General features: G+C 71.6%; 50 protein-coding genes (1 of these 50 cut by a window edge). 32 read left to right on the top strand and 18 right to left on the bottom strand.

Annotated elements, in window-relative coordinates; all coding sequences use genetic code 11:
* The 3 genes from ACGF3C_RS25580 to ACGF3C_RS25570 form a co-directional block, all read left to right on the top strand.
* A protein-coding gene (locus ACGF3C_RS25580; RefSeq protein ID WP_393225899.1) for a sugar kinase crosses the window boundary here: on the top strand, positions 1–143 show its 3' end. The gene continues 883 nt to the left of window position 1, outside the view; the window shows 143 of its 1,026 coding nt (coding positions 884–1,026); the start codon falls outside the window, past its left edge; the stop codon is at positions 141–143.
* 67 nt (positions 144–210) lie between these two features.
* A complete protein-coding gene (locus ACGF3C_RS25575; RefSeq protein WP_357232268.1) occupies positions 211–813 on the top strand; it encodes a bifunctional 4-hydroxy-2-oxoglutarate aldolase/2-dehydro-3-deoxy-phosphogluconate aldolase in 603 nt (200 codons plus the stop codon).
* A gap of 301 nt (positions 814–1,114) precedes the next feature.
* Positions 1,115–4,828: a S8 family serine peptidase gene (locus tag ACGF3C_RS25570; RefSeq protein WP_393225896.1), complete on the top strand. Its 3,714-nt coding sequence runs from the start codon at positions 1,115–1,117 to the stop codon at positions 4,826–4,828.
* A gap of 61 nt (positions 4,829–4,889) precedes the next feature.
* On the opposite strand, the gene ACGF3C_RS25565 is transcribed toward ACGF3C_RS25570, so the two are convergent.
* From ACGF3C_RS25565 to ACGF3C_RS25550, 4 genes are read right to left on the bottom strand one after another with little or no spacing between them, the layout of a single operon-like run.
* Positions 4,890–6,938, bottom strand: a complete 2,049-nt coding sequence (locus tag ACGF3C_RS25565) for a penicillin acylase family protein (protein ID WP_393225893.1) — start codon at positions 6,936–6,938, stop codon at positions 4,890–4,892.
* Complete coding sequence (locus ACGF3C_RS25560; protein WP_357227118.1) at positions 6,935–7,759, bottom strand: ABC transporter ATP-binding protein; 825 nt, start codon at positions 7,757–7,759, stop codon at positions 6,935–6,937. Before ACGF3C_RS25560 ends, ACGF3C_RS25565 begins: the two co-directional genes overlap by 4 nt.
* 29 nt (positions 7,760–7,788) lie before the next feature.
* On the bottom strand, positions 7,789–8,817 hold the full coding sequence (locus tag ACGF3C_RS25555) for a FecCD family ABC transporter permease (RefSeq protein WP_393225890.1): 1,029 nt from the start codon (positions 8,815–8,817) through the stop codon (positions 7,789–7,791).
* Positions 8,814–9,926, bottom strand: coding sequence for a FecCD family ABC transporter permease (locus tag ACGF3C_RS25550; protein ID WP_393225887.1), 1,113 nt, complete (start codon positions 9,924–9,926; stop codon positions 8,814–8,816). Before ACGF3C_RS25550 ends, ACGF3C_RS25555 begins: the two co-directional genes overlap by 4 nt.
* Before the next feature lie 73 nt (positions 9,927–9,999).
* Here ACGF3C_RS25550 and ACGF3C_RS25545 point away from each other — a divergent pair, with 73 nt between their 5' ends.
* The 5 genes from ACGF3C_RS25545 (at position 10,000) to ACGF3C_RS25525 (ending at position 16,409) form a co-directional block, all read left to right on the top strand.
* Positions 10,000–11,031: an ABC transporter substrate-binding protein gene (locus tag ACGF3C_RS25545; protein ID WP_393225884.1), complete on the top strand. Its 1,032-nt coding sequence runs from the start codon at positions 10,000–10,002 to the stop codon at positions 11,029–11,031.
* An 80-nt stretch (positions 11,032–11,111) separates the two neighbouring features.
* Positions 11,112–12,650: a pyridoxal phosphate-dependent decarboxylase family protein gene (locus ACGF3C_RS25540; protein WP_393225881.1), complete on the top strand. Its 1,539-nt coding sequence runs from the start codon at positions 11,112–11,114 to the stop codon at positions 12,648–12,650.
* Positions 12,651–12,685: 35 nt separating this feature from the next.
* The gene (locus ACGF3C_RS25535; RefSeq protein ID WP_393226334.1) at positions 12,686–13,963 is read left to right on the top strand and encodes a lysine N(6)-hydroxylase/L-ornithine N(5)-oxygenase family protein; all 1,278 of its coding nucleotides are present in this window, start codon (positions 12,686–12,688) and stop codon (positions 13,961–13,963) included.
* Complete coding sequence (locus ACGF3C_RS25530) at positions 13,960–14,550, top strand: GNAT family N-acetyltransferase (protein WP_393225878.1); 591 nt, start codon at positions 13,960–13,962, stop codon at positions 14,548–14,550. Before ACGF3C_RS25535 ends, ACGF3C_RS25530 begins: the two co-directional genes overlap by 4 nt.
* Entirely contained in the window at positions 14,547–16,409 is a 1,863-nt protein-coding gene (locus tag ACGF3C_RS25525; protein ID WP_393225875.1) for an IucA/IucC family protein, read from the top strand. Before ACGF3C_RS25530 ends, ACGF3C_RS25525 begins: the two co-directional genes overlap by 4 nt.
* Before the next feature lie 188 nt (positions 16,410–16,597).
* Here the strand turns inward: ACGF3C_RS25525 and ACGF3C_RS25520 are convergent, their stop codons facing one another.
* Positions 16,598–17,071, bottom strand: coding sequence for a MarR family winged helix-turn-helix transcriptional regulator (locus ACGF3C_RS25520; protein WP_393225872.1), 474 nt, complete (start codon positions 17,069–17,071; stop codon positions 16,598–16,600).
* Positions 17,072–17,207: 136 nt separating this feature from the next.
* Between ACGF3C_RS25520 and ACGF3C_RS25515 the strand changes: the two genes are divergently transcribed.
* Positions 17,208–17,768, top strand: coding sequence for an NADPH-dependent FMN reductase (locus ACGF3C_RS25515; protein WP_393225869.1), 561 nt, complete (start codon positions 17,208–17,210; stop codon positions 17,766–17,768).
* Positions 17,769–17,824: 56 nt separating this feature from the next.
* Here the strand turns inward: ACGF3C_RS25515 and ACGF3C_RS25510 are convergent, their stop codons facing one another.
* Positions 17,825–18,763 (bottom strand): SDR family NAD(P)-dependent oxidoreductase, encoded by a 939-nt coding sequence (locus ACGF3C_RS25510; RefSeq protein WP_393225866.1) that lies wholly within the window; start codon positions 18,761–18,763, stop codon positions 17,825–17,827.
* Between the two features lie 157 nt (positions 18,764–18,920).
* Here ACGF3C_RS25510 and ACGF3C_RS25505 point away from each other — a divergent pair, with 157 nt between their 5' ends.
* Positions 18,921–19,820, top strand: coding sequence for a LysR family transcriptional regulator (locus ACGF3C_RS25505; RefSeq protein ID WP_393225863.1), 900 nt, complete (start codon positions 18,921–18,923; stop codon positions 19,818–19,820).
* A 174-nt stretch (positions 19,821–19,994) separates the two neighbouring features.
* The gene (locus ACGF3C_RS25500; RefSeq protein WP_357233556.1) at positions 19,995–21,275 is read left to right on the top strand and encodes an MFS transporter; all 1,281 of its coding nucleotides are present in this window, start codon (positions 19,995–19,997) and stop codon (positions 21,273–21,275) included.
* 159 nt (positions 21,276–21,434) lie between these two features.
* On the opposite strand, the gene ACGF3C_RS25495 is transcribed toward ACGF3C_RS25500, so the two are convergent.
* The gene (locus ACGF3C_RS25495) at positions 21,435–21,920 is read right to left on the bottom strand and encodes a GNAT family N-acetyltransferase (protein WP_393225860.1); all 486 of its coding nucleotides are present in this window, start codon (positions 21,918–21,920) and stop codon (positions 21,435–21,437) included.
* 134 nt (positions 21,921–22,054) lie between these two features.
* Between ACGF3C_RS25495 and ACGF3C_RS25490 the strand changes: the two genes are divergently transcribed.
* Positions 22,055–22,717 carry a fasciclin domain-containing protein gene (locus ACGF3C_RS25490; protein WP_393225857.1) on the top strand — a complete coding sequence of 221 codons (663 nt, stop codon included), beginning with the start codon at positions 22,055–22,057 and terminating at the stop codon, positions 22,715–22,717.
* An 83-nt stretch (positions 22,718–22,800) separates the two neighbouring features.
* Here the strand turns inward: ACGF3C_RS25490 and ACGF3C_RS25485 are convergent, their stop codons facing one another.
* Positions 22,801–23,820 carry a phosphotransferase family protein gene (locus tag ACGF3C_RS25485; protein WP_393225854.1) on the bottom strand — a complete coding sequence of 340 codons (1,020 nt, stop codon included), beginning with the start codon at positions 23,818–23,820 and terminating at the stop codon, positions 22,801–22,803.
* A complete protein-coding gene (locus ACGF3C_RS25480; protein WP_357232729.1) occupies positions 23,817–24,890 on the bottom strand; it encodes a LacI family DNA-binding transcriptional regulator in 1,074 nt (357 codons plus the stop codon). The genes ACGF3C_RS25485 and ACGF3C_RS25480 overlap by 4 nt, the downstream gene beginning before the upstream one ends.
* A gap of 93 nt (positions 24,891–24,983) precedes the next feature.
* Here ACGF3C_RS25480 and ACGF3C_RS25475 point away from each other — a divergent pair, with 93 nt between their 5' ends.
* From ACGF3C_RS25475 to ACGF3C_RS25435, 9 genes are all read left to right on the top strand, one after another.
* Entirely contained in the window at positions 24,984–25,328 is a 345-nt protein-coding gene (locus ACGF3C_RS25475; protein WP_355006751.1) for a cupin domain-containing protein, read from the top strand.
* A complete protein-coding gene (locus ACGF3C_RS25470) occupies positions 25,321–26,037 on the top strand; it encodes a cupin domain-containing protein (protein ID WP_393225851.1) in 717 nt (238 codons plus the stop codon). Before ACGF3C_RS25475 ends, ACGF3C_RS25470 begins: the two co-directional genes overlap by 8 nt.
* Positions 26,038–26,204: 167 nt before the next feature.
* A complete protein-coding gene (locus ACGF3C_RS25465; RefSeq protein WP_393225848.1) occupies positions 26,205–27,176 on the top strand; it encodes an ABC transporter permease in 972 nt (323 codons plus the stop codon).
* A 23-nt stretch (positions 27,177–27,199) separates the two neighbouring features.
* Complete coding sequence (locus ACGF3C_RS25460; protein WP_357232723.1) at positions 27,200–28,204, top strand: ABC transporter substrate-binding protein; 1,005 nt, start codon at positions 27,200–27,202, stop codon at positions 28,202–28,204.
* A gap of 43 nt (positions 28,205–28,247) precedes the next feature.
* Positions 28,248–29,003, top strand: coding sequence for an ABC transporter ATP-binding protein (locus ACGF3C_RS25455; protein ID WP_393226331.1), 756 nt, complete (start codon positions 28,248–28,250; stop codon positions 29,001–29,003).
* 38 nt (positions 29,004–29,041) lie between these two features.
* A complete protein-coding gene (locus ACGF3C_RS25450; RefSeq protein WP_393225845.1) occupies positions 29,042–30,193 on the top strand; it encodes a Gfo/Idh/MocA family protein in 1,152 nt (383 codons plus the stop codon).
* The gene (locus ACGF3C_RS25445; protein WP_393225842.1) at positions 30,190–31,341 is read left to right on the top strand and encodes a dihydrodipicolinate synthase family protein; all 1,152 of its coding nucleotides are present in this window, start codon (positions 30,190–30,192) and stop codon (positions 31,339–31,341) included. The genes ACGF3C_RS25450 and ACGF3C_RS25445 overlap by 4 nt, the downstream gene beginning before the upstream one ends.
* A complete protein-coding gene (locus tag ACGF3C_RS25440) occupies positions 31,338–32,186 on the top strand; it encodes a sugar phosphate isomerase/epimerase family protein (RefSeq protein WP_357233428.1) in 849 nt (282 codons plus the stop codon). The genes ACGF3C_RS25445 and ACGF3C_RS25440 overlap by 4 nt, the downstream gene beginning before the upstream one ends.
* Positions 32,179–33,342: a hypothetical protein gene (locus ACGF3C_RS25435; RefSeq protein ID WP_357233430.1), complete on the top strand. Its 1,164-nt coding sequence runs from the start codon at positions 32,179–32,181 to the stop codon at positions 33,340–33,342. The genes ACGF3C_RS25440 and ACGF3C_RS25435 overlap by 8 nt, the downstream gene beginning before the upstream one ends.
* On the opposite strand, the gene ACGF3C_RS25430 is transcribed toward ACGF3C_RS25435, so the two are convergent.
* Positions 33,339–34,898, bottom strand: a complete 1,560-nt coding sequence (locus ACGF3C_RS25430; RefSeq protein WP_393225838.1) for an acetolactate synthase large subunit — start codon at positions 34,896–34,898, stop codon at positions 33,339–33,341. The genes ACGF3C_RS25435 and ACGF3C_RS25430 overlap by 4 nt on opposite strands.
* Before the next feature lie 131 nt (positions 34,899–35,029).
* Here ACGF3C_RS25430 and ACGF3C_RS25425 point away from each other — a divergent pair, with 131 nt between their 5' ends.
* Both ACGF3C_RS25425 and ACGF3C_RS25420 read left to right on the top strand, forming a co-directional pair.
* Positions 35,030–35,323: a hypothetical protein gene (locus ACGF3C_RS25425; RefSeq protein ID WP_393225835.1), complete on the top strand. Its 294-nt coding sequence runs from the start codon at positions 35,030–35,032 to the stop codon at positions 35,321–35,323.
* 290 nt (positions 35,324–35,613) lie between these two features.
* Positions 35,614–38,679, top strand: coding sequence for a S8 family serine peptidase (locus ACGF3C_RS25420; RefSeq protein ID WP_393225832.1), 3,066 nt, complete (start codon positions 35,614–35,616; stop codon positions 38,677–38,679).
* A gap of 81 nt (positions 38,680–38,760) precedes the next feature.
* Here ACGF3C_RS25420 and ACGF3C_RS25415 read toward each other — a convergent pair whose 3' ends face one another.
* A complete protein-coding gene (locus ACGF3C_RS25415; protein WP_393225829.1) occupies positions 38,761–39,405 on the bottom strand; it encodes an alpha/beta fold hydrolase in 645 nt (214 codons plus the stop codon).
* Positions 39,406–39,600: 195 nt separating this feature from the next.
* Here ACGF3C_RS25415 and ACGF3C_RS25410 point away from each other — a divergent pair, with 195 nt between their 5' ends.
* Positions 39,601–40,056: a nuclear transport factor 2 family protein gene (locus ACGF3C_RS25410; protein WP_357227493.1), complete on the top strand. Its 456-nt coding sequence runs from the start codon at positions 39,601–39,603 to the stop codon at positions 40,054–40,056.
* A 104-nt stretch (positions 40,057–40,160) separates the two neighbouring features.
* On the opposite strand, the gene ACGF3C_RS25405 is transcribed toward ACGF3C_RS25410, so the two are convergent.
* The gene (locus tag ACGF3C_RS25405; protein ID WP_393225826.1) at positions 40,161–43,622 is read right to left on the bottom strand and encodes a ThuA domain-containing protein; all 3,462 of its coding nucleotides are present in this window, start codon (positions 43,620–43,622) and stop codon (positions 40,161–40,163) included.
* A gap of 234 nt (positions 43,623–43,856) precedes the next feature.
* Here ACGF3C_RS25405 and ACGF3C_RS25400 point away from each other — a divergent pair, with 234 nt between their 5' ends.
* Positions 43,857–44,702, top strand: a complete 846-nt coding sequence (locus tag ACGF3C_RS25400; RefSeq protein ID WP_393225823.1) for an SAM-dependent methyltransferase — start codon at positions 43,857–43,859, stop codon at positions 44,700–44,702.
* Between the two features lie 122 nt (positions 44,703–44,824).
* Positions 44,825–45,688 (top strand): alpha/beta fold hydrolase, encoded by an 864-nt coding sequence (locus tag ACGF3C_RS25395; protein WP_393225820.1) that lies wholly within the window; start codon positions 44,825–44,827, stop codon positions 45,686–45,688.
* Positions 45,689–45,877: 189 nt separating this feature from the next.
* On the opposite strand, the gene ACGF3C_RS25390 is transcribed toward ACGF3C_RS25395, so the two are convergent.
* A complete protein-coding gene (locus ACGF3C_RS25390; RefSeq protein ID WP_393225817.1) occupies positions 45,878–47,005 on the bottom strand; it encodes an FAD-dependent oxidoreductase in 1,128 nt (375 codons plus the stop codon).
* 22 nt (positions 47,006–47,027) lie between these two features.
* On the opposite strand from ACGF3C_RS25390, the gene ACGF3C_RS25385 reads away from it, so the two are divergent.
* Together ACGF3C_RS25385 and ACGF3C_RS25380 are read left to right on the top strand one after the other, a co-directional pair.
* Positions 47,028–47,753 (top strand): TetR/AcrR family transcriptional regulator, encoded by a 726-nt coding sequence (locus ACGF3C_RS25385; RefSeq protein WP_393225814.1) that lies wholly within the window; start codon positions 47,028–47,030, stop codon positions 47,751–47,753.
* A gap of 112 nt (positions 47,754–47,865) precedes the next feature.
* Complete coding sequence (locus ACGF3C_RS25380) at positions 47,866–48,696, top strand: hypothetical protein (RefSeq protein WP_393225812.1); 831 nt, start codon at positions 47,866–47,868, stop codon at positions 48,694–48,696.
* Positions 48,697–48,733: 37 nt separating this feature from the next.
* Here ACGF3C_RS25380 and ACGF3C_RS25375 read toward each other — a convergent pair whose 3' ends face one another.
* Positions 48,734–50,293: an NAD(P)/FAD-dependent oxidoreductase gene (locus ACGF3C_RS25375; RefSeq protein ID WP_393225810.1), complete on the bottom strand. Its 1,560-nt coding sequence runs from the start codon at positions 50,291–50,293 to the stop codon at positions 48,734–48,736.
* A gap of 166 nt (positions 50,294–50,459) precedes the next feature.
* Between ACGF3C_RS25375 and ACGF3C_RS25370 the strand changes: the two genes are divergently transcribed.
* The 4 genes from ACGF3C_RS25370 to ACGF3C_RS25355 all read left to right on the top strand — a co-directional run bounded on the left by ACGF3C_RS25370 (position 50,460) and on the right by ACGF3C_RS25355 (position 53,337).
* Positions 50,460–51,686 carry a hypothetical protein gene (locus tag ACGF3C_RS25370; RefSeq protein WP_393225807.1) on the top strand — a complete coding sequence of 409 codons (1,227 nt, stop codon included), beginning with the start codon at positions 50,460–50,462 and terminating at the stop codon, positions 51,684–51,686.
* Between the two features lie 33 nt (positions 51,687–51,719).
* On the top strand, positions 51,720–52,160 hold the full coding sequence (locus ACGF3C_RS25365; protein ID WP_393225804.1) for a hypothetical protein: 441 nt from the start codon (positions 51,720–51,722) through the stop codon (positions 52,158–52,160).
* Between the two features lie 161 nt (positions 52,161–52,321).
* Positions 52,322–52,894, top strand: a complete 573-nt coding sequence (locus ACGF3C_RS25360) for a GNAT family N-acetyltransferase (protein ID WP_393226328.1) — start codon at positions 52,322–52,324, stop codon at positions 52,892–52,894.
* Between the two features lie 29 nt (positions 52,895–52,923).
* Positions 52,924–53,337, top strand: coding sequence for a type II toxin-antitoxin system prevent-host-death family antitoxin (locus tag ACGF3C_RS25355; protein WP_357225404.1), 414 nt, complete (start codon positions 52,924–52,926; stop codon positions 53,335–53,337).
* 38 nt (positions 53,338–53,375) lie between these two features.
* Here the strand turns inward: ACGF3C_RS25355 and ACGF3C_RS25350 are convergent, their stop codons facing one another.
* From ACGF3C_RS25350 to ACGF3C_RS25335, 4 genes are read right to left on the bottom strand one after another with little or no spacing between them, the layout of a single operon-like run.
* Positions 53,376–54,443, bottom strand: a complete 1,068-nt coding sequence (locus tag ACGF3C_RS25350) for an ABC transporter ATP-binding protein (RefSeq protein ID WP_357225407.1) — start codon at positions 54,441–54,443, stop codon at positions 53,376–53,378.
* Positions 54,440–55,276: a molybdate ABC transporter permease subunit gene (modB, locus tag ACGF3C_RS25345; protein ID WP_357225412.1), complete on the bottom strand. Its 837-nt coding sequence runs from the start codon at positions 55,274–55,276 to the stop codon at positions 54,440–54,442. The genes ACGF3C_RS25350 and modB overlap by 4 nt, the downstream gene beginning before the upstream one ends.
* Positions 55,273–56,076: a molybdate ABC transporter substrate-binding protein gene (gene modA / locus ACGF3C_RS25340; protein WP_393226325.1), complete on the bottom strand. Its 804-nt coding sequence runs from the start codon at positions 56,074–56,076 to the stop codon at positions 55,273–55,275. The genes modB and modA overlap by 4 nt, the downstream gene beginning before the upstream one ends.
* 44 nt (positions 56,077–56,120) lie before the next feature.
* Complete coding sequence (locus tag ACGF3C_RS25335; protein WP_393225799.1) at positions 56,121–56,543, bottom strand: molybdopterin-binding protein; 423 nt, start codon at positions 56,541–56,543, stop codon at positions 56,121–56,123.
* Positions 56,544–57,097: the final 554 nt, after the last annotated feature.

The raw sequence follows: 57,097 nt of genomic DNA, 5'->3' as shown, positions 1-57,097 counted from the left end.
GCCACCTCGTCGCCGCCCAGGCGTTGACGAGCAGCGGCGACAACGCCCCCGTACCGCCGTGGACCTGGTTCGAGAAACTCATCGGCGCCCCCGCCGACGCCTGGTCGCCGCTCGACCTGACCGACCCGGGGGCGACGACCTGAGCCGGGCCGCCGGGTTGCGACCCGACCAGCAGCAACAGTCCCACCGCGACATCGGATGGAGTGCACCATGACCACACCGGACTTCGATCACATCTTCGGCGGCGCCCGGGTGATGGCGATCCTGCGCGGCCTGCCGGTCGCCGAGACCGTTCGGCTCGCCGAGCGCGCCTGGGACCTCGGCATCGACGTGGTGGAGGTTCCGGTGGCCACCGCCGACGCGGTGCCGGCGCTGCGGGCCGCCGTCGAGGCGGGGGCCGAGCGCGACCGGATCGTCGGTGCAGGCACCGTGCTCGACGTCGAACAGGTCGCCGCGGCGGCCGACGCGGGCGCCCGGTTCACCGTCGCGCCCGGCCTGGACCTCGCGGTCGCCGACGCCGCCGCCGCACGTGGCCTGCCGCACCTGCCCGGCGTGGCCACCCCGACCGAGGCCCAGCAGGCACTGCGGCACGGCCTCACCTGGCTCAAGGCGTTCCCCGCGATCGCCCTCGGGCCGGCCTGGTTCAAGGCCGTCGCCGGCCCGCTGCCGCAGTTGCGCTTCGTCGCCACCGGCGGCCTGGACGCCAGCAACGCCGGCGCGTTCCTGCAAGCTGGCGTACGCGTGGTGGCCGTCGGCTCTGCCCTCTCCGACCCCACCCAGCTAGACGCCCTAGCCAAGCTAACCCGCCCCTGACCCCCTGCCCCCGCCCGCCCGCCCGCCCTCCCTCCCTCCCTCCCTCCCTCCCCGCCCGCCCCCTCGGCGTCGATCTTGCACTTATGGTTGCCGATGCGTCCTGATTCGCGACTTTGGTCGCGACAGAAAGTGCAAGATCGGCGCGGCAGGGTGGGGCGGGGGGCGCGTGCGGGGGCGGGGGTGGGGGCGGGGGTGGCGGGGTTGCGCCATGGCGTAGGTGCGTCGGGGTGCGGGGCGTGTTTGGGGTGGGGGTTGCGTCGATGCTGTGGTGCGTACCACTTCTCGACACAAAGAGGTCATCGTGGCTCTGTCTCACCGGCGCCGCCGATCCGGGCTGATCGCCCTCGGCGCCGCCCTCACCCTGGCGGCCGGGTTCACCCCACCCGGCGCGGGAGCGGCCGCCGCCCCGCCGAACAACCCCGACCGCCCGGCGGGCATACCCCCGGCCGCCGCCGGCCGCGCGTCCACCGTCACCCTGATCACCGGTGACACGGTCACCGTCACCACCGCGGCGGACGGCAGCACGGTGTCGACAGTGCGCCGGCCGGACGGCAGCACCCCGAGCTTCCACCGCACCGTGCGCGACGGCGACACCTACGTCTACCCGGACGCCGCGCTGTCCTATGTGACGAGTGGCGTGTTGGACCGGCAACTGTTCAACGTCACCGACCTCATCGCCGACGGGTACGACGACGCGCACACCGACGCGCTTCCGTTGATCGTCACGATGACGGACTCGGCGGCCCGCAACCGCACCCGCCCCACAGTCGACGGCGCCACGCTGGTCCGCCAGTTGGACAGCGTGCAGGGCGCGGCGCTGACCCGCCAGCGCGCCACCGCCGACCGGTTCTGGACCGCGCTGACCGCCGGTTCGACCCGGCGTACGGGTGACGCCCCGACCCTGGCGAACGGCATCGCCAAGGTCTGGTTGGACGGTCGGGTGCACGCGGACCTGGCCGAGTCCACCGCGCAGATCGGCGCGCCCAAAGTGTGGGCCGAGGGCAACACCGCGACCGGTGTCGACGTCGCGGTGCTCGACTCGGGTGCGGACGCCGAACATCCGGATCTCGTCGGTCAGATCGCCGGGTCCAGCAGCTTCGTGCCGAGCGAGCCTGACATCCTCGACTACAAGGGCCACGGCACGCACGTCGCCTCGACGATCGCCGGCACCGGCGCCGCATCCGGTGGCGCCGAGCGGGGCGTCGCCCCGGGTGCCCGGCTGCACATCGGCAAGGTGCTCAACAGCGAGGGCAGCGGACAGGACTCGTGGATCATCGCCGGCATGGAGTGGGCGGCCCGTGAGCAGAAGGCCCGCGTGGTCAGCATGAGCCTCGGCGGTGAGGCCACCGACGGCAGCGACCCGATGAGCCAGGCGGTCGACCGACTCAGTGCCGAGACCGGCGCCCTCTTCGTGATCGCCGCCGGTAACAGCGGCCCGGCCAGTATCGGCAGCCCGGGTGCCGCCAACTCCGCGCTCACAGTGGGCGCTGTGGACAACACCGATCACCTCGCCGACTTCTCCAGCCAGGGGCCACGCGCCGGCGACGGCGGGCTCAAGCCCGAGATCACCGCCCCCGGCGTGGACATTCTGGCTGCCCGCTCGCACCTCGTGCGGGGCGGCTCCGGCGACTACACGCTGATGAGCGGCACGTCGATGGCCACCCCGCACGTGGCCGGCACGGCCGCGCTGGTCGCCGCCGCGCACCCGGACTGGACCGGTCAGCGGATCAAGGAAGCGCTGGTCAGCACGGTGAAGGCCACCCCCGAGTACACCCCGTACCAGGCGGGTGCCGGCCGGGTCGACGCGGTCGCCGCCGCGCACGCCACCGTCTTCGCCACCCCGAGCGCCTACTCCGGTTTCCAGGCGTGGCCGCAGCAGGCGGGCGCGACCGTCGACCGTACGGTCACCTACACCAACCTCGGCAGCGCGTCGGTCGACCTGAGGCTGGCCCTCGACGCGGCCACCGCGCCGGCCGGGCTGTTCGCGCTCTCCGCCGACCGGGTGACAGTGCCCGCGGGCGGCACCGCCACCGTGACGGTGACCGCCGCGTATGACAAGCTGCCGGTGGAGAAGCAGGTCAGCGGCATGATCGTCGCCACCGACGAGACCGGTGCGGTGCGCGGGCGCACCCTGATCGGCGCCGGCAAGGAGGGCCAGCGGCAGAACCTGACACTGGTTGCCAGGGACCGCGACGGCAAGCCGCTCGTCGGCAAGGTCATCCTCACCGCCGACACCCTCTTCACCGCCGTGGACCTGCCCGAGAGCGGCACTGCCACGCTGCGGCTGCCGGTGGGCTCGTGGAACGGTTGGATCTCAGCGGACGTGCGGGGTGTGCACGGGCCGCACTCCAAGGGCATGGCGATGCTCAGCTTCACCGACGTGAACCTGGACCGTGACCGCACCGTCACCCTGGACGCGCGCGCGGCCCGACAGGTGCAGGCCCGGGTGCCGCAGGAGGCCACCGCCAGCGCGCTGCGGATGGACATCCACCGGTCCACGAAGAACGGTCTCACCGAGAGCCAGGTGCTGCCTGACGACTCGTACGACAGTATGTGGGCGTTGCCGACGAGCCGTCCGGTGACCGACGGCGAGTTCGAGTTCGGTGCCCGGTGGCGGCTGGAGCAGCCGGCTCTGACCGTTTCGGCCGGCGGTCGCTCGTACGACGATCTGCTGGTGAAGCGGGCGACCCCGGCGCTGCCGGCCGGCCGCCGTCAGCTGGACGCGGTCTACGTCGCCGACGCGTCGGCGGCGGGCCTGGCCAAGCGGCCGGTCCGGGACCGGGCCGTGGTGGTGCGCCGCAGTGACAGTGTGGACATCGCCACCCAGGCGCAGGCCGCCGCGGCGGCCGGCGCGAAGCTGCTGCTCGTGGTGAACGACGGCATCGGTCGGCTCCAGCCGTGGGACGAGGCGCCGTGGAGTCCGGAGAGTCCCGCCCCGGTGACCGTGGCGACCCTCGGCGCCGACGAGGGTGGGCAGCTCATCGCCGCGCTGGAGCGGGGCGCGGTGCGGCTCACCGTCGAGTCGCACCCGGAGACCACCTACCTGTACGACGTGGCGCACCACTGGACCGGTAACGTGCCGGCCGACCCCACCTACCGGCCCACGAAGCGGCAGTTGGCCCGGGTCGACGTGGAGTTCCGCAACTACCGGCAGGGCAAGGCGCTGGAGTTCCGCACCGACATCTGGCGCGGCTGGGCGTCGAGCAACCAGGAGCCGGCACCGGCGCAGGGCCGCCGCACCGACTGGGTGAGCGCCGACCAGCGGTGGGTCGACGACGCGTTCATCGCCGGCGAGACCGGTCAGCACCTGATGGCGACGACCACGTACCCGGCCGGCAAGCCGAGCGCCGTCACCTGGTTCGGGCCGATCCAGCGACCCCGGATGGGCGGCAGCTACGTGCCGGTCCGCTACCTGGACACCGTCTACCTGCCCGCGCCCGGGTGGGGCGACGGGGGCGGCCACATCGGTGAGGCGTACGCGAACTACAAGATGGTCAACCGGACCACCCTCTACCAGGGCGACAAGGAGCTGAACTGGGGCAACGCCGAGTATCTCCAGGTTTCCGGGCTGGCCCAGCAGCGACTGCCGTACCGGCTCGTGGTGGAGAACGACAGGGCCGCGTGGACCAACCCGTATTCCCGGCAGACCCGCACCGAGTGGGGCTTCCACTCGGCGGTCACCGGGGAGGAGTCGGCCGAGGTGCTGCCGATGATCCAGCTGGACTACCAGGTGGCCATCGACTCCGCCGGCAGGGCGTCGCGACGTGCACCGCTGACCGTTGTCGCCTCCCACCTGCCCGGCGTCACCGGCAGGATCGGCGCGGTGACCGTCGAGGTGTCCTACGACGACGGGGCGACCTGGCAGAAGCAGCGGCTGACCCGGCACGGCGACGGCTGGCGCACCTCGCTGGCCGCACCGGCGAAGGCCGGCTTCGTGAGCCTGCGCACCACGGCGCGGGACGCCGCCGGCAACACCGTGAGCCAGAGCATCAGTCGGGCGTTCGGCCTGCGCTGACAGCATGGTGACCGGCCGCCGGTCGGGGTGCGTGAATCACCCCGAGCGGCGGCCGGTGCCGTCAGTGGAGTTCCTCGACGAGCTGGTCCCAGTCCGTGCTGACCGGCAGCAGGTCGCCGGCCAGCCAGGCGGCGCTCTGGTCGTCGTGGTGCGGGTCGCCGGGCACCCCGCAGGCGCCCAGGGGGACCACCCAGCGGCTGTCCGAGCGGCGGGCCAGGTCCCAGACGAAGCGCGCCGCCGGCCCTCGGAAGCACCAGTGGGTGACCCCGGGCACGCTGGAGGTGGCCAACACGCAGTCGTGGTCCCCGTCGAGCCGGGGGCCGGGCCCGGTGTCCGGGCCGGGCAGGGCCCGCCACGCCGCTAGCCGGTGCAGGTCCCCCCAGAGCACCGGCTCGGCCGCCGCGTCGGCGACCTCCTCGGCCGCCGCGCCCACGAGCGCGGCGATGTCCACACCGGGCAACGGGCTCGCGCCGAGCAGGTGCTCCAGCGCGTGACCGACCCGCGGCGTCAGCGCCAACCAGGGCGCGAACACCTCGGGGTACGCGGGCAGCTCGGCCAACGCGGCCAGCGCCGGGTGGGCGGCGATCCGGCGTACGACGGCCGCCCGCAGCATGGCGTAGGCCGCCGCATCGGTGCTGTCGGCGGCCATCCGGCGATCCCAGCGCAGCAGTCGTTCCCGCAGCGCGGCGGCGGCCGGACCGAGCCCCGTCGACTCCGCGAGGACCGCCAGCAACGGCCCGGCCGCGCGAAGGTACGTGTCGGTGTGCACCATCGCCATCTGGTCGGCCGTCCAGGTTGGGCGGGCATCGAGCAGCTCGGCGATGCGACGCGCCCGGTGCGGTGGGGCGAACTCCACCCCGAGCGGCGCCGCCAGCCCGCGCTCGTTGGCCATCACCGCCCGACCGTGCACCTCGGCACGAGGCATCGGCGCGTGCCAGCCCTGCCAGGCGTACGCGGCGTCCCATCCGGGGACCACCCGCCGGCCGTTTTCCGGGTGCCGTACCGGCACCGCCCCGGCGACCCGGTGCAACAGCCCTCCGGCGGTGTCCGCGGCCTGCACCACGTTGACCGGCTCCACCCAGTGCCGCAGCGCGTGGTCCACGTCGGCCACGGTGCGGGCGCGCAGCAGCTCCGGCAGCGTCGCGAAACCGAGGTCACCCCGGACCCGGGGCGGGTAGCGCAGGCTGACGGCACTCTCGTCGTCCGGCCCACCGGCGATCACCGGACCACGATCGGTCTCCACCACCTCGACCTCGACCGGGTCCGCCCCGGCCACCTCGATCATCTCGACGTGGCGGTGCGCAGTGCGCCAGCCGTCCGGGCCGAGCGCCTGGACCCGGGGGCCGTCGCGGCGCAGCCGCTCCGCGTACACGTCCTGGTAGTCGGCCATCGCGTTGGTGATCGCCCAGGCCACGCCGCCGGTGTGCCCGAAGTGCGCGATGCCCGGCACGCCCGGCACCGCCAAGCCGACCACGTCGTACTCCGGGCAGGCCAGCCGGATCTGCTGGTAGACGCCGGGATCCTCGATGAACCGGTGCGGATCGCCGGCGAGCAGCGCGGCCCCGGTGCCGGTGCGCTCGGCGGCGAGCAGCCACCCGTTGCTGCCGGCCACGGCCGGCCCGTCGGTAGCGAAGCTGTCGACCGCGTCCGGCCCGAGCCGCTGCGCCACGTGCTCGCGCCAGAGCTTGCCGGGGAACCCGGCGAACAGGATGTGGTGGCCCAGCCAGACCGCGAGCGGCGTCCACGGCTCCCACCGACCCGGGCTCAGCCCGGTGGCGGCGAACTCCGGTGACCGGGCCGCCCCGGTGTCGAGAGCGGCGTTGACGCCGTCCACGTAGGCGCCCACCCACTCGGCGGTCGCCGGGTCCAGCGAGGCGTGGCATCGGCGTGCGGTGTCGTCGAGCCGGACCTGCCGGACGAACCGGTCCCAGCCGAGCGCGTCGGGCCCGAGGAACGCCGCGCTGGTGCCCCGGGCGCGGTGCCGCTCCACCTCGATCTGCCAGGCCCGGTCGTACGCCGTCACCCGGCCCTGCGCCGCCGCCAGCGCGACCGGGTCGGCGGCCCGCAGGTGCGGCACTCCCCAGGGGTCCCGGAAGCGTTCCGTCCTCATGCCGGCTCCGGGGCCAGCGTGGTGGCGCGGCGTCGGGCCGCTGGGACGACCAGCGGGGTGCCGGTCTCCGGGTCGTCGATCACCCGGCAGGGGAGCCCGAACACCTCCTCGACCAGCTCGGCGGTGACCACCGACGCCGGCTCCCCGGCGGCAACCACACGTCCGTCGCGCATGGCGATCAGGTGCGTGGCGTAGCGGGCCGCGTGGTTCAGGTCGTGCAGCACCGCGACAAGGGTGCGGCCCTGCTCCTCGTGCAAGCGGGCGCAGAGGTCCAGGATCTCGATCTGGTGGGCGATGTCGAGGTACGTGGTCGGCTCGTCGAGCAGCAGCAGGGGTGTCTGCTGGGCCAGCGCCATGGCGACCCAGACCCTCTGCCGCTGCCCGCCGGACAACTCGTCCACGGCCCGGTCGGCGAGGTCGTCGACCCCGGTCGCGGCCATCGACTCCTCGACCACCCGCTCGTCCTCGCGGGACCACTGCCGCAGCAGCCCCTGATGGGGGTAGCGACCCCGGGCGACCAGTTCGGCGACGCTGATGCCGTCCGGTGCGATCGACGACTGCGGCAGCAGGCCGAGCGTACGGGCCACAGTGCGGGCCGGCAGGTCGTGAATGTCCCGTCCGTCCAGCAGCACCGCGCCGGCGCTGGGGCGCAGCATCCGGGACAGGGCGCGCAGCAGCGTCGACTTGCCGCACGCGTTCGGGCCGATGATGACGGTGAACGACCGGTCGGGCACCGCCACGGTCAGGTTCTCGGCAATGGTGCGCTGGTCGTAGGCGAGGGTCAGCGAGGTGCCCCCGAGTCGGGAATCGCCGGGTCGCATGGGTGCTCCTTCAAGGGCGTCACTGGTGTTCACAGCCGGCCCGCCCGACGTTCCATCGCCAGCAGCCAGACCAGGTAACCGCCGCCGATCACGCCGGTCACCACGCCGACCGGGAGTTGGTGCCCGGCGAACGCGCGTTGCGCCACCAGGTCGGCCCCGACCAGCAGCGCCGCGCCGACGGCCATCGACGGCATCAGGTTCGGACCCGGGGCCCGGGTCAGTCGTTTCGCCACGTGCGGGGCGACGAGCGCCACGAAGGACACCGGCCCGGCGGCGGCCGCCGCGAACGAGACCAGCAGCACGGCGGCGGCGAGCAGCACCAGGCGCAGCCGGCGTACCGGCACGCCCAGGGCGCTGGCGGCGTCGTCGCCCAACTCCATCATCCGCAGCGCCGGGGCGCAGCCGACGAGCACCAGCGGCGCCAACACGACCAGGACGGCGAGGAGAGGCCCTGCGTTGGCCCAGCCTCGCCCGTCCAGGCTGCCGGTGAGCCAGAGGACCGCGCGAGCGGCTTCCATCAGGGGCGCCCGGGTCAGCAGGTAGCCGTTGACGCCGGTCAGGATCGCGGACACCCCGATGCCGACCAGGATGAGTCGGTAGCCGTGCACCCCGCGCCGCCAGGCGAGCGCGTAGATCACCAGGCCGGTGCCGAGACCACCGACGACCGCCGCGCCGGCCAACGCCAGGCTGCTGCCACCGAGGACGACCACCACCAGCGCCCCGGTCGACGCGCCCTGGGTGAAGCCCAGGATGTCCGGGCTGCCCAACGGGTTGCGGACCAGCGACTGGAACACCGTGCCGGCGAGAGCCAGCGCCGCACCGACCAACAGGGCGGTGACCAGCCGGGGCAGGCGCAGCTCAAGCACGATGAACTGCTCCGCCACAGTGCCACCGCCGGTCAGCGTGCGCAGCACGTCCGCCGGCCCCATCGGGTAGTCACCACTACCCAGGGCCACCACACCGAACCCGGCCGCGAGCACCGCCGCGCCGGCCCCGACACCCAACGCGCGGGGCCGAAACCGCAGCGACAACCCCCACGAAGTACGAACCACGCTCACGGCTGCGCCACCGGTCGGCGGGTGACCAGCCACAGGAAGAGCGGGCCGCCCAGTACGGCGGTCACCATGCCGACCTGGAGTTCTCCGGGGCGGCCCAGCACCCGGCCGAGCACGTCGGCGCCGAGCAGCAACGCGGGTGCGAGCACCGCGCAGTACGGCAGCAGCCAGCGCAGGTCCGGGCCGGTCAGGGCGCGGACCAGGTGTGGCACGAGAAGCCCGACGAAGACGATCGGTCCGCACGCGGCGGTCGCCGCGCCGCAGAGCAGGGTGACGGCGACGATCACGGCGGCGCGGATCAGCGCGGGTCGAGCGCCGAGGGCTCGCGCCGCGTCGTCGCCGAGCGCCAGCGCGTTCAGCGGACGGGCGGCACCGAGCGCGACCAGCAGCCCGACGATGATGAACGGCAGCACCCGGGTCACTGTCGCGGAGTCCGCGCTGGCCAGTGAGCCGACCGTCCAGAAACGCAGCCGCTCCAGCGACGCGGTGTCCAGCAGCATCACCGCGCTCACGTAGGAGTAGAGGGTGGCGTTGAGCGCCGCCCCGGCCAGCGCGAGTCGGGCCGGGGTCGCGCCGCGTCCGCCGCCGACGGTGTAGACGAGCGCGGTCACCGCCGCCGCGCCGAGCAGCGCGAACCAGACGTACCCGCCGACGGCGGTGACGCCCAGGAACGCGGCGGCGGTGGCGACGGCCGCGGACGCGCCGGCGTTGATGCCGAGCAGTCCGGGGTCGGCGAGTGGATTGCGGGTGAGGGCCTGCATGACAGCGCCCGCCACACCGAGGGCGGTGCCGGCGAGCAGCCCGAGCAGGGTGCGGGGCAGGCGCATCCGGTGCACCACCGCGTACTCGGTGGCGTCGCGGTGCAGCAACCCGGACCAGACGTCGGCGAGCGGCATGGCCTTCGCGCCGACCGCGATGCTGAGCACGACGATCACCGCGAGCAGTGCCACGGCGGTGACCAGGCCGGCGGCGCGGGCTGCCCGACGGCCACGCCGGCTCGGGGGTGCGGCCGTCGCCCTGGCCGGCACGGACGGTGCCGGTCGGGTGACGGTGGGTGTGGCGTCCAGTGTGGGCTCCGGGGTGGTGGCGACACGGCGTACCGCTGTTGACAATGACCGAGGTTAGGCTAACCTAACCCCGCTGCCCTGGTCGACCCCGGCCAACCCTTGATCGAAAGACAACACCATGCCCGATGCCCTGTCCGCCCGCCGCCTCTCCCGCCGTGGCCTGCTGGCCGCCGGTGGCGCCGCCACGCTGGCCACCCTGCTCGCCGCCTGTGGCACTGACGACGCCGCGAAGCCCGCCGCCGGCAACGGAAGTGGCCCCTGGTCGTTCACCGACGACCGCGGCACGAAGGTAGAGGCCGCAGCCCGTCCGGCCCGTGTGGTGGCCTTCACCGGGGTGGCGGCAGCCCTGATCGATTTCGGTCTCGACAAGCAGCTCGTGGGCGTCTTCGGTGAGACCAAGCGTGCCGACGGCACGGCCGAGCCGCAGGCCGGCGACCTTGACATCGAGGGCGTCGAGATCCTCGGCAACGTGTGGGGCGAGTTCAGCCTGGAGAAGTACGCCGCGCTGCGCCCCGAACTGCTGGTCACCCACATGTACGACCCGGACGCGCTCTGGTACGTGCCGGACGAGAGCAAGGCCAAGATCCTCCCGCTGGCGCCCAGCGTGGCGATCACCACCGCCCGGGTGCCGATGACCAGGCCCATCGAGCGGTACGCGGCGCTGGCCGAGTCGCTCGGCGCGGACCTGTCCGCGAAGAAGGTCACCGACGGAAAGGCCCGCTTCGACGCCGCCGCCGAGGCGGTCCGGCAGGCGGTGAAGGCCAACCCCGGGATCAAGGTGATGGCCTGCTCCGGCAGCCCCGACCTCTTCTACGTCTCCAACCCGAAGGTCAGCACCGACCTGATGTACTTCGCCGAGTTGGGCGTCGACATCGTGGTCCCCACCAAGCTCGAATCCGGCGACTACTTCGAGGCGCTGAGCTGGGAGAGCGCCGGCAAATTCCCGGCCGACCTGATCCTGCTGGACAACCGCGGCACCGCGCTGCAGGCCAAGGACCTGACGGCCAAGCCGACCTGGCAGCAACTGCCGGCGGTCAAGGCCAACCAGGTGAGCCCGTGGGACGCGGTGCCCCGCTTCTCGTACGCCGGCTCCGCACCGCTGCTGGAGAACCTCGCCACCGCCATCCGGAACGCGAAGAAGGTCAGCTGACGAACACCACATCCCCGGGCGCACCGCCGCGCCCGGGGTGGGTTCCGGCTGCCCTCGTCCAGAACGTGGAAGGACCACCAGTGACCGTGCCGACGTACCCCGTCGAGACCACCACGCCGCCACCGGCGTCAACCGCCGCGCGGGCCCAGCTGCTGCACGGTGGCTCGGTCGAGCAGTACCGCCGGACGATCGCCGACGGCGTCGACCGGGTCGCCCGGCGGGTGGCCACGGTGGACCGTCCCGGCACCGGAATCACGCCGGTCGAGCTGGCCCCCCTGGTCGACCGGGTGGACCTGGACCGGCCGCTGGGCGACGCCGGCGCCGCCCTCGACGAGCTGGAGAACGTCTACCTGCGCGACGCCGTCTGGTTCCACCATCCCCGCTACCTGGCCCACCTCAACTGCCCGGTGGCCATCCCGGCACTGCTCGGTGAGGCGGTGCTCACCGCCGTGAACTCCTCGCTGGACACCTGGGACCAGAGCGCCGGGGCCACCCTCATCGAGCGCCGGCTGATCGACTGGACGGCCGAGCGGATCGGCCTCGGTCCCCGCGCCGACGGCATCTTCACCAGCGGCGGCAGCCAGTCCAACCTCCAGGCTCTGCTGCTGGCCCGGGAGGAGGCGTGCGCCGACGCCATCGGCCCCGCGGCGCGCGCCGACCTGCTGCCCCGACTGCGCGTGCTCACCTCCGCCGCCGGTCACTTCAGCGTGCAGAAGTCGGCAAAACTGCTCGGCCTCGCCCCGGACGCGGTGATCGCGGTGCCCACCGACGCCCGGCGACGGATCCGGCCGGCCGCCGTCCGCGAGGAGATCGCCCGGTGCCGCCAGGCCGGGCTGGTGGTGATGGCCGTCGTGGGCACCGCCGGTACCACCGACTTCGGCTCGATCGACCCGCTCACCGACCTGGCCGGGATCTGCGCGGCAGCCGGCGTGTGGCTGCACGTGGACGCCGCGTACGGCTGCGGTCTGCTCGTCTCGCCGACGCGCCGGCACCTGCTCGACGGCATCGAGCGGGCCGACTCGGTGACCGTTGACTTCCACAAGTCGTTCTTCCAGCCGGTCAGCTCCAGCGCGCTGCTGGTCCGCGACCGGCGGGCACTGCGGCACGTCACCTACCACGCCGACTACCTCAACCCGGCCCGGATGGTGGAGCAGCGCATCCCCAACCAGGTCGACAAGAGCTTGCAGACCACCCGCCGTTTCGACGCGCTGAAGCTCTGGCTCACCCTGCGGGTGATGGGCCCGGACGCGCTCGGCGGGCTCTTCGACGAGGTCGTCGACCGGGCCGCCGACGCCTGGCGACTCGTCAGCGAGGATCCGCGCTTCGAGGTGGTGACCCGCTCGGAACTGAGCACCGTGGTGTTCCGCTACCTGCCCACCGGCCCCGGCCGTGAGTTGGCCGACGCCGCCAATCTGCACGCCCGGGAGGCCCTCGCGGCGTCCGGTCTCGCGGTGGTCGCCGGGACCCGGGTGGACGGCCGGCACTTCCTGAAATTCACACTGCTCAACCCGGAAACCACAGTCGACGACGTCGGGTACGTGCTCGACCTGATCGCCACCCACGCCGGTCAGTACGTGCACGACCACGTCGACGCCGGCCTGACCTGCCACGTCGGCTGACGCCGGTGACCTCGAACCCGCGCCTGGAGACCCCGATGCCCACCCACGACTTCATCGCCATCGGGTTGGGCCCGTACAACCTGGGCCTGGCCTGCCTCACCGCGCCGATCGACGAGCTCGACGGGGTGTTCCTGGAGGCCCGACCGAGCCTCGCCTGGCACCCCGGCATGCTGCTGGAGTCGGCCCGGTTGCAGACCCCGTTCATCGCCGACCTGGTCAGCCTCGCCGACCCGACGTCGCCGTACTCCTTCCTCAACTACCTCAAGGAGATCGGCCGGCTCTACCCGTTCTACATCCGGGAGAGCTTCTACCCGCTGCGCAGCGAGTACGACGCGTACTGCCGGTGGGCGGCGGCGAAACTGCCGAACCTGCGCTTCGGTCAGAGCGTGACAACCGTGGAGTACGACCCCGCCGACGAGCGGTACGTGGTGCGGGCCAGCACGGGCACGGGTGAGACCGTCGAGTACCGGGCCCGGCACCTGGTGCTCGGCACCGGCACCCCGCCGCACCTGCCCCCGGCCGTGGCCGACCTGCCCGGCGACGCCGTGCACAACTCCCACTACCTGGAGCACCGCTCGGCGCTGCGCACGAAGCGCAGCATCACGGTGGTGGGCAGCGGGCAGAGCGCCGCCGAGATCTACCACGACCTGCTCGGCGACATCGACCGGTACGGCTACCAGCTCAACTGGGTGACCCGTTCACCGCGGTTCTTCCCGCTCGAATACACGAAGCTGACGCTGGAGATGACCTCACCGGACTACGTGGACTACTTCCACGCGCTGCCCGAGGCGACCCGCTACCGGCTGGAGTCCGAGCAGAAGGGCCTGTTCAAGGGGATCAACGCCGACCTGATCAACGACATCTTCGACCTGCTCTACGCGCACAGCGTCGACGGACCGGTGAACACCCGCCTGCTCACCAACACCGAGCTGGTCAGCGCCGACCACCAGGACGGGCAGTACACACTGGGGTTGCGTCAGGTGGAGCAGGAACGCGACTTCGCCCTGCGTACCGAGGGTCTGGTGCTGGCCACCGGCTACCACTACCGGGTGCCGGAGTTCCTCACGCCGGTGCGGGACCGGATCCGCTGGGACGCGCAGGGCCGCTTCGACGTGGCCCGCAACTACAGCATCGACCACGGCGGGCGGGGCATCTTCCTGCAGAACGCGGGCACCCACACGCACAGCATCACCTCACCGGACCTGGGCATGGGCGCCTACCGCAACTCCTGGATCATCCGCGAGCTGCTCGGCCGGGAGCACTACCCGATCGAGAAGAGCATCACCTTCCAGGAGTTCGGGGTGTCGTCGTGACCAGCGTCTTCACCCGGGTCGACGAGGGGCTCGGTGAGTTCGCGCTGCGGCAGCTCGATCCGGACGCCGACGCGGCGCTGCTGCACGCCTGGGTGACCCACCCGAAGGCGGCGTTCTGGATGATGCAGGACGCCGACCTGGCCCAGGTCACCGAGGAGTACCAGCGGATCGCCGCGCACCCGCACCACGACGCGTACCTCGGGCTGTGGCGGGGGAGTCCCGCCTTCCTCGCGGAGCGCTACGACCCGGCCCACGTCGAGCTGGTCGGCCTCTACGACCACCAGCCCGGTGACGTGGGCATGCACTTCCTCTGCGCGCCGGTCGACGCGCCAGTGCACGGCTTCACCCGGGCGGTGATCGGCACCGTCATGGCGTGGCTCTTCGACGACCCGACGACCCGGCGGGTGGTGGTCGAACCGGACGTGCGCAACACCGCCGTGCACGCGTTGAACGCCACCGTCGGCTTCACTGTCGTCGGCCCGATCGCCAAGCCGGAGAAGGACGCGCTGCTCAGCGTCTGCACCCGAGCCCAGTTCCAGGCCGCCGTCGACGCCGCCGCCGACCGAACCGAAGGAGCCCCGGCGTGACCACCACCGCCGTCCCCACCCACCCGCCCGTCGCCGCCGCGCACCACGCCTCCGGCGACCCGGTCGGGCACCTCACCCCGCAGCGCTGGGCCCGGGCCAACCGGCTGCTGGTCCGCAAGGCGCTCGCCGAGTTCACCCACGAGCGGCTGCTCACCCCGCAGGCCGTGGCCGGCCCCGGCGACCGGCAGTGGTACGAGATTGCCAGCGACGACGGCACCGTCAGCTACCGGTTCGCGGCGCGGGTGCTCGCCCTGGCGCACTGGCAGATCGACGCGGACAGCATCACCCGACACCGCGACGGCACCTCGCTGACCCCGGACGCGGTGGACCTCATCGTCGAACTGCGCGACACCCTCGGGCTCTCCGCGCGGGTGCTCCCGGTCTACCTGGAGGAGATCACCTCGACGCTGGCGGGTACGGCGTACAAGCTGGCCCAGGCCGCGCCGAGCGCCGCCGAGCTGGCCGAGGCGGATTTCCAGACCATCGAGACCTCGATGACCGAGGGTCACCCCTGCTTCGTGGCGAACAACGGCCGGCTCGGCTTCGGCGTCGACGAGTACCACCGGTACGCCCCGGAGGCCGCCGCGCCGGTGCGGCTGGAGTGGCTGGCCGCGCACCGGGACCACTCCTCGTTCAGCAGCGCCGCCGACCTCGACTACGACACGCTCATCGAGAGCGAGTTGGACGCCGAGACCCGGGCCCGGTTCGCGGCCACGATGGCCGATCTCGGGCTGGACCTCGCCGATTACCACCTGATCCCGGCGCACCCGTGGCAGTGGTGGAACAAGCTGGCGGTCACCTTCGCCGGTGAGCTGGCCGAGCGTCGGCTGGTGCACCTCGGCCCCGGGCCGGACGTGTACCTCGCCCAGCAGTCCATCCGCACCTTCTTCAACGTCAGCGAGCCGGGTCGGCACTACGTCAAGACCGCGCTGTCGGTGCTGAACATGGGCTTCATGCGCGGGTTGTCGGCCGCGTACATGGAGGCCACCCCGGCGATCAACGACTGGCTGGCCGACCTGATCGCCGCCGACGAGGTGCTGACCGGCACCGGCCTGACCGTCATCCGGGAGCGGGCCGCCGTGGGTTACCGGCACCGGCAGTACGAGGCGGCGACCGAGCGCACCTCGCCGTACCGCAAGATGCTGGCCGCCCTGTGGCGGGAGAGCCCGGTGCCCGAGCTCGCGCCGGGGCAGCGACTGTCCACGATGGCCGCGCTGCTGCACGTCGACGACGAGGGCGGCTCACTGGCGGCGGCGCTGATCGCCCGGTCCGGCCTGGCGCCCGAGGTGTGGCTGCGCCGCTACCTGGATGCCTACCTGACCCCGCTGCTGCACAGCTTCTACGCCCACGACCTGGCTTTCATGCCGCACGGCGAGAACGTCATCCTGGTCCTCGACGAGCAGGACACCGTCCAGCGGGTGATTTTCAAGGACATCGCCGAGGAGATCGCGGTGATGAGCGACAGGGTCGAGCTGCCGGCGGCGGTGGAGCGGATCCGCGTCGAGGTGCCCGACGACACCAAGCTGCTGAGCATCTTCACCGACGTGGTGGACTGCTTCCTGCGGCACCTCAACGCGGTCCTGGTCGAGGCCGGTGTTCTCGCCGAGGACGACTTCTGGCGCACTGTCGCGGCCTGCGCCGCCGACTACTTCGACCGGGTGCCGCACCTGGCCGAGCGGGTCCGCCACTACGACCTGTTCGCCCCTGAGTTCACGCTCTCCTGCCTCAACCGGCTGCAATTGCGTAACAACCAGCAGATGATCGACCTGGCCGACCCGTCGGCGGCGCTCCAGTTCGTCGGCACCCTGACCAACCCGCTCGCCGCCCACGCTCCGGACGGTGACCGCGATCGCGTTTGATCAGCGCGCACGGCAACGGTCGCAATAGGCGGATGGGGGTTCTGAGTACCGCGAGCCTGTGCGCCGGGCTGTTCGCCGCCTTCGCGTACGCGGTCATGCCGGGTCTTGCCCGTACCGACGACCGGACATTGCTGCTCGGCTGAGGCCGGATGGGCGACCGGTCGGGTCCCGGTCGGGTCGCGCTTGCCTCAGTTGGTCGGCTCTGCCGTGCCGGCCTGCTGGAACGCGCGGGCCAACTGGGCGAGGTCGAAGCCCTCGAAGTGCTGGAGGAATCGGCGGCGTACGGCGGCCAGGTGGCTGGGCCAGGCTTCCTGCAGGCGGGCGTAGCCCTCGTCGGTGAGGACGGCGTTCCAGCCGCGCGCGTCCTCCTCGCAGCGTTCCCGCCGGACCAGGCCCTGCGTCTCCAGCCGGATGATCGTGCGGGTCATGCCGCTGAGGGAGAGGTAGCAGAGCGCGGCGAGTTCGTTCATGCGCATCCGCCGCTCGGGTGTCTCGGAGAGGTTCATCAGCGCGGTGTACTCGGTGAGCGGCAGCTGACGGTCACCGACCATGTCCGCGTCGATGGCGCGGGGCAGGACGTGCATCACCTGACCCAGGGCGCGGACCAGGGATTCCTCATCAGGGGTGAGGGGTTGCGGAGTCGCCGCGGAGGGGTTGGACATCCTCCTATCATACTTGCTTGACGCAGCAAGCGCTTACCCTCCGTGTGATCACGCCCATACGCCAAGTATTTGCTTGACCAATCAAGCAGCGATACGTTTCCCGTCGTCAGGCAAGAACCTCTGAAAGGCGCCACACATGACCAGGATCGGGATCATCCTCGGAAGCACCCGCCCGGGGCGTAACGGCGAGGCCGTCGCCCGCTGGGTGCTCGAGATCGCCAAGCAGCGCTCCGACGCGGAGTACGAGCTGATCGACCTGCTGGACTACCAACTGCCGCACCTCGACGAGGCGTACCCGCCCTCGATGGGCCAGTACACCCAGCCGCACACCAAGCGGTGGGCCGAGACGATCGCGTCGTTCGACGGGTTCATCATCGTCACCCCCGAGTACAACCACTCGACCTCGGGTGCCCTGAAGAACGCGATCGACTTCCTCTACGGCGAGTGGAACAACAAGGCCGTCGGCTTCGTCAGCTACGGCTCGGTCGGCGGGACGCGCGCAGTGGAGCACCTGCGTCTGATCTCCGGTGAGCTCCAGATGGCCGACGTGCGCTCGCAGGTCGCGTTGTCGCTCTTCACCGACTTCGAGAACTTCAGCGTCTTCAAGCCCAACCAGTTCCACCAGGACTCGCTGACCGCCACGCTCGACCAGGTGGTCGCCTGGAGCACGGCGCTCGCTCCGCTGCGCAAGGGCTGAGCACGTCGCACCTTTCGGAAACGGCCGTGGGGGATCCCACGGCCGTTTCCGGGCGTTCAGGCGTCGTGTACGCCGGCGAGCAGGTCCAGCGAGAGCTGCCACAGTCGCGCCGCCGCCGCCGGGTCGGTCGCATGGGCGGCGACGCCTCGCAGCGGCGTCTCCGGGCGGTGGCGCACCGCCTGCCCGCAGTCCTCGAAGTACCGGCCGCCGATGCCCTCAAGCTGCGGCCCGGCGGCGAGCAGCACGGAGGTCGCGGCCCCCTGCTGCGGGGTCTTGAAGTCGTACGCCGGAAGGTGCGCGTAGTCCTCCTCGGTGAGGTGCCGTCCCAGGTTGGTGGCGACCGCGCCCGGGTTGGCCGCGTTGACGGTGATGCCGTCGCCGGCCCAGCGCCGGTTCGCCTCGACCGCGAACAGTGCGGTGGCGGTCTTCGACTCGCCGTAGGCCAGGAGACGGTCGTAGCGCCGCTCCCGGAAGTTGACGTCCTCGAAGACCATCGGGGCCTGCACGTGGGCGATGGAACTCAGCGACACCACGCGGGCCCGACCGGCCGCGGCGAGTGCCCGGTGCAGCCCGTTGGCGAGCGCGAAGTGGCCGAGGTGGTTGGTGGCGAACTGCAACTCCCACCCCTCCGCCGTCCGCATCTCGGGGGTCGCCGACACCCCGGCGTTGTTGACCAGGATGTGCAGCGGGCCGTCCCAATCGGCGACGAAAGCGGCGACGGACCGCTGGTTGGACAGGTCCAGCGGGGCGACCCGGACCAGCCGGTTCGTGGCCGCGGCGCGGATCTCTCGCGCGGTCCGTTCTCCGGCCCGCACGTCCCGCACCGCCAGAGTCACCTCGGCGCCCGCAGTGGCGAGCGCCCGGGCGGTCTCCACGCCGATGCCCGAGGAGGCGCCGGTGACGATGGCGCGCTGCCCGGTCAGGTCGGCACCGGCCACCACGTCGGCGGCGGTGGACCGGGCGTTGAACGGCGTGGTGAGGCGTGTATCAGTCATGATCGAGTTCCTTCGGTGGGTGTCCTCAGGTGGCCGTACCGACGGGCCGTACAGGCGTACGGAGTGCCGGCCGAGCCCTACCCGAGATCGTGCGCGGAGGCCTGCGCGGACGGCCAACACACGCTTCCTGACGTGGCTACAGTCTGTTCCTGTGGGCATGCCCGAGCTGCGACAACTGCGGTACTTCCTGGTCCTCGCGGAGGAGCTGAGCTTCACCCGGGCCGCCACCCGGCTGATGATCGCCCAGCAGTCGCTGTCGCAGCAGATCACCGCCCTGGAACGCGTCCTCGGGGCGAAGCTGTTCGACCGCGACAGCCGCGGCACCACACTGACCGAGATCGGCGCCCTGTTCGTGCCCGAGGCGCGCGCCGTGACAGACCGCGCCGAGCAGGCCGTCGCCGTCGTGGGACGGGCCCTGCGGGGTGAGGTCGGCGCCCTCCGGCTCGCCTTCCTGACCACCGTCGCCAACCACCTCCTGCCCCCGGTGGTCCGGGCGGTCCGCCACCACCTCCCCGACCTGCACCTGGCCACCGAGTCCACCAGCATCGCGCCCCTCGTCCAGGGCGTCCTCGACGGGCGGTACGACGTGGCCTTCACCCGGACCCCGCTCGTTCCCGGCCTGGAGTCGAGGAGACTGACCACTGAACCGGTCTGCGCGGTGCTGCCCGAGGGCCACCCGCTCGCCGGCCGGGCCGAGTTGGCGCTCGCCGACCTGGCGAACGAACCATGGGTCATGACGCCGCGCAGCTCCTGGGAACCCTGGCACCGCGCCTACCAGGACCAGTTCCGGGAAGCGGGGTTCTTGCCGACCGTCGTTCAGGAGGAGGCCGGCGTGCAGAGCCTGCTCGGCCTGGTCGCCGCCGGACTCGGCGTCACCCGGCTCGCCTGCTCGGCGGCGAGTCTGCGCCGCACCGGCGTGGTGTTCGTCCCGCTGACCGGGGCGTACACGCACACGGAGATGGTGTGGTTGGCGGAAAACACCGCGCCCGCCCTGCACCGCTTCCTGGATGTGGTCACCGACCTCGCGGCGACGACCGACCTCACCAGCACCGGCTGACGGCGAGGCGATCGGCTCACCGCGCGAGGTGGTGGGTGGTGCCGGCGGCGACGGCGCGCCAGCCGGAGGTGTGATGACCACGAGATGCGTGCCGCTGGTGGATCCGCGATATCGCAGCGGTGTGACGCCCGCCAGGGCCAGTGGCGGACGGCCGTGTTCACTACCCTTGGCGCGATGAGTCGATCCGCCGCCGCTGGTCGGGCTCCGCTCTGGCGGGACCGGACCTTCGGCACGTACTGGGTCGCCCAGTCGCTCTCGGCGGCCGGCGACTCGTTCGCCTACCTGGCGGTGCCGCTGCTGGTGCTCCAGGCGACCGGGTCGGTGGCACGGATGGGCCTGCTGACCGCCGTCGCGGGCGCGGCGTCCGTCGTCGCCGGGATCTTCGGTGGGGTGCTGGTCGACCGGTACGACCGCCGCACCCTCATGATCGTGGCGGACCTGACCCGACTGGTGCTCTACGCGCTGGTGCCGCTGGCGTGGCTCGCTGGTCCGCAGGTCTGGCTGCTCTTCGTCGTGCTGCCGATCTGCGAGGCGGCCGGCATGCTGTTCCAGGTGGCCGCGGTGACAGCGGTCCGCAACCTCGTCGACTCCGACCGGATCACCGAGGCCAACGGCCGGTTGCAGGCGACGTACGCCGCGGCGGCCGTCCTCGGGCCGCTGCTCGCCGGTGTGGTGGCGGCCCGCTTCGGCCCGGCCACCGCCATCGCCGTGAACGCGGCGAGCTTCGCGCTCTCGGCAGCCGGCCTGTGGCTGATCCGACTGCGCCCCGTCCAGGTGGACGAGGGGGTGGCCCGGCAACGCCCGCTGGTCGAGTTTCTGGCCGGGGCGCGGTTCCTGTGGCGTCAGCCCGTGCTGCGCGCGCTGACCGTCCTGTTGTCGGTCTTCATCTTCCTCACCTACGGGTTCGTCGACGTGCTGATCTACCACGTGACGCACGACCTCGGCGGGTCCGAGGGCACCGTCGGCACGGTGCTCGGCCTGGCGGCGCTGGGCACTGTCGCCGGGGCGCTGCTGGTGGCGCCGCTGCGCCGACGTCGTGGCTTCGGTGCCACCTGGATCGGCGCGCACGCGATCTGCGGTTTCGCGGTGGCGGGGGTCGGCATCGCCACCACAGTGCCCGCGGTCACCACGTTGACCGCTGTGTACCTGTGCTGTCTCAGCGTCGGCGGGATCTGTTCGATGTCCCTGCGGCAGGAGATCACCCCCGATCACCTGCTGGGTCGGGTGACGTCGGCGTTCTGGAGCACGCACTACGCCCTCGGTCCGGCCGGGGCCGTCGTGCTGACCTGGGCCGCCGGCCGGTACGGGGCTCCGGCGGTCACGCTCGTGGCGGGCGCTGGGTGCCTGCTGGTCGCTGTCGGCGGGCTCTTCACCCCGATCCGCCGTGCCGGCGCGGAGCCGGCCGCCGGGCAGCCCGGACTGCGCCCGGCCCCGGCCGGCGGCACCGTTGGTTGAGACGCTATGGAGCTGATGTCCTAAACGATTCAAGCGGTGGGGACGCTCCAGGCGGTGGAAAGATCCGGACGACCCGGCCCGTGGCCGATTCGTTTGTGACATCAGCTCCAAAGGCGCCGACCACCACTGTGGCCTCCTGGGCGAGCGGAGCGGACGCGGTCAGAACTCCTGGTACATCACGTGCAGGCCGACCCGGCCCACTGTGGGGTGACGGAACGCGCCCGGCACGGTGCCGACCACCTCGAAGCCCTCCCGCCGATACAACCGCACCGCCGAACCGTTGCTCTCCACCACCGCGTTGAACTGCATGCCGGCGTACCCCTGGCGGCGGGCCCAGGTCAGGGCGTCGCGGCACAGCGCGGCGCCGACGCCCCGGCCCCGGGCGTCGGCGGCGACCATGAAGCTGGCGGTGGACACGTGAGCGCCCGGCCCGGGCCGGTTGGCGCCCATCTTCGCGGTGCCGAGAACCCGCTGGCCGTCGACCGCCACGACGGTCCGCGCCGGCGCCGCCTCGACCCACATGCCGTACGACTGCTCGGCGGTCATCGCCGGGTCGTAGGGGAACGTCTCCTGTGCCCGGATCACCTCCTCGATGATCGGCCACACCTGCGACCAGTCCCGGTCGACGAACTCCCGAATCAGCACCCGGGGAGGTTAGGCCCCGGCCGGAGCCCTGGACAATCCGTTTATCCGCAGGTGCATCCACGCGGCCTACCCGATGCGAAGCATGGGTCGTGACGAGACGTCACGGATCCGTCGCTTCGACGAAAGGCCCGCTGATGAAGATCGCACGACTTGCCGCCCGGATGGCGGTGGGCGCCCTGGCCACCGCGCTGGCCACCACGGCCATCGCTGTGCCGGCCGCTCAGGCGACCGGCAAGGCCAAGCCGCTCGGCACGAACTCACTCGCCGCGGTGCTCACGAAGGACACCAGCGGTTTCGACCGCAACTCGCGGGACTTCGACGTACTGACGGCGGCCGTGCTGGCCGTGCTGGAGGCCAAGCCGAACTCTCCGGTCAAGGTGCTCACCGACGGCACCGTGGCGCTGACCGCGTTCATCCCCACCGACGCGGCCTTCCAGCAGTTGGTCCGCGAGATCACGCAGGCCCAGAAGTTGCCGAGTGAGAGCGCGGCCTTCACCGCCGTGGCCGGGCTGGGCATCGACACCGTCGAGTCGGTGCTGCTCTACCACGTTGTCCCGGGCGCCACCATCGATCGCAAGACGGCGGTCCGGGCCGACGGCACGGACCTGACCACCGCGCTCGGCTCGACCGTCGAGGTCGACGTGCGCACCTACCTGTACTTCTTCCGCCAGGTGCGGCTGGTAGACGCCGACACCGACGACCGTGACGCCCGTGTCGTCTCCTACGACGTCAACAAGGGCAACCGGCAGATCGCGCACGTCGTGGACCGGGTACTGCGCCCGATCGACCTGCCCTGACCGCGGGCGGGTGGCGTCCGGCCATGCGCCGGACGCCACCCGCGCCGGCCGATCATGCGCCGGATGCCACCCGCGCCGGGACGTCAGCCCGAGGCGAGCGCGGCCAGCTCCTCGTCGAGCAGGGCCGCCAGCCGGGCGGACCGCCAGGGATGGCTGTGCGCGGTCATCCCGCGGCTGGGCATCTCCACTGTCATCAGCAGGTACAGGTGCAACCGGTAGAGACCGAGCCGACGGCGTGCCGAAGCGTCCAGCACCAACGGTTCGGGCGCGCCGGCCTGGTAGCCGCGCAGCAGGGGATGCTCCGGCTCGTCCTCCACGCGTCGGAAGAGCAGCGGCGAGACCAGGTCCAGCAGCGGGTCGCCGTAGAGGAACCGCTCGCCGTCCACCAGGCCGCGCAGCCGCAACCGGCCGTCCGCGTCGGGTGCCGCCAGCACGTTGCCGTCCCAGCAGTCGAAGTGCAGCAGCGCCGGTCGGCGTACCTCGTCGAGCACGTCGGCGTGCCGCCCCACCAGCGCGTGCAGCTGCTCCGGGGTCACCGGCAGTCGGACGTCCCAGTCCGCCGCGTCAGCCAGGAGCGCGTCGAGCATCGCCGTGAACGCCGCCCGCCAGGTCGGCCCGCCGGCCCGGTCGTCGTCGTACCCGAACCGCTCACCGGTCACCCCGTGCAACGCGGCGAGGGCCACCCCGAGGTCGTGGCGCGCCGGGCCGTCGTCGACAACAACACCGGCCTCGGCCAGGCCGGACAGCGACCGGCCGGAAAGCATCGTGGTGACCAACCACTCGCCGTACGCCGGGTCGGCGCCGCGCCAGAGCACCGGGGGGACGGGCACCTGCGGCGCCCGCTGCGCGACGAGTCGAAAGTATCGCTCCTCGGCAGCGCAGAGCCCGCGCTCGTAGCGCAGCAGCGGGGTTCCGGCCGGCGGAGCCAGCTTCACCACCACCCGACGCTCGTCGTCGAGCAGCGCCCACCAGACCGTCGCGTACCCGCCGCCGGCCAGCGGACCAGCGTCGCGGACCCGGGTGTGTGGGCCGAACGACGCAGCGATCAGGAACGCCACGTCGGCGCGCGTGAGGGGCCGCTGGGTCGGGCTGACACCGGTCACGACGTCCTGTCACCTCGCCGGGCGCGTGGCGCGGAACCCGCGGTGGCGCGGGTGGACCGGGGGACGGGACCGGCGGTGTCGCGGCGGACCAACTCGGCGGGGAGCACCTCGATCCGGGGCGTCGGGGCTCCGACGCCGAGCACCAGGGACATCGCCCGCACACCCATGTCGACAAGGGGCAGTCGCACTGTGGTCAGCGCCGGGGTCACGTCCCGGGCGATCGGCATGTCGTCGAAACCCAGCACCGAGATCTGCTGTGGCACCGCCATCCCACGCGCGCGCAGGGTGGCGAGCGCGCCGATGGCCATCGAGTCGTTGAGCGCCACGACGGCGGTCAGCTCCGGGTCGGCGTCGAGCAGTCGGGCGGTGGCCTCCGCGCCACCGTCGCGGTCGAACTCCGCGTAACGGATGCGCCGTTCGGGCAGCTCGCGGCCCTGCTCGGTGAGGGCCTGCCGGAGGCCGGCGAGCCGGTCGGTGGTGGTGGTCAGGATGCGCGGGCCGGCGACCACGCCGATCGCCCGGTGTCCCAACCCGCACAGCTCCCGCCCGGCGAGGTAGCCGCCGGTCCGGTTGTCCGGCATCACCGCGTCGCCGGAGTGCTCGTGCCGGCCGATCACCGCCACCCGCCCGCCGGTGGCCTCGTACGCGGCGAGCTTCTCGTTGAGCTGCCGGGTGAACGCCTCGTCGTGGTAGCCCGAGCCGGCCAGGATCAGCGCCGCCACCTGGTGCCCGCGCAGCAGCTCCACGTACTCCAACTCGCGGTCCGGGTCCCGGTAACTGTTGCAGATCATCAGCAGCCGGCCCTGGTCGGTGGCGACCCGTTGCAGCCCCCGGGTGATCTCCGCGAAGTAGGGGTCGGAGACGTCGTGCACGATCACGCCGACAGCGCTGCGGTGCGAGCGGGCCAGCAGTTGGGCGTGCGCGTTCGGCACGTACTGCAACTCGGCGACGGCGGCGAGCACCCGTTCCCGCAGCTCGTCGGTGACCGGCTTGCTGCTGCCGTTGATGACGCGGGAGGCGGTGGCGGGCGAGACGCCCGCTCGGCGGGCCACATCGGACAGGGTCGCCATGGCCCGCCCCCTCGATCTGTTGACGGCGTTTCGTCGTGCCGGCTAGCGTCACCGTACCGCAGAGAAAGCCCTTTCCCGCAGGGAGGCCCGGCCGTGTCCGATCGCTTCGCGGTACTTCAACTCGACGAACTTACCGCCCGTCGCTGCTCGTGTGGGACCACCCGCCGGGGCTTCATCGCCGAGAGCGAGGGCCAGGCCAGCGTGCATCTGCTCCAGGTGCAGGACGCGGTGACCCACCACCACCGGGTCGCCACCGAGTACTACGTCGTGCTCGCCGGTGAGGGCGAGATCGAGCTGGACGGCGTCCGTCACCCCGCTCGGCCGATGTCCGCGTTCCTGATCAAGCCGGGCTGCCGGCACCGGGCCATCGGCGACCTCACCGTGCTGCTGGTGTCACTGCCGGCCGCTGACGACACGGACGAGTACTTCGATGCGTGACCGGCCGGCACCACTGCCCGGCGGGGTCGGGGTGTCCCGGCTGCGCGTCTACGACACGGTGGCCCCGGACGGCCTGGTCGGCGGCACCCCGCACGTGCACCTGTGCTGCACCGAGGGGTACGTGGTGACCGACGGCGAGGGCATGGTGCAGACCCTGACCACGGACGGCTATCGGGAGACGCCGCTGCGACCGGGGGTGGTGGTCTGGTTCGAGCCGGGCACCGTGCATCGCCTGGTCAACACCGGCGGGCTGAGCATCGTGGTCCTGATGCAGAACAGCGGCCTGCCCGAGGCGGGCGACGCGGTGCTGACCTTCCCACCCGAGGTGCTGGCCGATCCGGCCGCGTACGCCGTGGCGGCGGCGTTGCCCGACGGGGGAGCGCCGGGCGCGGACGTGCGCGTCGCGTACCGCCGTCGGGATCTGGCGGTGACCGGCTTCCAGGCGCTGCGGTCCGGTGGTCCGGCCGCGTTAGCCGCGTTCCACGCCGCCGCGACAGCCCTGCGCCAGCCGTTGCTGACGCGGTGGCGGCAGCGGTGGGAGGCCGGCGCGGGCCGCGCCGCCGCCGACACCGCCGCTCAGCTCGACGCCCTGGAGCGAGGGGACTCGGGACACCTGGGCGACGCTGGGGTGTACGTGGTGGACGCGCCGGTCGAGAGGGGCCGGTTGGGCATGTGCGGCCTACTGGACACCTACCCGGCGGCCGGCTGACCGTCCCCTCGGGACGGCTGCCGAAGGCTGCCAGGCATCGGCGGAAACAGATCGAGGAAAGGCCTTGCCCGGCGTGAGGGGGCCGCCTACGCTCCAGGAAAGCGTTTGCCTGATCCGTCGACCGGCCCGTTCCATGGGCGTCGTGCCGGGCCCCGAGGAGGTTCCGCGTGACCGAGAACTCTTTGGACACGGCGGGTCGGCAGGCCGCCGCCGACCTGACCGGCGGTGCGCGAGCTGCCGCTGCCGGGCCCGGCAGCACCGATGCGCGGCAGGCTCATGACGGCGCGGATCCATCCACTGTGGTGAAAGCGGCACCCGGCGGCGGCCGACCACCACGTCCCACGCTCGCTCGCCGGGCGGTGACCTTCGCCGACTCGCTCTGGCGCCCGGCGCTGGTGCTCGCGGTCTTCTTCGCCGCCTGGTGGTTCGTGGCGGCCCGCGAGTACGTCCCGAACTACCTGGTGCCCACCCCCGGCCAGGTCTGGGAGACGATGACCACCCAGTGGTCCGAGCTGGCCCGGCACACAGTGGTCACCCTCTACGAGACAGTGCTCGGCTTCGTGCTCGCCGCCGCGTTGGGTCTGGTCACCGCTGTCGCCATCGCCTACTCCCGCACCCTGGACAAGGCGCTCTACCCGATCGTCCTGTTCGCACAGGTCATCCCGAAGATCGCCATCGCGCCGCTGCTGGTGGTCTGGTTCGGCCTCGGCCTCACTCCGAAGATCATCCTGGCGGTGCTCATCGCGTTCTTCCCGGTGGTCATCTCCGGCGTGGCCGGCCTGCGCTCCACCGACCCGGAGCTGCTCGACCTCGCCGCCACGATGGGCGCCGGGCCGTGGCGCACCTTCCGCAAGATCCGCTTCCCGAACGCGTTGCCGCACCTGATGGCCGGCCTGAAGGTGGCCGTCACCCTCGCCGTGGTCGGTGCCGTGGTCGGTGAGTTCGTCGGCGCCAGCGAAGGGCTCGGCTACGTCCTGTTGCTGGCAAACGGCAACCTCGACGCCCCACTGCTGTTCGCCGACCTGATCCTGATGTCCGCCATCGGCATCGTCCTGTTCGTCCTGGTCGAGATCGCCGAGGCACTGCTCATTCCGTGGCACGCCAGCCGCCGGGCCGGCGTGTCCCTCACCACCTCCTGACCGACCCCATCACGGAGGCACCGATGAAACGCACCGCCACCACCGTCCTGGCCACCGCCGCCCTGCTCCTCGCCCTCACCGGCTGCGGTGGGGACGACCCCGCCGGCAAGACCGGCGCGGACGGCAAGAAGCAGGTCACCCTCACCCTCAACTGGGTGCCCTACGGCGAGCACGCGCCCTTCTACTACGGCCTGCAGAAGGGTTACTACTCCGCCGAGGGCATCGACCTGAAGATCCTGCCCGGCAACGGCTCGGGCAACACCGTCAAGCAGGTCGCCCAGAAGCAGACCGACTTCGGGTGGGCCGACAGCCCGGTGCTGCTGAAGTCGGTGGCCAGCGGCATGCCGGTGCGCAGCCTCGGGGCGTACCTGGAGAAGGGACCCTCCTCGGTGGAGTTCTTCACCGAGGAGAACATCAAGACCCCGGCCGACCTCAAGGGCAAGACCGTCGGCGGCACCCCCGGCGACGCCCTCTACGCGACCTTCCCGGCCTGGCTGGAGAAGAACGGCCTCAAGAAGGACGACGTCAAGGTGGTCAACGTCGACGCCGCCGGCAAGATCGCCGCCCTGGCCGAGGGCAAGGTCGACGCGATCATGGGCTTCTTCCACGACCAGGCGCCCACGATCGAGAGCAAGACCGGCAAGAAGGTCGACGTGCTGCTCTTCGCCGACTACGGAATGAACCTGCTCGGCACCGGCCTGATCGCCAACACCCAGACCCTGCAGAAGGACCCGGAGCTGGTCCGCAAGTTCGTCAAGGCCACCCAGAAGTCCTGGGCCGACGCCGCCCGGGACCCGGCCGGCGCGGTGAGCGCGATGACGGCCCTGGCCGAGAACGAGCCGGCGCCCGAGGTGCTCACCAAGCAGCTCACGCTCAACATGCCGCTGATCGGCGCGGACGGCCCGCCCGGGGTGAACACCGAGGCCCAGTGGAGCGAGACCATCGACCTGATGTCCCGCTACGCCGAGCTGAAGGACCCCGGAGCGCCCAACGCGTACTGGGACTCCTCGTACGCGGCGCAGGGGTGACCCGGTGACCGCCGCGCCGGCAGCCACCGGCACCGCCATCGGGATGTCCGGGCTGACCGTCCGGTTCACCACCCGACGGACGCAGACCATCGCGTTGGACGACGTGTCGCTGGACATCGAGCCGGGCGAGTTCGTCACGATCGTCGGCCCGTCCGGCTGCGGCAAGTCCACCCTCCTCAAGATCGTCGCGGGGTTGGTCAAGCCGACCAGCGGTGACGTGTCCCTGTTGAAGCGCCCGGTACGCGGCCCGCAGAAGGAGATCGGCTTCGTCTTCCAGAAGGCCGCGTTGCTGGAGTGGCGCGGCGCCCGAGCCAACATCCTGCTCCAGGCCGAGATGCGCGGCATGGACCGGGCGCAGGCGGCCCGCCGCGCCGACGAGCTGATCGAGATGACCGGCCTCACCGGTTTCGAGAAGGCGTTGCCACACGAGCTGTCCGGCGGCATGCAGCAGCGCGTGGCGCTCTGCCGCGCGCTGCTGCACTCCCCACCGGTGCTGCTCATGGACGAACCGTTCGGCGCCCTGGACGCGCTGACCCGGGAGCAGATGAACGCCGAACTGCACCGGATCTGGCGCGAGACCGGGACCACTGTGGTGCTGGTCACCCACTCCATCGCCGAGGCGGTCTTCCTCGGCACCCGGGTCGTGGTGATGAGTCCCCGGCCCGGCCGGATCATCCGCACCTTCCCGGTCGAGCTGCCGGCGCACCGCGACTACGCGCAGGTGATGTCGGATCCCCGCTTCGACCGGCTCGCCACCGACCTGCGTGGGTTGCTCGGCAGCGCGGCCGCCAACCACTGAGCGCGGATCGGCACGACCAGCACGACGGAAGGAACACCATGACCCGCAGGTCGATCGGCATCATCGTCAACGGCGTGACCGGAAGGATGGGCTACCGGCAGCACCTCGTCCGGTCGCTGCTGGCCATCCGCGAATCCGGTGGTGTGGCGTTGGCCGACGGCACCACCATCTGGCCGGAACCGGTCCTGGTCGGGCGCAACGAGACGAAGCTCCGGGAGCTCGCCGAGCGGCACGGGCTGACCGACTGGACCACGGACCTGACCTCGGCGCTGGCCCGCGACGACGTCGAGATCTACTTCGACGCGCAGGTCACCCAGCAACGGGAGAAGGCGATCCGGCAGGCCATCGAGGCCGGCAAGCACATCTACACGGAGAAGCCTCTCGCCGAGGACACCGCGGCGGCCCTCGACCTGGCCCGGGCGGCGGACGCGGCCGGCGTCCGCACCGGTGTCGTGCAGGACAAGCTCTTCCTGCCCGGTCTGCGCAAGCTCAAGCGCCTCATCGACGGCGGCTTCTTCGGTCGGATCCTCTCGGTGCGCGGCGAGTTCGGGTACTGGGTCTTCGAGGGCGACTGGCAGCCCGCTCAGCGGCCGTCGTGGAACTACCGGACCGAGGACGGCGGCGGCATCGTGGTCGACATGTTCCCGCACTGGCACTACGTGCTGGAGGAGCTGTTCGGCCGGGTCACCGCCGTCTCCTGCGTGACCGCCACCCACGTGCCCGAACGGGTCGACGAGGCTAATCACCCGTACGCGGCCACCGCCGACGACGCCGCGTACGGCATCTTCGAACTCGACAGCGGGGTGATCGCGCAGATCAACTCCTCGTGGGCCGTGCGGGTGTACCGCGACGAGCTGGTGGAGTTCCAGGTCGACGGCACCGAGGGCAGCGCGATCGCCGGCCTGCGCAACTGCCGGGTGCAGCACCGGGCCCTCACCCCGAAGCCGGTGTGGAACCCGGACCTGCCGGCCACCGAGGACTTCCGCGCCCAGTGGGCCGAGGTGCCCGACAACGAGGAGTTCGACAACGGCTTCAAGGTGCAGTGGGAGGCGTACCTGCGGCACGTGGTGGCCGGAGAGCCGTTCCGGTGGGACTTCCTGGCCGGCGCGCGCGGCGTGCAGCTCGCCGAGCTGGGGCTGCGCTCGGCCCGCGAGGGTGCGCGTGTCGAGGTGCCGGAGCTGCGCTCATGACCGCCGAGGTGGTGTTGCCCGGTGGACGGCGGCACCGGCTGGCCGGGGGTGGCGGCTTCGCCCGACCGGACGCGCCGGCGACCAGCCGGATCGCGTACGCCGCCGCGCACGTGGTCGCCGACCCGGGGGCGGAGAACGTGCCGGGTGCCCCGGCGGCGGTGGACTGGGACACCACCCTCGCCTTCCGGCGGCATCTCTGGTCGTACGGGCTCGGGGTCGCCGAGGCGATGGACACCGCCCAGCGGGGAATGGGGCTGGACTATCCGGCGACCCGGGAGCTGATCCGGCGCAGCGCCGCCGAGGCCCGTGCGGTCGGCGGGCGGATCGTCGCCGGGGTCAACACCGACCAGCTGCCCGCCGGCCCGGCCACCCTGGCGGCGGTCACCGCCGCGTACACCGAGCAGCTCGACGACGTCCGCGCCGCCGGCGCCCGACCGGTGCTGATGTGCAGCCGGCACCTCGCCGCCGCCGCACGCGGCCCGGAGGACTACCTGCGGGTGTACGACGAGTTGCTCAGCGCCGCCGACGAACCGGTGGTGCTGCACTGGCTGGGTCCGATGTTCGACCCGGCGTTGACCGGCTACTGGGGCGCGGTCGACCTGGACCTGGCCGCCGACACGGTGATCGAGCTGATCAAAGCGCACCAGTCCACGGTGGATGGCATCAAGGTGTCGCTCCTGGACGCCGACCGGGAAGTCGCGTTGCGCCGCCGCCTGCCGGCCGGGGTACGCCTCTACACCGGTGACGACTTCCACTACCCGGAGCTGATCCGGGGTGACGAGGTGGGTCACTCCGACGCGCTGCTCGGGGTGTTCGCGGCCATCGCGCCGGCCGCCGCCGCCGCGTTGGCGGCACTGGACCGGGGGGACCTGACGGCGTACGACGAGATCTTCGGGCCCACAGTGCCCCTGGCCCGGCACCTGTTCGCGGCACCGACCTGGCACTACAAGACGGGGATCGTGTTCCTGGCCTGGCTGGCCGGGCACCAGGACCATTTCACGATGGTCGGTGGCGCGCAGTCCGGCCGGTCCCCGGCGCACCTGGCCACTCTGCTCACCCTGGCCGACGCGGCCGGGCTGCTGCCCGACGCCGACCTGGCCGCCGCCCGCGCCCGAGCGCTGTTCACAGTGGCGGGGGTGGCGCAGTGAGCGCCGGGTTCGCGGGTGCGGCAGCGCCGCGGGGTGGCGACGAGGCGCTGCGGCGGTTCTCGTTCAACCAGGCGACCGCCCAGCGCTGGCCGTTGCCCGAGGTGGTGGCCGGGTGCGTGGCGGCCGGCGTGCCGGGCATCGGCCTGTGGCGGGAGCCGGTTGCCGGGTACGGGTTGGCCCGATCGGCGAAACTGGTCCGCGACGCCGGCCTCGCCGTCACGTCGCTGTGCCGGGGTGGCTTCTTCTCCGCCGACGACTGGCGCGCGGAGAACCTGCGGGCCATCGAGGAAGCCGCCGTCCTGGGCGCCCCGGAGCTGGTGCTGGTCTCCGGTGGGCTGCCGGTCGGCAGCCGGGACGTCGACGGCGCACGGCGTCGGGTCGCCGACGCGATCGGCGAGCTGGCACCGCACGCCGAGGCGGCCGGGGTACGGCTGGCCATCGAGCCGCTGCACCCGATGTTCGCCGCCGACCGGTGCGTGATCGTCACCCTCGGCCAGGCGTTGGACATCGCCGAGCGGTTCGACCCGGCGGTGGTCGGCGTGGTGGTCGACGCGTACCACGTCTGGTGGGACGACACGGTGTACGCGCAGATCGCGCGGGCGGGCGAGTGGATCGCCGCGTTCCAGGTGTGCGACTGGGTGACCCCGCTGCCGGAGGGGGTGCTGCTCGGCCGGGCATTGCCCGGCGACGGCTGCATCGAGCTGCGTCGGCTTCGCGAGGCGGTGGACGCGGCCGGCTACGTCGGCCCGATCGAGGTGGAGGTCTTCTCCGCCGAGGTGTGGGCACGTCCGGGCCCGGAGGTGCTCGACGCCGCGATCGCCGGCTACCTGCGCCACGTTGCCTGACAGCCCCGAACGGCGGTGGCCGGCGGCGGTCGGCGCGTGGCTGGGCATCGGCACCGCGCCCGCCACGCTGGTCCTCGGGGCGGCGATGGCCGCCCGACACGGTGGCGCGGTGCCGGTGGCCGGGCTGCTGGTCGGCGGGGCGCTGATGGCGGCCCTGCTCTGGGGGCAGGGCCTGATCGGGCTGCGCCGGCCGCTCGGCGACGGCGGGACGTTGACCGCGGTGCTTCCCGCGTACCTGGGGGACACCTCGCGGCTGCTGCTGGCGGCGGTGCTGGCCGTGTCGATGGTCGGGTGGAACGGGTTCAACGTCGGGCTCGGCGGGGCCTCGCTGGCCGCGCTGACCCACCTGCCCGGCTGGGCCGGGCCGGCGCTGCTGGAGGTGGCGGTCCTCGCCGTCTCCTGGGCGCCGGCCCGGCTCGGTAACCGGGTCGCGGTGGTCACCACGCTCAGCGCGGTGGTGCTGGTCGGCTGGTGCCTGACGGTGCTTCCACCACCCGGTGCGCCGGTCCGCCCCACCGGCGGCGGGCTCGCCGACGCCGCCGCGCTGATCGGGTACGCGGCCGTGTTCGCGCTGCGCGCACCGGACTTCAGCGTGGGCCTTTCCCGAAGGCGGGACCTGGCCTGGTGCGTGGGGCTGCTGGTCGGGCCGGCGCTGCTCGGGGTGCTGGCCGGGGCCGGCCTGTGGCTGCGGACCGGCTCGGCCGACGTGGTCGCGCTGCTCGCCGCCGGCTCGGGGCTGGCCGCGTACGCGAATCTGTTCGTCGCGGTGGCGGTCTTCGCGGCGGCGCTGACCACCACGTACTCCGGTTCCCTGGCGTTGCGTGGCCTGGCTCCCCGCGTGCCGGCGCGGGCGGCGATGCTGCTCGTCGCGGTGCTCGGGGGGATGCTGGCGGTGGCGCGGTTCGACCGTCTGGTGCTGCCCTGGCTGACCCTGCTGGCCGCCGCGTTGCCGGTGCTGGTGGTGCCGATGGCGGTGGAAGCAGCGGCCCGTCGGCGCGGTCGTGTCCCGCGTACCGTGCCCGCCTGGTGCTGGATGCCGCCGGCGCTGCTCGCGGTGGCCTGCACGCTCGCCGGGGTGGGTGTCGCCCCGCTGCTCGGGCTGGCCCTGGCCGCGGCGTGCACGGTGCTCTGGCGGCGCCAGGGAGGCGTCGCCTAGGCCGCAGCGGGGATGGTGGCATCGATGAGGTGCGGGCCCGGCTGGTTCAGCGCCGCGGAGAACTGCTCCGCGAGTTCCTCGGCGGTGCTGGCGCGGGTGGCGGGCATCCCGAACGCGTTGGCCAGTCCCACGAAGTCGATCTGAGGGTTGGTCAGGTCGAACAGTGGATTGGCGTCGGGGTTGGCCGGGCCCGGCTGCTTGCTGAAATAGCTCCACTCCTGGCGCAGGATCGCGTACCCGTGGTTGTTGAGGATCACGTTGGTGATGTTCAACCGCTCGCGTACCTGGGTCCAGAGCGCGGTGGCGGTGTACATCACGCAGCCGTCGGCCACCAGCGCCACCACCGGTCGGTCGGGTGCGGCGACGGCGGCGCCGACGGCCAGGGGCAGACCGTCGCCCATGGCGCCACCGGTCTGCATCAGCACGTCGTGTCGGGGAGCGCCGGCGGTGGCGGCGGCGAGGGTGGTGCCGGAACTCACGGACTCGTCGATGATGATGGCCCGTTCGGGTAGCAGCGCCGCGATGATGTCGGCCCAGTTCTGCAGGGTGAGTGCGCCGGTGGGTAGGGCCGGCGGGTGCGGGTCGGTGACCTGGGCCGCCGCGTCCGGTGCCACCAGGTCGGCGAGCCGGACCAGCGCGGCGACGGCGTCCTGACCGACCTCGGCCAGGACATGCGTCCGGGCCCCGTCGGGCACGAGGAGGCTCGGCTGGTCGGGGTAGGCGAAGAACGAGACCGGTGCCTTGGTGCCCGCGACGATGACGTGCCGCGCCCCGTGCAGTTGGTCGAGCACCTGGTCGGGATAGAAGCCGAGCCGGGGGAACGCGGGTAGGCCCGCCCCTCGTTCGACCCGGTTGGAGTAGAGCTCCTGGAAGACCCGTGCACCGGTCGCCGCGGCGATGCGGCCCGCTGCCAGCAGGCCGGCCTCCCGTAGAGCCGGTCCGCCGATCACCAGTGCGGTCGTCTCGCCGCTTCGAAGAGCCTCCGCGACCTGGTTGATCGTCTCCTGATCGACCGTCGGCGCCGGCCGGGGCCGCACGGGTGTGCCGGCCGCACCTCCCTCGGACCAGGACACGTCCGCCGGCATGATCACGGTGGCGATCTGCCCGGGTGGCTCCAGGACGGCGGCGAGCGCGGCGGCGGCGTCCGGGCCGGCACCGGCTGCGTCCTCGGGGCGGCGGACGGGGCCGCGTAGCCATCCCGCCAGCGCGGCGATGTCGGAGTTCAACGGTGGATCGAAGGCGGTGTGGAACGTCGCGTGGTCACCGACGATGTTCACCACCGGCGAGTTGGCGCGGCGGCTGTTGTGCAGGTTCGTCAGGCCGTACGCGAGTCCGGGCCCGAGGTGCAGCAGCGTCGCGGCGGGCTTACCCGCGATCCGGGCGTAACCGTCGGCCGCGCCGCTGACCACGCCCTCGAAGAGAGCGAGCACGCCGTGCAGCTCGGGAACCGCCTCCAGTGCCCCGACCAGGTGCAGCTCGGTGGTGCCGGGGTTCGTGAAGAGCACCTCGACGCCGCCGTCGACGAGCGTCCGCAGCAGTGCTTCCGCGCCGTTCACCAGTCACCCCGTCCCCGGTCAGATCAGTAGTATGTAGATACTAAACTCGCATTTCGGACTCTTGCTGTTAGGTTCGGGGAACTCGCCCGCCAGGTAGAGAGGGAGCCCGATGGAGCGCGGACCTGCGACCGATGATGAACCTCGCGGGCGACACCAGGCACTGCGTCGAATACCTGATGGGCAACCACACCACGGCCGAGCGGATGTTCCGGTACGACCCGACGGTCATGCTGTACGCGCCCCTGCGCACGTTGATCAGCGACCGACCCGACGGCGGAGCGCGGTTCGTCATCGAGCAACCCAGTCACGCGTTCGGCTCGTTGGGAGTGGACGCGATCCACGAGGTGGGCCGGGAACTCGACCGTGAGGTCGCCGCCCTCCTGGCGTACCTCGAGGTGCCCGTGCCGGCGGGCCTGTCCGACTAAGGCCTTTCATGAGGCCAGTTCTTGTGGGGAACAGGCCTTGGGGCGGCCGTCGGGGTGCCGATGGCGCTGCGGCTCGGACTTGCCCTGACCGGGGTGTATGCCCTGCTCCCACGGCGTCCGGAAAAACATGATCTAGGCGCGGCCGGCAGAACGTGATCTTATACGCACCGGCGATCCGTAACACCGCGCAAACCATCGATTAACCATCGGCGGCTTAGGTGGGGGAGCGCTCCCATGAGCGGGTCGCGATCGATGAACAGCTCCACAAGGGAGCAACCGAAAGGAGCCTCGTGGCTACAGGCACGAGCGGAAACAGGCTGCGAAGACTGGCGATACCTACGCTGGTCGTCGCCCTGATCACCGGTACCACCGGTGTCGCGGGAACGGCGTTGGCGGCACCCTCGGGGTCGCCGGCTAACGGCAGTGGCGCCGGCTACTTCACCGCCGGGTCCGACAAGTCGGTCACCCTGACCGACGGGGCCGACCGCCGACCCGGCGGCAACCGTGCGGCCACGCCGAAGGCGGCCGTCGACGAGACCGGCCCCGGCATGTACGTCGTCGAGTTGGCCGAGGACCCGCTGACCACGTACACCGGTGGGGTGTCCGGTCTGGCGCGGACCCGCCCGGCGGCGGGCAACCGGCTGGACGTGACGTCCACGCCGTCGCAGGCGTACCGCCGGCACCTCGACACGCAGCGGGGCGCCGTCGCCGCCGCGGCCGGGGTCACTGTCAACGCCGTCTACACCACCGCCTTCAACGGATTTTCGGCGAAGCTGACCACCCAGCAGGTGAACATGTTGCGGGCGGACAAGCGCGTCCGCGCCGTCACCGCCTCCCGGGCCCTCGGCACCCCCTCCGCGCCGCCCACCGCGAGCACGGCGACCGCCGACAACCCGACGCCCGTCACCCCCGGTGGCGCGGACCAGTCGGCGCCGACGGACCGTCCCGGTCGGCCGGCCAAGCCCGGCCCCGGCGCGGGCATGGTGATCGGCGTCCTGGACACCGGAATCTGGCCGGAGAGCGCGTCGTTCGCCAAGACGATGCCCGCTCCCGCGAACTGGCGCGGCACCTGCCAGACCGGTGTGGCCTTCGTGGCCGCGCACTGCAACGGCAAGATCGTCGGTGCCCGGTACTTCGCCGACTCGTGGCTCGCCGGCGGTGGCTCGGTGCCTGAGGGCGAGTTCCTGTCCCCCCGCGACGCGTCCGGGCACGGCACCCACACCGCCTCCACTGCGGCCGGCCTGCCCATCGCGAACGTCACGATCGACGGTCGCCGCTACGGCCCCGTCTCCGGGGTGGCGCCGGATGCCCAGCTCGCCGTCTACAAGGTGCTCTGGGGTGGCATGGGCTACGACGCCGACATCATCGCCGGAATCGACGCGGCCGTCGCCGACGGCGTGCAGGTGCTGAACTTCTCGATCGGTTCCGACCTCGGCGACTGGGAGGCCAACACCCCCATCGGCGTGGCGTTCCTCAACGCCTCGCTGGCCGGGGTCTTCGTCGCGGCGTCGGCCGGCAACACCGGCATCGTCAGTGGAGCCATCAGCAACGCCGCGCCCTGGGTGACCACTGTCGGCGCGGCGGTGACCAAGCTCGACGAGGCCACCGCCAAGCTGGGCGACGGCACCAAGCTGGTCGGCGGCTCGTTGGACGCCCTGCCCGGCGGAGGCGCACGGCCGCTGGTCTTCGGCGACCAGGCCGGCTCGCCGGATCTGGGCGCGGTCTACTGCGAGCCCGGAAGCCTGGACCCCGCCAAGATCAAGGGTAAGGTCGTCGCCTGCGCGTTGTCCGACATGTTCGGCTCCGCCGCCGAGATCAAGGCCAAGGGCGGGGCGGCGATGGTGGTGTTCGACCCGGTCGGCAACTACCGGATCAACTCCATCTTCAACTTCCCGGTGGTCTACCTGCCGACCGAGAAGCAGGCCGGCACGCTGTTCAACTACCTGATGCGCCACCCCACCGACGCGACAGTGTCGTTGCGCACCGGCGGCGACGGCTCCAGCGTCCCCGGCATCCCGAGCGTGGCCGACTTCTCCTCCACCGGCCCGGACAAGGTGACCCTCGGCGTCTTCAAGCCGGACCTGGTCGCGCCCGGATCGAACATCATCGCCGCGGTCTCACCGGCCGGCAACTTCGGGCGACAGTACGACGCGTACTCCGGCACCTCGATGGCCTCGCCGTACGTGGCCGGGGCGGCGGCGATCCTGCGCGCCACGCACCCGGACTGGTCACCCGGCGCGGTCGCCTCCGCGCTGCGCACCACCGCCACCGACACCGTCGGCACCAGCAGCCCCCTGGAGCAGGGCAGCGGCTTCATCAACCTGCCCCGGGCCACCGACCCGGGACTGGTCATCGAGCCCACAGCGGCCGAGCTGATCGAGTTCAGCGAGACGACCGAACCCGACGGAAAGGCACTCAACCTGCCGGCCATCTCGTTGCGCGAGTACGACGGGACCCGCCCGGTGAGCCTCACCCGCACCCTGACCAATGTGGGCAAGGAGCGGGAGACCTACCGTTCGTCGGTGTCCGGTCTGCCCGGCATGAAGGTCACCGTGTCGCCGGCATCGGTGACCCTGGCCCCCGGCAAGTCCGCGACGGTCACCATCACGTTGCGTCGAGGCAGCGCGCCGTGGGACCGGTACGTGACCGGGTCGATCACCTGGCAGGGTAAGGCCCACAGCGTCCGGATTCCGGTCGCTGCCCGTCCGTGGGGCATCGCGGCCCGGCCGTACGCGGATGACGGCGAGGAGTTCGCCCGGATGACCAACGGCGCGTTCGGCATGGTCCAGCCGGGCTTCACCGGCCCGCTCGTCGGTCGCAGCACCGGTTACACGCCGATGCGGCGCACGTCGTACTCGATGCCGGCCGGCGTCTACGGGGGCGTGTTCGACCCGAGCGCCACCGGTGTGAAGAAGGTCGACTTCACGGTGCCGGCGAACACCGCCGGCATCGTCGTCGAGGCCAACACCGCTGATCCGAACACGAACCTCGATCTCTACCTGTACAGGGGCGACACCCTCGTCTACAGCAGTGACAGGTACTGGACCAGCGCCGAGCAGGCGTACAAGTTCCTGCCCGAGCCGGGGCGCTACACCGCGTACGTGTTCGCCCAGTACCCCGGTGCTCCGGTCGTCGACTTCGACCTGAGTCACGCCATCATCGGCCGTAACGCCACGTATTCGGGTGCCACCCTCACGCTGCCCTCCACCTCGGAGCGCGGTCAGGGCTTCAACTTCACGCTGAAGCCGAACAAGCCGCTGGCCGATGGCGACTTCTGGGCGTACACCGAGTACAGCACCAACGGCACTGTGGTCCCCGGCAACCTCGTCTACACCCAACAGAGTTCCTGGCAGTAACCGTTCATCCAGGCGTGGGGGCGGTGCCGACGTGCACCGCCCCACCGTCGCTTCCAAAACGGCACGGCCGTGGTCACGCCGTCAGGTCAGCGGGTACGCGGTCAGGCGGTCGGCGAGTTGCTTCGGGTGGCTGAGCGGCACGCAGTGGCCGCCGTCGATCTCGTCCGGAACGACGCCGAGTCGGTCGGCGGCAACCCGGCGCTGGAAGTCCGCCGGGAAGAACCGGTCCTCGCGTGCGAGGAGCACCGTCGTCGGCACGTCTGGCCAGGCGTCCAGGGGCCACGGCTCGTCGCCCTCCGCGCTGACCTGGCCCCGGCTGTGTGATGCTGCCTCCGCGATGATCTCGGCCGGGACACCGTTGAAGAACTGCTGCTCCTCAGTGAGCCCTTCGGCGCTGCGGTAACCGGTGTTGGCCCACCAGTCACCGGGCCTCTCGCCAGGTCTGGGGACCATCGGTGTGAGCAGGACGAGCAGCCGTACCGGCAGCTTGTCGGCAATGAGCGGCGCGGTGAACGCACCGTACGAGTGCCCGACGACCACGAGGTCGCTCCGGTCGCCGATCGCGTCGACGACCGTCCGGCAGAACTCGGCGAACCCCGCGGATCTGTCCTCGATCGGCAGTTCCGGAACCACCACGTCGTGGCCCCGGCTGGTCAGCTCGGGGACAAGGAGATGCCAGTCCCAGGCGCTGCCCCCACCGCCGTGGATCAGAACGAAAGTCGCCATGCCTCGTAGCCTCACACACAGGTACGACACGCGCCTCCGTCGGTGACGATGCAGTGGATACGGGCGAGGGAAGCGCTTGGGGACAGTCAGATCGAGGCTGAGGTCAGTAGGGTGCCGTCGTTGGGGTACCAGCCACCCGGAGACAGCCCTCGGCGTGGCTCAGGTGACATCTACCGATCGCGAAGGAAGCCCGGGATGAGCAGCCCACGTGAAACTTTCCTCCGACTGGTGAACGGTGTCTGCGACGGTCCGTACGACGACCTGGCCGACCTGTACGCCGAACAGACCCACGTGACGCATCCGTTCCACCCGCTCAACCCGCCGCCGCTGCGGAGCCGCAACGAGTTGCACGAGCACTTCACCTCGCCGCCTCCGGTCGCCCGGACGCTGGTCCGTAAGCCAGTCGACGTGACAGTTCATGAGACTGCGGACCCGGAGGTGATCGTCGCCGAGTTCGCCTATCAGGGGCGGGTAACCGAGACGGGTGAGGCGTTCACGGTGCCCTGCGTCTTCGTGATGCGTATCCGCGACGGGCTCATCATCGAGTCCAGGGATTACATCGACCCCATCGCCAGCGCGCGGGCCTGGGGTCAACTCGACAGCCTCCTGACCGCACTGCGTCCGCAAGAAGCACCCCCGTCGAGGGCGTAACCGGCGATCAGCCCTGGAATCGGCCGGCCGATGAGCGGCACGGCGAGCGAGGCCTGCTTGGTGGCGCCGACGGGCGGGACGCTCCCGCCCGCCGGCTACCGGGGTCAGCTGACCGTGATGGTCAGGTTGAGCGAGCGGGTCTCCCCGCTGGTGTAGGTGACCGTCACCCGGGCGGTGAAGGTCCCCTTGCGGGGGTAGCTGTGCGCCGTCGACCGTAGTGTCGCTCCGTGCGTGACGGCGCTGTTGTCGCCGAAGTCCCACGCGTAGTCGGTGATGCTCTGCCCGGACGGCGCCGTCGCCGTGGCGGTGAGCGTGGTGGTCAGCGGCGCGGCGCCGCCGGTCGGGCTGGCGCCCAGCGACAACGTCCCGCCCGGTTCCTGTTTGACCCCGGCGCCGTTGAACCGTAGCCAGTCCAGGGCCATCAGGTCCGGGGTGCCACCGACCTGGGCGGCGTTGACGAACTTCGCGTACAGGGTGCTCGTGCCGGTGGGCTTGTTGGTCAGCGTGACGGTGGGGGAGACCAGGTTGTCCCACCCGCCGGTGGAGCCGATGGTGGCCGTGCCGATCAGCGTGCCGGTGGGCGAGCCGGTGCGAAGTTCGATGGTGCCGCCGAGCCCGCCGTTGGTCACCCCGAGCGTCACCGAGCCGACGTTGCGCAGGTCCGCGGGCCCGAACGCCACCCAGTCGTTGTGGTCGACCTCGCCGAGCCGCTTGCCGGCGCGGGCGGTGGCCCGGTCGTTGACCGTGACGCCGGACTGGGCGCTGAAGTGCTCGGCCTCCTTGCTCTTGGGCTGCAACTGCACGCGGGTCGAGCCGGTCAGGGCCGGTACGCCGCCGGCCGCGCCACCGTCGGTGTACTGCGCGGTGATCAGGGTGTAGAGGTTCTGCCCCGGCCCGTGGCCGTCACCGGCGTCCGCCTCGGTGGCGAGCAGCCCGGAGCAGCCGGTGTAGACGTCCAGCGGGTGGGCGTGCGAGTCGTGGCCGAGCTGCGTCTGCACCGTCACCTTGGCGCAGTCGATGGTGGTCTCCTCCGGGTCGGTGACCGTCACCGTGTACGGGATCTTGTCACCGAAGTCGAAGAACCCGCCGTCGGGCACGGTGATGGTGACCGTCGGCCGGGTGTTGCCGACCACCACGTCGGTGACAGCGGTGGCGGTCAACCCGTTGCCGCTGTTGCGCACGGTCAGCCGGGCGGTGTGCTTTCCGGCCGTCGAGTAGGTGTGGCTCGGGTTGGCGGCGGTGGAGTCGGTGCTGCCGTCGTTGGTGAAGTCCCAGGCGTAGCTGAGCGCCGACCCGTCACCGGCGGACGACCCGGCGGAGGAGAAGGTCACGGCGAGGGGCGTACGTCCGCTGTCCGGGCTGGCGGCGATCTTCGCGGTCGGTGGCCGTCCGTTGGCGACGTAGTCGATCCGGTAGATGCCCGCGCCGGCGTTGCTGCCGCCGCGACCGCTGCCGGTGCCCTCGCCGAAGTCGATGACGTAGAGCGAACCGTCCGGGCCGAACTCCGCCTCGAAGGGCTGGATCCAGCTCATGTTGCCGAAGATCCCGTTGATCGACTGGAGGTCACCAACGGCGGTCGGGCCGAAGCGCGCGTTGCTGAAGGTCTGCGCCGTCTTGTGGATCGACAGCGTCTTGAACCATCTGCGGGTCAGCTCATAGGTGATCCACTTGCCATCGAAGTACTCGGGGAACTTCGTGGTGCGGGTATTGGTCGGGTCGTAGTCGTAGACCGGGCCGCTCATCGGCCCGCCACCACCGGTGCCCAGCTCCGGGAACTGGGTCGAGGCGGAGTACGCGTACCAGACCAGCGCGGACTTCGCCGCCGGCAGGGTGGTCAGGCCGGTGTTGTTGGGTGAGTTGTTCACCGGTGCGGCGCAGTTGAACTTCGCCCCCGAGGTGTTGGTGGCGAAGTTGTAGTCGTTGAACGGAATGTTGTTGCCCACGCAGTACGGCCAACCGAAGTTGCCGGCGCTGGTGATCCGGTTGAACTCGACAGTCCCCTCCGGACCGCGGTTGGGGTCGGCGGCGCGGGCGTCCGGACCGTAGTCGGCCACCAGCACCGCGTTGGTCTGCGGCTCGACGGTGATCCGGAACGGGTTGCGCATGCCCATCGCGTAGATCTCCGGCCGGGTCCTCGCGGTGCCGGCCGGGAAGAGGTTGCCGCTGGGCACTGTGTACGTACCGTCGGATTGTGGGGTGATCCGCAGGATCTTGCCGCGTAGGTCGTTGGTGTTGCCGGCCGTGCCCTGGGCGTCCCAGGCGGCGCGGCCGGAGCGTTCGTCGACCGGGGTGTAGCCGCTGGAGGCGAAGGGGTCGGTGTTGTCACCGATCGCCGCGTAGAGCCGTCCCGCCGTGTCCATGGCCAGCGACCCGCCCATGTGCGAGTTGGCCCGGCCCTCTCCCCGATAGGTGGGGACGGTCAGCAGACGCTTCTCCGAGGAGAGCGCGACGCTGTTGTTGGCGACCGTGAACCGGGACAGGTTGAGCTGTTTGAGGGTCTTGTCCGACCAGAGCAGGTAGACCCAGCCGTTGCTGGCGAAGTTGCGGTCCAGGGTCATCCCGAGCAGCCCGTCGGACTGGTCGGTCATCGCCGAGGTGTACGCGAAGTCCAGCAGCGTGGTGACCTGCAGGGTGTCGGAGTTGACCACCTTCAGCGCGCCGGTGCGTTGGATGTAGTAGACCTTCCGGTCCGGGCCGACGGCCAGCTCGAACGGGTCGGCCAGGTTCTCGGTGACCAGCCCCACCCGTTCGAAGTTGCTGGTCTTGGTGGCCGAGCAGTCACCGGCGACCGCGCCGGCCGCCCACTCGATGCCGTAGCGCAGGTGCTCCAGGAAGGTCGCGCTGCTGAACTGCGAGCTGGCGTGCCCACCGGCGGTGAACCAGGACCGGCCGCCGTCGTAGGGCTGACACCAGGAGTACGCGTGGTCGACGCCCTCGTCCAGGCCGTTGATCCCGTCGCGCACCTTGATCTGGGCGAGGGTGTGCACGTTGCCGGTCGGGTTGGTCCGCCAGTTGTACCACTCCTCGCTCTGCTCCCAGAGCTCCGGCAGGTTGCGCGTGGAGGGGTGCGCCCGGTCGAGCACCTTGACCCGCCCGGGAAAGGTCCCGCCGGTGGACGAGAAGTCGGGGTGGTAGTCGAAGATCGTGCCGACCAGGCCCTCGTACCACTGCCAGTCACGTTCGCTGGCGGAGGCGGCGTGCAGGCCGGCCCAACCACCGCCGTTGCGGATGAACGTCTGCAACGCGGCCCGCTGGCTGGCGTTGAGCAGGTCGCCCGAGGTCGGGAGGCTGTTGGTGTTGTTGAACACGAGAGCGTCGAAGGTGGCGAGGTTGGCGTCGGTGAAGGCCGCCGCGTCGGTGGTGGCGACGACCTCGAAGTTGTGGGCGGCGCCGAGCTGTTGGATCGCGGCGATGCCGGCCGGGATCGAGTCGTGGTAGAAGTTGGTGATCTTGGAGAAGACCAACACCCGGAAGCGCGGGGCGGCCTCGGCGGGCAGGGCGGTGGTGCTCACCACTGTGGCGATGGCGAGCAGGATCAGGCAGAACGCACGGAGGTGTCGGGGCATGGGGGCGCTCCCTGTCGGACGGTGAGGGGTCGGAAAGCGCTTTCTCGCTGCCCGCATCACGGTACTGACAGCCAGTGACGACCGTCAATAGCCCTCTGGTAAGCGGTTTCCCGCCCCTGCGGCGTCCGCGCGCCGGCGGGCCCCGCAGGCCCGTGGGTACGGCTTAGGATGTCCCTCTGGACACGTCCGGTGACGCCATGGATGCGGTGTGTCCCGTCGACCTGGGGAGGTCTCGTGACGGTGTCGTCCACGTCGGAATTGCCCGATGGCCGGGGTGCTGACCGGATCGACACCACGACCGTGCATCCGGCTCGCCGCTACAACTACTGGCTCGGCGGCAAGGACAACTTCGCCGTCGACCGGGAGTCCGGCGACCAGATCGCGACCGTCTACCCAGGGGTCCGCACGCTCGCGCGGGAGAACCGGGCCTTCCTCGGCCGGGCCGTCCGGTTCCTCGCCGAGGAGGTCGGCGTCCGGCAGTTCCTCGACATCGGCACCGGCATCCCGAGCGCTGACAACACCCATGAGGTGGCCCAGTCCGTCGCCCCCGACTCCCGGGTGGTCTACGTCGACAACGATCCGATGGTGCTGGTCCACGCCCGAGCGCTGCTGACCAGCGGCCCGGCCGGAGCCACCGCCTACCTGGACGCCGACCTGCGCGACCCGGACAAGATCCTCGCCGACCCGCAGCTGCGCACCACACTGGACCTGTCCCAGCCGGTGGGCCTGGTGCTGATCGCCGTGACGCACTTCCTGACCGACGACGACCGCCCACACGAGCACGTCGCCCGGCTGCTCGACGCGCTGCCGTCAGGCAGTTGGCTCGCGCTGACCCACTTCACCACCGACCACATCCCCACCGAGATCGTCGAGCGGATGTACGCCGAGTTCGCCTCCGGCCGGATGAAGCAGGACGCCGTTCCCCGCGACCGCGCCGAGTTCGCCCGCTTCTTCACCGGTCTGGAGCTGGCTGAGCCCGGCATCGTGCCGGTGACCGAGTGGCGACCGCAGGTGCCACCGGAGCGGCGTCCGCCCCTTGCCGACGCCTCCATCTACGGCGCGGTGGCCCGCAAGCCCTGACCGCCTGGGCCGATCGATGACGTCGCCGATGCGTGAATGGCCTGCCGAGTGGTCTGCGCCGCGCAACCGCTCAGGTCGGTGAACGGATGTTTGCTCGGCGGGTGACCGGATACTTGTCGCGCATGTTCGACGGTTTCGAGGACGAGCGGGTCGATGTCGGGGAGGTGGAACTGCGGGTCCGGTATGCGGGACACGGGCCTGCGGTCCTGCTCATTCACGGACATCCGCGGACGGGGTCGACGTGGCATCGGGTCGCGCCGCTGCTGGTTGATCGCGGGTTCACCGTCGTCTGCCCCGACATGCGCGGCTACGGACAGTCCGGCAAGGCGCGCATTCTCGCGGATCACTCGCAGCAGTCCAAGCGGGTGGTTGCCGCGGACATGGTCCGGCTGATGGACGAACTTGACCACCCGACGTTCGCGACAGTTGGGCACGATCGTGGGTCGTACGTGGCGTTGCGCCTGGCGCTGGACCATCCCGATACGGTCAGTCATCTGGTGGTCATCGATGGCGTGCCCATCAGTGAGGCTCTTGCCCGGTGCAATGCGAAGTTCGCCCATGACTGGTACCACTGGTTCTTCTTCGCCCAGCCGGACAAGCCGGAGCGGGCCATTGCCGCCGACCCCGATGCCTGGTACGCCAGTAAGGCCCAGCCCGAGAGCATGGGAGCCGAGAACTACCAGGAGTTCCGGCAGGCCATCCACGATGCGGCCACCGTGCGGGCCATGCTGGAGGACTACCGAGCCGGCCTCGGCGTCGACCGGGCGCACGAGGAAGCCGACCGGCGTGACGGCCGCACTGTCCGCTGCCCCACTCTGTTGCTGTGGTCGACCCGGGACGACCTGGAAGATCTGTACGGCGACCCGCTAGCCATCTGGCGCCCGTGGGCCGCCGATCTCCGCGGCCAGCCGGTCGAGTCCGGTCACCACGTCGCCGAGGAGAACCCCGACGCCCTGACCGCGGCGCTGCACCATTTTCTGTCCTGAACCATCGGAAATTCGCGGTCAGGTAGAGGGTGTACCCCGATGCCTGGTCCCTCACGTGAATTCGGCAGTAGTCCCACGAGGTATCCCCCAGCTCCTGATCTGTCAGGGTGGCCTTACGGAGACCGGACCCACTGTGCACATCCGTCGTCATACAACGATCATCTCCACGCGCGTCGATACCGCCAGATGTCATTCCGCGCGTGTGGGCTTCGTCGGTCGGGTGAAGAAGCGGACGATGTCTTCCGCCGCGGTTGGGGACAGCATCATCGCCTGGACTCGTGCGGACATCTCGGCGATCGGGTGAATCCTGCTGAACATCGACTCTTCGTACGTCCGAATCGCCGCATTCGGGTCGGCGGGGTTGGCGGCGAGCTGGCCGGCGAGTTCTGCGGCGTCGAGCATTGCCTGGTTGGCGCCCTCGCCGACCGGTGGCATGAGGTGCGCGGCGTCACCGATGAGGGTGACGTCCGGCCGGCTGGTCCAGCGCGTATCGGCGGGCATCGCCTCGATCCGGCGTGGCGTCGGCGGGCCGTCGGCGGCCTTGATGAGTGCGGTGAGGCGGGGGGCCCAGCCAGCGAAGATATCCAGCAGGGTTTGCTTGCTGCGGTACGTGTCGAGTGGTTGGTCCTCGGCGCGCAGGGAGATCCCGACCCGGAGGCCGCCGTCGCCGAGACGTTGCGCCGACAGGATCTGGTTCTTGCCGACACACCACAGGTTCCCGGGGCCGACCAGCTCGGCGAGATCGGGATGCCGCCGGTCGACGTCGTCGACGTTCAGCTCCACGACTGTCGACACATAGGACATCTCGACGTCGATCAGCAGCGGCCGGACGACTGAGCGCGCGCCGTCCGCGCCGATGAGGATGTCGCAGCTGGTCCGTTGACCGTCGTGGAACGTCAGGTCCCAGCCCTCGGCGGGTCGTGGGGTCGCCGCGACGAGCCGGTGCTGCCAGGCAACCGTGTCGTCGGGGAGGGAGTCGAGCAGGAGATCACGTAGTACGCCCCGGTCGATCTCGGGACGTCCGGAGAATGAGCCAGGTTGTGGCACGTGGTGCACCAGGGTGCGTCCGGTCGGGTCGAGGATGCGATGTTCCTCGCCCTCGGGCCGCGCCTCCGACTGGAACCGGCCGGCCAGACCCGCCTCGGCCAGGGCCAGTTGCCCGGACTCCGGGTGGAGATCGAGGGTGCCGCCCTGGGGTCGCGCGGATCGGCTCGCCTCCCGGTCGTACACCACCGCGTCGATGCCGTGACGGTGCAGGATCCGAGCCAGTGTCAAACCGCCGAGTCCGCCACCGGCGATCGCAATTCGCGTTCTCACGGCACTACCGTACACTGTATCTGTGGATACACCGTACGGTAGCGAGCCGCTGCCTATCTGGGAGCGGCCCGAACCTCAGCCGCGGGCGGTGCCGGTGCCGTTGAGCCGCGAGAAGATCGCCGCTACGGCGATCGGGCTTGCCGACGCGCACGGCCTCGACGGGCTGTCACTACGCAAGATCGCCAAAGAGCTCGGTGTCGGTCCGATGCGGCTCTACGACTACGTGATCAACAAGTCGGAGCTACTCGATCTCATGGTCGACGTCGTCTACGCCCGGATCGCCGAGGTGGGCAGGCGATCCGGGTGGCGCGACACGGTGCTGGCCATCGCCCACGCGACCCGCGCCGCCGCCCTTGACCACGAGTGGTTCGCCGACGTGCTCGGCGGACGGCCACACCTGGGACCACACGCGCTCGCCGTGGGTGAAGCGACCGCCGCGGCGCTCAGTGCGGCCCCCGCCGTGCGCGACATCGACGATCTCCAGCGGGCCGTGGGCGCCCTCAACGCCTTCATCGTCGGATCGGTGCGCAGGGAGGTCACCGAACGACGCACCGCACGTTCCACCGGCACCGACGAGGCTGCCTTCCAGGCCAGCCTCGGCCCCTACCTCACGCGCATGTTGAAAACCGGCAGGTACCCAACAGTGGCCCGGCTCGTCATCGACGGCGCTCACCTCAACGCCGAGGAGACCTTCAACCACAACCTCACCACCATCCTGGACGGCATCACCCGCCAACGCTCGACGTGATCCGTCGCGCTGCGGCCAGTGGCTCGCCGCCGCGACGTGTCTCCACCAACCCGACCCGCCCGACTGGCCGTACCCCACACACGGCGATTCGGGCCCAGACAGGAGCCCACGAGTGGACGTCAGCCTGGCCACGAGCGCCGGCAGCACCGATCGACCGAACGAGGACTTCGTCGGTGCGGTTCCCGGCGCTGTCGTCCTGCTCGACGGTGCCGGCATTCCGGGAGCCGAGTCCCTGTGCGCCCACGGCGTCGCCTGGTACACGCACCGCCTCGGCGGCGCGCTGCTCGGCCACCTGTCGCGCGGCGACGAACCAGATCTCGCCGCGATCCTCGCCACCGCCATCGGTACGATCGCCGCCGAGCACGACGACACCTGCGACATCGCGGACGTCAGCAGCCCGCAGACCACCGTCGCCATGGTCCGCGCCCGCCAGGGCCGCTTGGACTGGCTCCTGCTCGCGGACTCCTTCCTCGTCCTCGACCAGGTCGACGCCGGCCCGCAGGTCATCACCGACGGACGCGAGGTGATCGCCAGGCGCGAGTGCTCAGCGCCCCTTGAGGGCGTCACGTCAGGAACGCCGGAGTACGACCGCATCCGCGCATCGTGCGTCACGGCGCTGCGGGCCCGCCGGAACCAGCCGGGCGGCTACTGGCTCGCCAAGGACGATCCGCGCGCGGCGCGGGAGGCGGTCACCGGCAGTCGGCTCCTCGCTGACCTGGCCGGCGTCGCGCTGCTCAGCAATGGTGCGAGTCGCATCGTCACCTCGTACGGCCTTACCGACTGGGTTGGCGTTCTGGAGTTGCTCGCCAACAGCGGGCCAGCCGGCCTCATCCGTCGCGTCCGGCAGGTCGAAGCCCAGGCCGGCAGCGGCCCCGATGCTCAGGCCCCGGACGACGCCACGGTGGCCCACTGCACGCACCTGCCGCGCACAGAATCGGCCTAGACCGGCGTCGTTCGCACACGTCGATCGGTGCAGGTCGTCAGCCCAGCGGCACCTGCGTCGGCTGATCACCGCTCCCCGCGGAAGCGACACCCTCGGGCGCGCTGATCGACGTGGCGACGATCCGGCTGGGCACCACCGGCGCGTCCCGGCCGGTGCCCCGCCGGCCGTCGCCGCCGCAGGACTCCTCGTGGTAGTCCTGCTCCACGTTCACCGACCAGACGTCGTGCGTAGTGCCGGTGGCGATGTTCTCGGCGGTGAGCATCGCGGTCAGCATCGAGTGGTCCTGGTTGTTGTAGCGGTGCATGCCGTTGCGGCCCACCGGGTGCACGTTCGGCACCGCCTCGGTCAGCCAGGCCCTGATCACGTCCACGTTGTGCTGGTAGCGCTCGTCGTACACCGGGTAGGCCTTGGGCATGCGCACGACGTAGCCGGCCTCCACCACGCCGGGTCGGACCAACCCCAACCGCTCCAGCTCCGCGGTGGCGAGGGCCACCAGGTCGGGATCCGGGGTACGCCACATCTCGTCGTCCTCGAACACGAAGTACTCCAGGCCGAGGCAGGTGCGGCCGTCCTTGACGAGGTACGGCGACCAGGAGCCGAAGTTCTGGATCCGACCGACCCGCACCCCCGGGTCGTGCACGTAGATCCAGTTGTCCGGGAACGAGAACTCCGCCGGCACGACAAGGGCGACCGTCAGGAAGTCGCGGTAGCGCAGGTCGGCCGCGCAGGCCAGCACCTCCGGCGGCGCCGGCGGGTGCAGCACGGCCACCAGCTCCGAGATCGGCATGGACGAGATCACGTGGTCGGCGGCTTCGGTACGCTGCCCGCCCGCGCCGTTGACCGTCACGCTGATCGCCCGTCCACGGGCCGGGTCGCGGTGCACGGCGGTGACCCAACTGCCCGTCCACAGGTGCCTGCCCCGCTGGCGGACCTGCTCGGCGCAGCGCTCCCACATCATCCCGGGCCCGTACTTCGGGTACTGGAACTCCTCGATCAGGCTGGTCACGTCCGTGCGCCGACGCCGGGGCAGCAGCGCGTTGCGGATCGCGGTGGCCAGCGACAGGTTCTTGATCCGCTGCGCCGCCCAGTCGGCCTGCAACCGGTCCGCCGGCATACCCCAGACCTTCTCGGTGTACGTCTTGAAGAAGATCGAGTACAGCCGCCAGCCGAACCGGGCCGACACCCAGCCCTCGAAGTGCGACTGGTCCCGTGGTGGCCGCAGTCGGGCGCGGGCGTACGAGCCGAGGCAGCGGACGGCCTCGGGCAGACCCAGGTTGCGCAGCGCGTTCACGGCGCTGAGCGGGTAGTTGAACAGGGCGCCCCGGTAGAAGATGCGGCTCATCCGGGGCCGGGTCAGGAAGTCCTCGTCCGGCAGGATCTCGTGCCAGAACGCCTCCACCCGCGGCACCTTGGTGAAGAACCGGTGCCCGCCGATGTCGAACCGCCACCCGTCGCGCTCCACGGTCCGACTGATCCCGCCGACCACCTCGTCGGCCTCGAACACCTGAACCGACCGGCCGTGCCGGAGCAGCTCGTACGCCGCGGTGAGCCCGGCCGGCCCCGCACCGATGACCACCGTGCCGTTCTGCTCGCTCATGCTGACGCGCTCCCTGTTCACCGCCATGGTTGAGGCGCGGCGTCCACCCGTTACGCGCAGAATGTCACACTTAGTGCTAGCCGGTCCTCGCTTCGGCGGGGCGCGCGGTGGCGTACCACGAGAAGAGCGACGTCCCCGCGTGCAGGGGGAGCGGGGAAGCGGGCGGATGGACCGGTGGCGCAGCGGCGCGGCGACGCTGGCCGCGCGGGCGGTCGCGACCGGTCGCGGCGCCGCGCGCCTGGCCCGTCGGGTGCCCGCGCCCTGGCCGTACGTCATCGGCCTGTTCCTCGGCGCGAAGCTGCTGCTCACAGTGCTCGGGCTCCTGGTCCTGCACGCCTGGGACGGTGTCCCCGGGGCCCCGCCGCCGGACGAGGCGTTGATGTGGGCGCAGCAGCGGGACATCTCCGGGCACCGGTGGATCTCCTTCTGGTTCGCCTGGGACTCGCTGCTGTACCTGCGGCTGAGCACCCTGCCCCTGACCGGGCCGTGGCGCGACTTCGGCTTTCCCCTGCTGTACCCGTTCCTGGCCCGGCCGGTCGGCGTGCTGCTCGGCGGCGACACCGCACTGGCCCTGTTGCTGATCAGCAACGTCGCGTTCCTGCTGGCGCTCTGGTACGGCCACCGGCTGGCGGAGCTGCTGCTCGGCGACGCGTACGCGGCCCGCCGGTTCATCCGGTACCTCGTGCTGCTGCCGGCCGCGTTCCTGTTCCAGGCCGCGCTGACCGAGTCGCTCTTCGTCTGCCTCGCACTGGCCACCTTCTTCTACGCCGAGCGACGCCGGTGGCTGCTGGTCGGCGTGATCGGCTACTTCCTGGCGATGAGCCGTTCCGTCGGCCTGCTCGTGGCGCTGCCGCTGGCCCTGGTGCTGCTCCGGCAGCACGACTGGCGGCTCGGGCCGCGCGCCCTGCTCGGCTACCTCCGGATCGGCTGGCCGTTGCTGCTGTTACCCGCCGGGTGGTTCACCTTCATGGCGTACTGCCGGTGGCGGGGCGGGGACTGGCTCGCCTACCAGCACGCCCAGGAGACCGGATGGGGAATCGAGGTGCAGAACCCCGTCCCGGTGCTGCTCGACGGGATGACCGGCGAGCCGCGCGACGCCGCTCGGGTGTGGTTCGCCGTGGCCGTCCTCGCGGTGCTGGTCGTCGGTTTCCGCCGCCGGGAGCTGGCCTACCTGGTGTACGGCGTCCTCATGGTGCTGGTGCCGCTGTCGATGGGCCCGCCGGTGTACAAGAGCCTGCTGCGCTATCTGCTCGCCGCCTTCCCGGTGGCGCTGGTGCTGGCCCGCTGGGCCCGCCGTGCCAGCGTGGACGTGTGGCTGACCGCGACGCTCGCGGTGGTGCAGGGCGTGCTCTTCGTGCTGTGGCTCAGCTACTGGACCCACATGATCATTTGATTGGGACGGCCGGTGGCCGGGCAGGATAGGCGGATGAGCGAGCCACGGGTACGCCTCGACGACCTGGGCGCCTGGCTGATCAAGGGCAACGCGGACCTGGTCGACCTCGCCGCCCGGTTCGCCCGGAAGCCACTGGTGACGAGCTGGTGCGTACGTCCCGGCTACCGGACGCGGTTGATGTGCGCCGGGCAACCGGTGGTCTTCTGGGCCAGCGGCAGCCGGGGCCGACTGCCGTACGGGCTGTGGGGCGTCGGGCAGGTCACCGGGGCGGCCGAGCCAGGCGCACCGGGGCAGCCGTGGTCGGTGCCGCTGGATCTGCCCATCCTCGCCGACCAGGACCGCATCTCCCGGCTGCTGTTGCGTGCCGATGACCGGCTCGCCGCCCTGGAGGTGTTCCGTCAGCCGCAGGCCGCCAACCCCTCCTACCTGACCGTGGCCCAGTTCGCCGCGCTGCGGACGTACCTGCCGGGGTGATCGCTGCGGCCGTTCCTGCCGGGGTGAGCGCTGCGGGCCCACCTGCCGGCTGATCGCTCCGGACGTACCTGCCGGGGTGAGCGCGGAGGGCGGCCGTGCTTCGGTCAGGGTGGCTGTGCGAGCCTGCTACCGACGTGAGAAGCGTACTGAGTGGAGGCCCGGTGTTCGCCCTGCCGTTGACCGAGGACGTCGAGCTGCGACCGCTGAACCCGTGGCGGGCCGAGGAGTTCCTCGCCCACCTCGACCGGGCCCGCGAGCACATCCGACCCTGGGTCTCGCCGTCCTTCGTCGCCACCGACCTGCCGTCGGCCCGCGCGGTGTTGCAGCGGTACGCCGACCTCTGGGCCAGCGACAGCGGCGGCATCTGGGGGCTGTGGTGGCGAGGCACGCTCGTCGGTGGGGTCATGTTCGTGTCGTTCGACGTGGCCCGGGGCGTCTGCGAGGTCGGTTGCTGGGTGGAGCCGGCGGCGCAGGGCAGGGGCCTGGTCGCCCCGGCGGTGCGCCGGATCGTCGACTGGGCGGTGCGCGAGCGCGGCATCCAACGGGTGGAGTGGCGTACCAACGCCGACAACACCCGCAGCAAGGCCCTCGCCGACCGGCTCGGCCTGCGCCTCGACGGCACGTTGCGCCAGGTCATCCCGGGTCCACACGGTCGGATCGACATTGAAATCTGGTCGGTGCTGGCGGACGAGTGGACCGACTTTTACGCACCGTCCACTGACGACCGCGAATAGTTGTCATACCCGCGCGGCACGATGCATCCATGGCCGTCCCCGCGCTCACCCCTCATTCCGACCCGCCGCGTTCCGTGCCGCTGCGTGAGGCGCGCACCCGGTTCAGCCAGCTCGTCGCGCTGGCCGAGCTGACCGACGCGGTCACCGTCGTCACCCGCGACGGCGATCCTCGCCCGGTCGCCGCGATCGTCCCCGCCGCAGCCGCCCGCAGTGCCGCCCAGGCCCGCGCCGACGCCGACCGGCTCGCGACGGTCACCGCCGGCTGGGCCCGCCGCCTCGAGGAGCAGCACCGACGCAGCACACAGCGGCACGCCGCCGAGCTGGGCGCGGTCCGTGCGGCGCTGGCCGAGGCGTGGGCCGAGCTGGACAACCGCGTCGTCCCGGGCAGCGACCCCACGTTGGCCCGGCTGCGCGCCGCGCATGCCGATCTGCTCGCCGGCTGACCAGCGTCCGTGCCGGGGCGCTGTGGCCGGCTTTCGGGTCAGCCCGTGGCCGGGTAGGCGTGGGTCTCGGTCGCCTTGACCGCCACCCAGACCCGCTGGCCGGGGATCAGCCGTAACTGGGCTGCGGCGGCCGGCGTGACGTCGGCGGCCACCCCGATCGGTCCGTCCAGTTGCACCCGCACGTTGTCACCGTGGCGCTGGACGCCGGCCACCGTGCCCGCCCAGGTGTTCCGTGGGCTGCCGTCCGGCCGGGCCGGGTGCAGAGCCACAGCGGCCGGGCGAAACGCCACGAACGCTTCGCCGTCCAACCGGTCGGCGACCGTGAGCGTCAGCTCCGGCGACACCCGCACCCCGTGCCCGTCGGCGCGGCCCCGGTACAGGTTCAGCCCGACCAGCCGGGCGACGTAGTCGGTGCGCGGGCGGGCGGTGACGCTCGGCCCGTCGCCCTCCTGCACCACACGGCCACCCTCGACGATGACCAGTCGGTCGGCCAACGCCAGCGCGTCCAACGGGTCGTGGGTGACCAGCACCGTCGCGCCCGCGTGCGCCGACAGGTGCCGGTGCAACTCCGCGCGGGTGTCCAGCCGGGTGCGGGCGTCCAGCGCGGCGAGCGGCTCGTCCAACAGCAGCAGCGACGGTGCCATGGCCAGCGCGCGGGCCAGCGCCACCCGCTGCGCCTGACCGCCGGAGAGCTGCCGCGGCTTGCGCTGCGCCTGCGCGTCCAGCCCCACCCGGCCCAGCCACTCCCGGGCGGTGGCGCGGGCGGCCCGCCGCTCGACGCCGTGCCGACGCGGTCCAAAGGCCACATTGTCCAATGCGCTGAGGTGCGGAAACAGCAGGTAGTCCTGGAAGACCACGCCGATCGAGCGGCGTTCGGTGGGCACCCAGCCCCCGGTCGCCGGGCGGTCCAGGTCGACGTCGTCGAGGGTGACGTGCCCGTCGGTGAGGGGATGCAGCCCGGCCAGCGCCCGCAGCGCGGTGGTCTTCCCGGCACCGTTCGGGCCGAGCAACGCCACCACCTCGCCCGGCGCGACCCGCAGCGGCACGTCGAGCCGGAAGACGCCCCGGTCGACGACGAGCCGCGCGTCGAGAAGTCGGTCGCTCATGCGGTGGTCATCCAGCGGTCCCGCAACGCCACCAGGATGCCCACCGACACGACGAGCAGCACCAGGCTGAGCACGATCGCGGACTCCAGGTCCGTCTCCAACGCCAGGTAGACGGCGAGCGGCATGGTCTGAGTCCGACCGGGGTAGTTGCCGGCGAAGGTGATGGTGGCACCGAACTCTCCGAGCGCCCGGGCCCAGCAGAGCACCGCCCCGGCGGCCAGGCCGGGCGCCACCAGCGGCAGCGTGACGTGGGTGAAGGTGGTCCAGCGGCTGGCGCCCAACGTCGCCGCTGCCTCCTCGAAGCGGTGGTCGGCGGCACGCAGCGCACCCTCCACGGCGATCACCAGGAACGGCATGGCGACGAACGCCTCGGCCAGCACGACACCCGTGGTCGTGAAGGGCAGGGTGATGCCGAACGTGCTGTCGAGCCAGCCACCGAGCAGGCCGCGTCGGCCGAAGACCAGCAACAGCGCCACCCCGCCGACCACCGGCGGCAGCACCAGCGGCACGGTGACCAGCGCGCGTACCAGCCGACGGCCGGGGAACTCGACCCGGGCCAGCACCCAGGCGAGCGGCACCCCGAGCAGCAGACAGAGCGCGGTGGCCAGGGTGGCGGTCTGCACCGACAGCCGCAGGGCGGTCAACGCGCCCGGCGCGGCGAGCCGCTCCGGCAGGGTCGTCCACGGTGCCCGGATCAGCAGCCCCGCCAACGGCAGGACGAGGAACAGAAACCCCAGCCCGGCGGGGATCAGCAGCGCCGCCGGCACCCGACCCCGCCGTCGAGCCGTGGCCGGGCGACCGCTCGGTGCGTTGAGGTCGTGGACCTGCCTCACGGGGCCTGGAACCCCGCGTCGGCGAGGACCGCCTGCGCCGGCGCCGAGCGGACGTACGCGACGAAAGCCCGTGCGCCGTTCGGATTCGGCGCATCCTTCAACGCGACGATCGGGTAGTCGTTGACCGCCCGCGCCGACTCGGGAAACTCCACGCCCGTCACGTCGTCGCTCGCCGCCCGCGTGTCCGTACGGTAGACCAGTGCTGCGTCGACCTCGCCGAGCTTCACCTTGGCGAGCGCACCCTTGACGTCCTGTTCGAGGGTGACCGGCGTCAGCGCGACGCCGGCCGCGTCCAAAGCGGTGCGGGCCGCTGCGCCGCACGGCACCTGACTGGCGCAGAGCGCCACCTTCACACCCGGGCGGCTCAGGTCGGCCAGGCCGGCCACTGCCTTCGGGTTGCCCCGGGGCACCGCGATCACCAACTGGTTGCGGGCGAAGACGCTCGGCGTGCCATCGGCGTCGCCGGCCTCGACGACAGTGCTCATGTTCGTCGGGGCGGCGGAGGCGAACACGTCCGCCGGCGCGCCCTGGGTGATCTGGTTGGCCAGGGCGGAACTGCCGGCGACGTTGAGGGTCACGCGGCTGCCCGGGTAGGCGGCCTCGAAGTCCTTCCCGATGCGGGTGAACGACTCGGTCAGCGAGGCGGCCGCGAACACGGTCACCGGGCCGGTCACCCGCCCGTCAGTACCGCTGCCGGTTGCCTGGCCGTCGCCCGCGCCGCAGCCGGTCAGCGCCAGGCCGGCCGCCACCAGGACAGCCACCGCCGTACGCCTGCTCCGCGCGACCGCGCGCGCGTTCATCCGCGCGACCGTCTTCGCGTTCGTCTGGCCGTCCGTCCCCGCGTTCATCTGGCCGACCGTCCGCGCGCCGGGGCGGGTGCGGCCCGCTCCACCACGACAGTGGTCGACTTGATCACCGCAACGGCCACCGAACCGACCCGCAGGTCGAGCTCGTCGACGGCCTCCCGGCTCATCAGTGACACGACCCGGAACGGGCCCGCCTGGATGTCGACCTGGGCCATCACCGTGTCCTTACGGACGTCGACGACGATGCCGCGCAACCGGTTGCGGGCCGAGGAGAACTCGGCGCCCGCATCCGGGTCGTTGGCCTGGGCGCGAGCGAACGACGCCAGGTCGACGCCGTCGACGACCCGGTGGCCGTGCTCGTCGCGCTCGGCCGTCAGGCGCCCGGCGTCCACCCAGCGGCGAATGGTGTCGGCGCTGACGCCGAGCAGGTCGGCCGCCTCCCCGATCCGGTACGTCGTCACCCGCTCATCCTAGCGCCCGCATTTGCCAGCGCGATACCCCAGAACAAGCTGCAAACATGTGGGTCGGTGGCTGTCCGGGCCAGCAGTTGCGTCCTGCTGTGCTGTCTCAGGACGCCTGCGGATACCTGGTCCGAGCCCGCAAGATCGTGCTCGAACCAGGAAGTAGTGGTCTTGGCGAGCGATGAGGCCACCGCATCCTGGTTGGAGCGCGATCTTGATGTGGGGCGCGGGTGTTCGGCGCGGGTGTGAGGCGCGGGCGCCCCAGAACCCCATTCCCGACCGATCGGGCAGGTGTCGTGGTCAAGATCCGCGCAATATCAGGAATGTTGCTGCCTCTTCCGCGTCGGAGGCAGCAACATCCGCGAAGTTGCGCGGATCTTGGGTGCGGGGTGCGGGGTGCGGGGTGCGGGTGTATGGGCGCGCGGGTGTGTGGGCGCGGGCGGGCGGGCTCGGGGGAGCCCCCCCCCCCCCGCGGGGAGCAGGTGCGGGGGTGGGGGGGCTGGGTGGGGAGGTGGCCCCCGGTCGCCACGCACCGGGGGGTGCGCGCGCCCGCG

This window comes from Micromonospora sp. NPDC047762, assembly GCF_043204655.1.
Classification (GTDB): domain Bacteria; phylum Actinomycetota; class Actinomycetes; order Mycobacteriales; family Micromonosporaceae; genus Micromonospora.
Note: the sequence above shows the minus strand (reverse complement) of the source record. Positions and strands in the feature narration are given on the sequence as shown.

Excerpts from the sequence above, each read along its gene's own strand:
- ACGF3C_RS25575 (WP_357232268.1), top strand. The coding sequence starts at position 211 with ATGACCACACCGGACTTCGATCACATCTTCGGCGGCGCCCGGGTGATG.
- ACGF3C_RS25565 (WP_393225893.1), bottom strand. The coding sequence starts at position 6,938 with ATGAGGACGGAACGCTTCCGGGACCCCTGGGGAGTGCCGCACCTGCGG.
- ACGF3C_RS25560 (WP_357227118.1), bottom strand. The coding sequence starts at position 7,759 with ATGCGACCCGGCGATTCCCGACTCGGGGGCACCTCGCTGACCCTCGCC.
- ACGF3C_RS25545 (WP_393225884.1), top strand. The coding sequence starts at position 10,000 with ATGCCCGATGCCCTGTCCGCCCGCCGCCTCTCCCGCCGTGGCCTGCTG.
- ACGF3C_RS25535 (WP_393226334.1), top strand. The coding sequence starts at position 12,686 with ATGCCCACCCACGACTTCATCGCCATCGGGTTGGGCCCGTACAACCTG.
- ACGF3C_RS25520 (WP_393225872.1), bottom strand. The coding sequence starts at position 17,071 with ATGTCCAACCCCTCCGCGGCGACTCCGCAACCCCTCACCCCTGATGAG.
- ACGF3C_RS25515 (WP_393225869.1), top strand. The coding sequence starts at position 17,208 with ATGACCAGGATCGGGATCATCCTCGGAAGCACCCGCCCGGGGCGTAAC.
- ACGF3C_RS25510 (WP_393225866.1), bottom strand. The coding sequence starts at position 18,763 with ATGACTGATACACGCCTCACCACGCCGTTCAACGCCCGGTCCACCGCC.
- ACGF3C_RS25505 (WP_393225863.1), top strand. The coding sequence starts at position 18,921 with ATGCCCGAGCTGCGACAACTGCGGTACTTCCTGGTCCTCGCGGAGGAG.
- ACGF3C_RS25500 (WP_357233556.1), top strand. The coding sequence starts at position 19,995 with ATGAGTCGATCCGCCGCCGCTGGTCGGGCTCCGCTCTGGCGGGACCGG.
- ACGF3C_RS25490 (WP_393225857.1), top strand. The coding sequence starts at position 22,055 with ATGAAGATCGCACGACTTGCCGCCCGGATGGCGGTGGGCGCCCTGGCC.
- ACGF3C_RS25480 (WP_357232729.1), bottom strand. The coding sequence starts at position 24,890 with ATGGCGACCCTGTCCGATGTGGCCCGCCGAGCGGGCGTCTCGCCCGCC.
- ACGF3C_RS25470 (WP_393225851.1), top strand. The coding sequence starts at position 25,321 with ATGCGTGACCGGCCGGCACCACTGCCCGGCGGGGTCGGGGTGTCCCGG.
- ACGF3C_RS25460 (WP_357232723.1), top strand. The coding sequence starts at position 27,200 with ATGAAACGCACCGCCACCACCGTCCTGGCCACCGCCGCCCTGCTCCTC.
- ACGF3C_RS25455 (WP_393226331.1), top strand. The coding sequence starts at position 28,248 with ATGTCCGGGCTGACCGTCCGGTTCACCACCCGACGGACGCAGACCATC.
- ACGF3C_RS25450 (WP_393225845.1), top strand. The coding sequence starts at position 29,042 with ATGACCCGCAGGTCGATCGGCATCATCGTCAACGGCGTGACCGGAAGG.
- ACGF3C_RS25445 (WP_393225842.1), top strand. The coding sequence starts at position 30,190 with ATGACCGCCGAGGTGGTGTTGCCCGGTGGACGGCGGCACCGGCTGGCC.
- ACGF3C_RS25425 (WP_393225835.1), top strand. The coding sequence starts at position 35,030 with ATGATGAACCTCGCGGGCGACACCAGGCACTGCGTCGAATACCTGATG.
- ACGF3C_RS25415 (WP_393225829.1), bottom strand. The coding sequence starts at position 39,405 with ATGGCGACTTTCGTTCTGATCCACGGCGGTGGGGGCAGCGCCTGGGAC.
- ACGF3C_RS25410 (WP_357227493.1), top strand. The coding sequence starts at position 39,601 with ATGAGCAGCCCACGTGAAACTTTCCTCCGACTGGTGAACGGTGTCTGC.
- ACGF3C_RS25405 (WP_393225826.1), bottom strand. The coding sequence starts at position 43,622 with ATGCCCCGACACCTCCGTGCGTTCTGCCTGATCCTGCTCGCCATCGCC.
- ACGF3C_RS25395 (WP_393225820.1), top strand. The coding sequence starts at position 44,825 with ATGTTCGACGGTTTCGAGGACGAGCGGGTCGATGTCGGGGAGGTGGAA.
- ACGF3C_RS25375 (WP_393225810.1), bottom strand. The coding sequence starts at position 50,293 with ATGAGCGAGCAGAACGGCACGGTGGTCATCGGTGCGGGGCCGGCCGGG.
- ACGF3C_RS25370 (WP_393225807.1), top strand. The coding sequence starts at position 50,460 with ATGGACCGGTGGCGCAGCGGCGCGGCGACGCTGGCCGCGCGGGCGGTC.
- ACGF3C_RS25365 (WP_393225804.1), top strand. The coding sequence starts at position 51,720 with ATGAGCGAGCCACGGGTACGCCTCGACGACCTGGGCGCCTGGCTGATC.
- ACGF3C_RS25355 (WP_357225404.1), top strand. The coding sequence starts at position 52,924 with ATGGCCGTCCCCGCGCTCACCCCTCATTCCGACCCGCCGCGTTCCGTG.
- ACGF3C_RS25350 (WP_357225407.1), bottom strand. The coding sequence starts at position 54,443 with ATGAGCGACCGACTTCTCGACGCGCGGCTCGTCGTCGACCGGGGCGTC.
- modA (WP_393226325.1), bottom strand. The coding sequence starts at position 56,076 with ATGAACGCGCGCGCGGTCGCGCGGAGCAGGCGTACGGCGGTGGCTGTC.